39 protein-coding genes and 1 pseudogene (1 of these 40 only partly in view) are annotated in these 46,184 nt (G+C 38.8%); 12 read left to right on the top strand and 28 right to left on the bottom strand.

Annotation, left to right across the window (positions count from 1 at the left end; all coding sequences use genetic code 11):
• Positions 1-642: 642 nt before the first annotated feature.
• Entirely contained in the window at positions 643-1,524 is an 882-nt protein-coding gene (locus R3X26_RS12205) for a LysR substrate-binding domain-containing protein (RefSeq protein WP_317717597.1), read from the bottom strand.
• Positions 1,525-1,713: 189 nt separating this feature from the next.
• Here R3X26_RS12205 and R3X26_RS12200 point away from each other — a divergent pair, with 189 nt between their 5' ends.
• Positions 1,714-2,910, top strand: a complete 1,197-nt coding sequence (locus R3X26_RS12200; RefSeq protein ID WP_317717596.1) for an MFS transporter — start codon at positions 1,714-1,716, stop codon at positions 2,908-2,910.
• Between the two features lie 303 nt (positions 2,911-3,213).
• The gene (locus R3X26_RS12195; RefSeq protein WP_317717595.1) at positions 3,214-3,411 is read left to right on the top strand and encodes a hypothetical protein; all 198 of its coding nucleotides are present in this window, start codon (positions 3,214-3,216) and stop codon (positions 3,409-3,411) included.
• Positions 3,412-3,428: 17 nt separating this feature from the next.
• Here R3X26_RS12195 and R3X26_RS12190 read toward each other — a convergent pair whose 3' ends face one another.
• The 8 genes and pseudogenes from R3X26_RS12190 to R3X26_RS19075 form a co-directional block, all read right to left on the bottom strand.
• The gene (locus tag R3X26_RS12190; protein WP_317717602.1) at positions 3,429-4,388 is read right to left on the bottom strand and encodes an FAD:protein FMN transferase; all 960 of its coding nucleotides are present in this window, start codon (positions 4,386-4,388) and stop codon (positions 3,429-3,431) included.
• Between the two features lie 69 nt (positions 4,389-4,457).
• A complete protein-coding gene (locus tag R3X26_RS12185) occupies positions 4,458-7,472 on the bottom strand; it encodes a flavocytochrome c (RefSeq protein ID WP_317717594.1) in 3,015 nt (1,004 codons plus the stop codon).
• A gap of 809 nt (positions 7,473-8,281) precedes the next feature.
• Positions 8,282-9,412 (bottom strand): YibE/F family protein, encoded by a 1,131-nt coding sequence (locus tag R3X26_RS12180; RefSeq protein WP_317717593.1) that lies wholly within the window; start codon positions 9,410-9,412, stop codon positions 8,282-8,284.
• A gap of 86 nt (positions 9,413-9,498) precedes the next feature.
• Positions 9,499-10,902: an alkaline phosphatase gene (locus R3X26_RS12175; RefSeq protein ID WP_317717592.1), complete on the bottom strand. Its 1,404-nt coding sequence runs from the start codon at positions 10,900-10,902 to the stop codon at positions 9,499-9,501.
• 838 nt (positions 10,903-11,740) lie between these two features.
• Positions 11,741-12,361: pseudogene (locus R3X26_RS12170) on the bottom strand (chromosome partitioning protein ParB); the annotation flags it as partial.
• Entirely contained in the window at positions 12,330-12,572 is a 243-nt protein-coding gene (locus tag R3X26_RS19080) for a zinc ribbon domain-containing protein (protein WP_411572418.1), read from the bottom strand. The gene R3X26_RS19080 and the pseudogene R3X26_RS12170, both read right to left, overlap by 32 nt.
• A gap of 12 nt (positions 12,573-12,584) precedes the next feature.
• The gene (locus R3X26_RS12165; RefSeq protein ID WP_317717591.1) at positions 12,585-12,827 is read right to left on the bottom strand and encodes a transposase; all 243 of its coding nucleotides are present in this window, start codon (positions 12,825-12,827) and stop codon (positions 12,585-12,587) included.
• Positions 12,828-12,872: 45 nt separating this feature from the next.
• The gene (locus tag R3X26_RS19075) at positions 12,873-13,010 is read right to left on the bottom strand and encodes a helix-turn-helix domain-containing protein (protein WP_411572417.1); all 138 of its coding nucleotides are present in this window, start codon (positions 13,008-13,010) and stop codon (positions 12,873-12,875) included.
• 435 nt (positions 13,011-13,445) lie between these two features.
• Between R3X26_RS19075 and pflB the strand changes: the two genes are divergently transcribed.
• On the top strand, positions 13,446-15,743 hold the full coding sequence (pflB, locus tag R3X26_RS12160) for a formate C-acetyltransferase (protein WP_317717590.1): 2,298 nt from the start codon (positions 13,446-13,448) through the stop codon (positions 15,741-15,743).
• A 218-nt stretch (positions 15,744-15,961) separates the two neighbouring features.
• Here the strand turns inward: pflB and R3X26_RS12155 are convergent, their stop codons facing one another.
• Entirely contained in the window at positions 15,962-16,915 is a 954-nt protein-coding gene (locus R3X26_RS12155; protein ID WP_317717589.1) for a LysR family transcriptional regulator, read from the bottom strand.
• Between the two features lie 16 nt (positions 16,916-16,931).
• Positions 16,932-17,963 carry an IS630 family transposase gene (locus tag R3X26_RS12150; protein WP_317717600.1) on the bottom strand — a complete coding sequence of 344 codons (1,032 nt, stop codon included), beginning with the start codon at positions 17,961-17,963 and terminating at the stop codon, positions 16,932-16,934.
• Between the two features lie 464 nt (positions 17,964-18,427).
• Here R3X26_RS12150 and R3X26_RS12145 point away from each other — a divergent pair, with 464 nt between their 5' ends.
• Together R3X26_RS12145 and R3X26_RS12140 are read left to right on the top strand one after the other, a co-directional pair.
• Positions 18,428-19,606: a glycosyl hydrolase gene (locus R3X26_RS12145; RefSeq protein WP_317717588.1), complete on the top strand. Its 1,179-nt coding sequence runs from the start codon at positions 18,428-18,430 to the stop codon at positions 19,604-19,606.
• Entirely contained in the window at positions 19,596-19,775 is a 180-nt protein-coding gene (locus R3X26_RS12140; RefSeq protein ID WP_317717587.1) for a transposase, read from the top strand. The genes R3X26_RS12145 and R3X26_RS12140 overlap by 11 nt, the downstream gene beginning before the upstream one ends.
• Positions 19,776-19,990: 215 nt before the next feature.
• Here the strand turns inward: R3X26_RS12140 and R3X26_RS12135 are convergent, their stop codons facing one another.
• The 3 genes from R3X26_RS12135 to R3X26_RS12125 all read right to left on the bottom strand — a co-directional run bounded on the left by R3X26_RS12135 (position 19,991) and on the right by R3X26_RS12125 (position 24,368).
• Positions 19,991-21,871, bottom strand: coding sequence for a methyl-accepting chemotaxis protein (locus R3X26_RS12135; protein ID WP_317717586.1), 1,881 nt, complete (start codon positions 21,869-21,871; stop codon positions 19,991-19,993).
• 647 nt (positions 21,872-22,518) lie between these two features.
• Positions 22,519-23,916 carry a fructose-specific PTS transporter subunit EIIC gene (locus R3X26_RS12130; protein WP_317717585.1) on the bottom strand — a complete coding sequence of 466 codons (1,398 nt, stop codon included), beginning with the start codon at positions 23,914-23,916 and terminating at the stop codon, positions 22,519-22,521.
• An 11-nt stretch (positions 23,917-23,927) separates the two neighbouring features.
• The gene (locus R3X26_RS12125) at positions 23,928-24,368 is read right to left on the bottom strand and encodes a PTS sugar transporter subunit IIA (RefSeq protein WP_317717584.1); all 441 of its coding nucleotides are present in this window, start codon (positions 24,366-24,368) and stop codon (positions 23,928-23,930) included.
• 383 nt (positions 24,369-24,751) lie between these two features.
• On the opposite strand from R3X26_RS12125, the gene R3X26_RS12120 reads away from it, so the two are divergent.
• The gene (locus tag R3X26_RS12120) at positions 24,752-25,600 is read left to right on the top strand and encodes an AraC family transcriptional regulator (RefSeq protein ID WP_317717583.1); all 849 of its coding nucleotides are present in this window, start codon (positions 24,752-24,754) and stop codon (positions 25,598-25,600) included.
• 34 nt (positions 25,601-25,634) lie between these two features.
• Here the strand turns inward: R3X26_RS12120 and R3X26_RS12115 are convergent, their stop codons facing one another.
• Both R3X26_RS12115 and R3X26_RS12110 read right to left on the bottom strand, forming a co-directional pair.
• On the bottom strand, positions 25,635-26,411 hold the full coding sequence (locus R3X26_RS12115; RefSeq protein WP_317717582.1) for a PTS sugar transporter subunit IIA: 777 nt from the start codon (positions 26,409-26,411) through the stop codon (positions 25,635-25,637).
• Between the two features lie 8 nt (positions 26,412-26,419).
• Positions 26,420-26,722, bottom strand: coding sequence for a PTS fructose transporter subunit IIB (locus tag R3X26_RS12110; protein ID WP_317717599.1), 303 nt, complete (start codon positions 26,720-26,722; stop codon positions 26,420-26,422).
• A gap of 210 nt (positions 26,723-26,932) precedes the next feature.
• On the opposite strand from R3X26_RS12110, the gene R3X26_RS12105 reads away from it, so the two are divergent.
• A complete protein-coding gene (locus R3X26_RS12105; RefSeq protein WP_317717598.1) occupies positions 26,933-28,798 on the top strand; it encodes a fructose-specific PTS transporter subunit EIIC in 1,866 nt (621 codons plus the stop codon).
• A gap of 136 nt (positions 28,799-28,934) precedes the next feature.
• Here the strand turns inward: R3X26_RS12105 and R3X26_RS12100 are convergent, their stop codons facing one another.
• The 6 genes from R3X26_RS12100 to R3X26_RS12075 form a co-directional block, all read right to left on the bottom strand.
• Complete coding sequence (locus R3X26_RS12100) at positions 28,935-29,231, bottom strand: PTS fructose transporter subunit IIB (protein ID WP_317717581.1); 297 nt, start codon at positions 29,229-29,231, stop codon at positions 28,935-28,937.
• 272 nt (positions 29,232-29,503) lie between these two features.
• Positions 29,504-30,370: an EamA family transporter gene (locus tag R3X26_RS12095; RefSeq protein WP_317717580.1), complete on the bottom strand. Its 867-nt coding sequence runs from the start codon at positions 30,368-30,370 to the stop codon at positions 29,504-29,506.
• Between the two features lie 10 nt (positions 30,371-30,380).
• A complete protein-coding gene (locus tag R3X26_RS12090; protein WP_317717579.1) occupies positions 30,381-31,040 on the bottom strand; it encodes a GntR family transcriptional regulator in 660 nt (219 codons plus the stop codon).
• Positions 31,041-31,146: 106 nt separating this feature from the next.
• Entirely contained in the window at positions 31,147-32,451 is a 1,305-nt protein-coding gene (locus tag R3X26_RS12085) for a TRAP transporter large permease (protein ID WP_317717578.1), read from the bottom strand.
• A complete protein-coding gene (locus R3X26_RS12080) occupies positions 32,451-32,990 on the bottom strand; it encodes a TRAP transporter small permease (protein WP_317717577.1) in 540 nt (179 codons plus the stop codon). Before R3X26_RS12080 ends, R3X26_RS12085 begins: the two co-directional genes overlap by 1 nt.
• A 60-nt stretch (positions 32,991-33,050) precedes the next feature.
• A complete protein-coding gene (locus tag R3X26_RS12075; RefSeq protein ID WP_317717576.1) occupies positions 33,051-34,028 on the bottom strand; it encodes a TRAP transporter substrate-binding protein in 978 nt (325 codons plus the stop codon).
• A 213-nt stretch (positions 34,029-34,241) separates the two neighbouring features.
• On the opposite strand from R3X26_RS12075, the gene R3X26_RS12070 reads away from it, so the two are divergent.
• From R3X26_RS12070 to R3X26_RS12050, 5 genes are all read left to right on the top strand, one after another.
• Entirely contained in the window at positions 34,242-35,201 is a 960-nt protein-coding gene (locus R3X26_RS12070; RefSeq protein ID WP_317717575.1) for a C-terminal binding protein, read from the top strand.
• 59 nt (positions 35,202-35,260) lie between these two features.
• On the top strand, positions 35,261-35,917 hold the full coding sequence (locus R3X26_RS12065) for an RraA family protein (RefSeq protein ID WP_317717574.1): 657 nt from the start codon (positions 35,261-35,263) through the stop codon (positions 35,915-35,917).
• Between the two features lie 71 nt (positions 35,918-35,988).
• On the top strand, positions 35,989-36,921 hold the full coding sequence (locus R3X26_RS12060; RefSeq protein ID WP_317717573.1) for a sugar kinase: 933 nt from the start codon (positions 35,989-35,991) through the stop codon (positions 36,919-36,921).
• Positions 36,921-37,547: a bifunctional 4-hydroxy-2-oxoglutarate aldolase/2-dehydro-3-deoxy-phosphogluconate aldolase gene (locus R3X26_RS12055; RefSeq protein WP_317717572.1), complete on the top strand. Its 627-nt coding sequence runs from the start codon at positions 36,921-36,923 to the stop codon at positions 37,545-37,547. The genes R3X26_RS12060 and R3X26_RS12055 overlap by 1 nt, the downstream gene beginning before the upstream one ends.
• A 120-nt stretch (positions 37,548-37,667) precedes the next feature.
• Positions 37,668-38,858, top strand: coding sequence for an L-dopachrome tautomerase-related protein (locus R3X26_RS12050; protein ID WP_317717571.1), 1,191 nt, complete (start codon positions 37,668-37,670; stop codon positions 38,856-38,858).
• Between the two features lie 53 nt (positions 38,859-38,911).
• On the opposite strand, the gene R3X26_RS12045 is transcribed toward R3X26_RS12050, so the two are convergent.
• From R3X26_RS12045 to R3X26_RS12020, 6 genes are all read right to left on the bottom strand, one after another.
• Complete coding sequence (locus R3X26_RS12045; protein ID WP_317717570.1) at positions 38,912-39,901, bottom strand: zinc-binding dehydrogenase; 990 nt, start codon at positions 39,899-39,901, stop codon at positions 38,912-38,914.
• 297 nt (positions 39,902-40,198) lie between these two features.
• Positions 40,199-40,417, bottom strand: coding sequence for a hypothetical protein (locus tag R3X26_RS12040; protein WP_317717569.1), 219 nt, complete (start codon positions 40,415-40,417; stop codon positions 40,199-40,201).
• A gap of 752 nt (positions 40,418-41,169) precedes the next feature.
• Positions 41,170-42,039: a MurR/RpiR family transcriptional regulator gene (locus tag R3X26_RS12035; RefSeq protein ID WP_317717568.1), complete on the bottom strand. Its 870-nt coding sequence runs from the start codon at positions 42,037-42,039 to the stop codon at positions 41,170-41,172.
• Between the two features lie 55 nt (positions 42,040-42,094).
• The gene (locus tag R3X26_RS12030) at positions 42,095-42,940 is read right to left on the bottom strand and encodes a hypothetical protein (RefSeq protein WP_317717567.1); all 846 of its coding nucleotides are present in this window, start codon (positions 42,938-42,940) and stop codon (positions 42,095-42,097) included.
• Between the two features lie 20 nt (positions 42,941-42,960).
• Positions 42,961-44,721, bottom strand: coding sequence for a sulfatase (locus tag R3X26_RS12025; protein ID WP_317717566.1), 1,761 nt, complete (start codon positions 44,719-44,721; stop codon positions 42,961-42,963).
• Between the two features lie 66 nt (positions 44,722-44,787).
• Positions 44,788-46,184: the 3' portion of a PTS transporter subunit EIIC gene (locus R3X26_RS12020; RefSeq protein WP_317717565.1), read on the bottom strand. It continues 151 nt past the right edge of the window; 1,397 of the gene's 1,548 nt are visible here — the last part of the coding sequence; the start codon falls outside the window, past its right edge; it ends in the stop codon at positions 44,788-44,790.

Raw genomic sequence — 46,184 nt, 5'->3', positions numbered from 1 at the left:
AATTCACGGTGGTCCAATCGTAGTACTACTTGGAGCATTCAATAAACCCCTTCTTGCTCTAATCGCAATGGCTATCGGTGTGGCTACCACTGCATTTGTAGCTATCACACTTAAGAAAGTACGTTTAGACCGAGCCAAGAAAAAGCAAACAAATCAGCTAGCGACTAACTAAGTTAACGGTAGCAAGCAAAAAATTTGCAAATTAAGCCCTTCTAATAAGAGGGTTTTTTGCTGTAATGGAGCTGATTTGTACTAGGTAGTTTATCGGTGTAACAGGTTTCGAGATACAACACTTTAATACTGTAGATTAACTTAACTAACGGTAATGCCTCGTTCTGCTAGAAGATCTTCACCATCCTTAAAACGGTAGTACAACCAGACGTGTGTCGATACTTTCAGGAAGAAGCTTATGCCTTTTAAATATACACATACGAAAATACTGCCATAGCATCGGTTAACTTGACAGTACCATCCCATTAATATTTTTTTAATCTATTTGTCAAAATATAGAGTTAGGCTAGCGCTCTTGACTGATATTTACTGAATAAATAATGAATAAAACACTGTTAATGATCGCCACAAGTACTACTCTTCTTGCAGCGATCCAAGCCTGCGCTACGAAATCACCTCACTTGGAACGATTTACAGATCCAGTTTCGGCTGAATAAAATCGATAAAAGCAGAAATCCTCTTGGCAACAGAAGAGGACTTATAGTAAACCGCATTAATTTGCTCCTTGCCTGAGTTTCTGATTTTTTCACCTTCTAACAATGCAATTAATCTTCCTTCCGCAATATCTTTTTTCACCATAAAGTCCGCTAGACAGGCAATTCCATTTCCCATCAACGCAAGCTGTCTCAACGTTTCACCGTTACTTGAGGTCAGCGTGGGTGTCAGTCCTGAAAAGCCTTTCAGAGGCCATTCATTAAGTGTTTTTGGTGTTGAAAATCCGATGGTATCGTGATGTTCCAAATCACTGCTCTTACTCGGAAAACCGCGCTTTGATAAATAATCTGGTGAAGCAACAATATAACGTAAACTTCGACCAAGAGGCCTAGCATATAAGGTTGAATCATTTAATGCACCAATACGAATAGCGATATCGGTTTTCTTTTCTAGTAAGTCAACAAAACCTTCATTAGAGGTCAGCTCCAACTCAATATCAGGATAGGCTTGTTTAAATGGCTGAACGAGGGGGACTAACTGGTGAAACACAAATGGACTAGCGGCATCAACACGCAGTCGTCCTCTAGGTAATTCCCCACGAGATATAACCTCTTCCTCCGCTTGCTGTAACTGCATCAGCCCTATTCGCACCGACTCAACAAATTGCCGCCCCTCATCCGTTAATTCAATACGTCTTGTGGTTCGATTTAATATCGTCACACCAAGCTGGCCTTCCACCCTACTCACCGCTCGTGATACTCGTGCCACCTGTATATCTAGACTCTCTGCTGCCGCAGTAAATCCGCCAGCATCAACGACAGTAAGTAGAATGTCTAAATCGTCCGATTTCGTACGCATGCTTGTCTACCATTTACTTAAGATGTTCTTTTTAATTATTGCATTTATAGCAAATATTATTTGTCAAATAACCTGTTTTTTGCAACTCAATTTTCACGCAAAATCTCTCCATCAAATCACGGTACAGCGACACATTGATAAGCACATTCGCTGCTATGTACTAGAACCTAAAAAAAGAGAGTAAATAATATGCCATTAGCACTTCTCGCATTGACGCTCAGCGCCTTTGCTATCGGAACAACGGAGTTTGTGATTGTGGGGTTGATCCCGACCATGGCTTCTGCCCTAAACGTCTCATTACCATCTGCGGGACTGCTAGTGAGTCTTTATGCGCTAGGGGTTGCGATCGGCGCACCTGTTTTAACCGCACTAACGAGTCAGTGGAACCGTAAGCACGTACTCATTACTATTATGTCGTTGTTTGTGATAGGAAACTTATTGGCATGGCAAGCTCCTGGTTACAACACCCTTATCGTTGCTCGTATTTTGACTGGTTTAGCTCATGGTGTCTTTTTCTCTATCGGCTCTACGATTGCGACAGGCCTGGTACCCAAAGAAAAAGCAGCAAGTGCGATTGCGATTATGTTCACAGGATTAACTGTGGCATTAGTAACTGGTGTTCCGCTCGGTACTTACATCGGCCAAAGCTTTGGTTGGCAATCAACTTTTCTGATTGTTGCGTTGTTGGGACTGATTGCGTTGGTTGGCAGTGCTTTCTTGGTGCCAACCAACCTGAAACAACCAGCCGAAGCTAAACTATCGTCGCAGTTAAAAGTGCTAACTCAACCAAGATTACTACTGGTTTATGCGATTACGGCTCTCGGCTACGGTGGTACTTTTACTGCTTTCACTTTCCTGGCACCGATCTTACAACAGGAAACAGGGTTTAACTCCAATGCAATCAGCCTAATTATGTTGGCATACGGTGTATCTGTGGCGATTGGTAATATTTGGGGTGGAAAAATGGCCGATAAAATGGGGCCAATTAAAGCGCTGACGATTATTTTTGCGGGACTAGCTACTATACTCGTTGTATTTAACTTTACTGCCGTTAACCCTATCGCTGCGGTAGCAACCATTTTAGTTTGGGGTGCCTTTGCATTTGGTAATGTTCCTGGCTTGCAAGTTTATGTCGTGAAACTGGCTCAAAAATTCACTCCCGATGCAGTAGAGGTTGCCTCTGGTCTAAACATTGCGGCGTTTAACGTAGGCATTGCGCTTGGCTCTTGGGGGGGCGGTATGATTGTGTCAAAAATGGGCTTAATGCATACCCCTTGGATTGGTGCCGTGGTAGTAATCATTGCACTCTTCCTTACTCGAATAAGTGGACGCCTAGATAAACGTACAGCAGTTTATTTGCCGGAAGCAAACCTACTTGTGAAGTAAATATCCCGACAATAGTTACAAGTAGGCCAATGCTCTGCATTGGCCTATCCATTCTTACTTAAAATCAATTTACCACACAATGAAAACGGTTTTTATCACTGGAGTAAATCGAGGCTTAGCCAACTATTTGTATTCATACGTTGGATGTGAATAATGAATCCCATATTCTCGCTTTGACAAAAAATTTGCAAGCATCGCCATTGATGTACTCATTCATAATACGGAGTGACGGAGATGAATGTGGAAGACTAGGCACCATTACTTAATAAAATTCTTACTGGCGAAGATAAAACCATCATAGGTATGACATCGATACTTACCAGTATCGATGTCAATCGTTCAGGAAATCGTAACGGCTATCGAGCATCAAAAGCGACTATCAACCAAATAAGTAAATCTCTAACCTGTGAATTATCCGAAGCGGGAATGAAAGGCAAAGTAACAGTACAAGAGAGTGTTAAAAGCATGATTAAGGTTATCGACAATTTAAAACCATGGTGATGAGTCAAGGTTTCTTATTAAACTGCACCTTTTGTTTGTAGTGGTAGAGATAGATTTGCAAGTCCTTTCGTCGTCATGACTTCTCCTTGTACCGAAACTGCGACTGCCTCTATCCCTTCAATCAAGTTTAAGTAGTTAATTGATTGCGACATTGAAGGAAGAAAACCAGCGGTACTCAAAATATCCCCATCAACAGAATTTTTAGAAATAACGGTTAAGCTAGCAATATCAGTTGAAATAGGCATACCAGACTTCCCATCTATCAAGTGATGATAATAGCGACCATTCAACTCAAAAAAACGTTCATTAATGCCAGATGTTACCATTGACATACCTCTCAGTGGCACTACTCTTATCACATCACCTCGTGTAGACAATGGATTCTGAATACCAACGTTCCAGGCATTATTAGCGTTGTGTGGTGAGTATCCAATAGTTAACACATTTCCTCCCAAACTAATAAAACCATCGTTCACTCCTGCACTGACCAAATATTTTTTTATTTGGTCAGCAAAATAACCTTTCGCAACAGCACCTAAATCTATTTCCATTCCTTTTTGACTAAGAAACACTGAGTTATCTTGAACATCCAAAATGATCTGATTTGGGTCAACCAGTGTTAGTTTTTCGTTGATAACCTCTTGTGATGGTACAGCAGCTTCTTGAAAACCTATGCGCCACGTTTTAACCAAAGGCCCTATGGCAATATTGAATGGAGTGCTGGTATCTTTGCTATAATATTTACCTAATTTTATGAGCTCGAATAGATCTGAAGCAACAACTATAGGTGCAACACCTGCATTTTGGTTAACCCTCATCAACTCAGATCCTTCTTGATTTGCAGTAAATCTAGTAGCGTAATCCATTAATTGAATATATGCGTTCTTTATCAACTGCTCACCATTGGGGTGGTAAACTACCAGATCAATAAAAGTTCCCATCATTGCAAATCTTGCACTATAGCGATTCATAGTAATATCATCATTAAATGTTGGAAAAAGGGAGGGGCAACTCCCTTGTACATTAGCAACTTTATTTAGTTACCGTCATACAATGCTAGCAGCACTTTCACCAGCAATACGTCCGTACGTAAAGATATCAATCAGTGCATTACCACCTAAGCGGTTACCTGCATGAATTCCACCTGCAACTTCACCTGCTGCATATAAACCACGAATGACATTACCATCTTTACCAATTACCCGTGCTTGAGTATCAATCTTTAAGCCTCCCATTGTGTGGTGGACCGACGGTTTACGTGGAGTAGCATAAAACGGAGCCTGTGCTACTTTGAGACCAAAAGCACTTTTGTTAAACTCAGGATCACTACCTTGCTCTACGTACTGATTGTATTGAGTTATAGTGTTCAACAGAACCTTAGCTGGCACACTAATTTTTTCAGCTAATTCTTCAATTGTGTCAGCTTTAATAATGATTCCTTCTTTAATTTCTCGCTCAATAGTTTCATCGGAAGTGTTTGCAGCGGTTTGACGAATATTCTCATCTGCAATCATATAAATTAACCCCCCATTATCAAAGAAAGCTTCAGATAACACATCTCGACTACTACACTCATCCACAAAACGTTTGCCATGTTGATTAACAAACACAAAATTTTCTGGAGGAACAATCAGGCCCGTCAAGAGAGCACCAGATCTTGGGTCACCAACTGGCATCAACTGAGTAAAGCCCATACCTACTAATTCTGCGCCGACTTTTTCGCTAATCTCAATACCGTCACCAACTAGTGCTGGTGAATTAGTTGTCTTAATATCATCAGCAATGTCCTTCCAGTATGTATTATACTTTTTGATCATTTTAGTATTTGCACCAAAGCCCCCAGAAGCCATTATCACTCCATTGTTCACATGTAAAACAAGTTCTGTACCATCTGCTTGTAATGCTTTAATACCGACAACCTTTCCATTTTTAACAATAAGATTAGTAGCACGAGTATCTGTGATAATTCGACCGCTATGCTCCTGAATACGTTTTGACAGTTTATCAACAAATTCAACACCTTTCTGACGCTTTGGTTTATGTGCTCGACGCCATAATGCACCAATTGGTATTTCAACAACACTACGATCAAAATCGATACCTTTATCTGCTAACCAATTAATTGACTCCATTGATCGGGAAGTTAATGTCTCGACAAGATCATATTGGCCATAAATCTCTTCACCATTGAAGTCGGCGCGTTTTCCGCCCAAATATGTTTGAATACGATGCAGTTCAACTGAATCAAATAGATAATGTTTGCCTATATCTAAATCAGAAAAATAGCCATCTAACTGAGATTTCAACGTCCTAAAGTCAGCTAAATATCCATCAACAAACTCTGATTCAGGTGTCATTGCAAGCTGCATTAACGTCTCTTTTTCTCCAGCAAGAGGGGCGAAGCCGCCCTGCCACTCTGGTTCTGCTGCATTGACCCACCCACCAGTACGTACGGTATTACCACCAATCGCGGGAAATTTTTCAAGTAAAACTACCGATTTCCCTTTCTCTAAAGCGGTTAACGTTGCGCTTAAACCTGCACCTCCCCCGCCAACAACAACTATATCAACGGTTTCTTCAATCGTCTTTGTCGACCATTCAACTGCGGCTCTTGCTTTACAACGCAAAGCTTCAGAGTTACCACCAGCGAGATCAACTGTTTTAGAAACACCATCAAGTACTGCTTGACTACTTACTGTCGCACCAGAAATCACATCAATATTTAAAGTTTGACCATCCAAAATCTGATGAGGAATCCGCTCAAATGCAGGGTTTGCAATACCATCAGATTCTTTCGATGAATCAACAAATATATCTAGGATTTTATCTTCTGAAAAGGTAACCGTTACAGGCAAGTCGTCGTTATGACCACGGCCATACGCGGTATATTTACCTGGAGTAAATTTGATCGTTACATTTTGCAACTCTTTTATTCTTTGGTGTTTAATCGCCTCAGCCGCGCTATCGACAATCATATAGTCCATGATTTCCCATAACGGTATCGGGATTTTTAATGCTTCCTGCTGAGCTATATCTGCAAACTCGGCACACGACTCATTATTAAGTGCTTTATATGCCCAAGTGGGCTCAACCAAGAAACCTTTACCAACCGCTACGATGTCATAACCTTGTTCAATGGCTTTATCAGCATCACAGCGTTGAGCGATGCCACCTACACCAATAACAGGTACTTTTGCTAAGGTATCAGACTGTAAAGAGCGGTACTTATCGATTAACGGCTCGGGATTTTCTGGAGTAACAATCGAATTACGTAACCAGCTACCCATAGAAAAATGCAAGTAATCTAAGCCATGAGTCGCTAGTTTATCCAACAAGTACATAGTGTCTTCAAAACGGATTCCAGGTTGTTCAATCTCCTCTGGAGAGAATCGGTAACCAATAATAAAATTGGATTTGTGGTGCTCATGAATAACTTCTTTTATCTTTGTAAGTACTGCTAATGGGAAAGCAATACGCTTCTCAATAGTTCCTCCCCATTGGTCGTTTCTACGGTTTGAATGTGGAGAGAAAAACTGCTGGATTAAGTAAGTGTTTGCCCCATGAATTTCGACACCATCAAAACCAGCAAGAATCGCTCGATTGACTGCATCTCCAAATTTTTCAATCATCGTTTCAATTTGTTCTTGAGTCATCTGCAATGGAGTTTCTGCGTTATCTCTTAAAGCTGCAACTGGACTGGCAGAGATAGATTGGTGCCCTCCGTTGAACTCGGGATTTGCCATACGTCCTGCATGGTAGATTTGCAAAATAGCCTGGGAACCTTTTTTCTTTATAGCTTTAGCAAGCTTCCGTAAACCATTTATTTTACTATCAGTATCGATTCCAAGTGCACCGGGAAATGCTCGGCCGTAATTTTCAACAAATGCACTTTCGACAATTACAGCTCCTGCATCGCCTGATCGCGCCGCATAGTAATTAATCATTTCTTCTGTTACGCCACCATCGAAAAACGCAGATTGAATTGTCATGGGAGCCATTACAACTCGATTATGAAACTTTCCGCCTGATTGAAATAAGATTTCATCATTTAACTTAACCATAAATTGTTCCTTTAATAGATTAATTCTCATATCAAAGATGCCAACCATCAAACATTTTTGGATCATTTGGCCTTTTTGATATGAAAACTTCAGGACTAAATAACCGCAACAATATTATGGAAATTAATGTATGAGTAAAATGACTTGTTTACATTTAATCCATTACATTTGTGCATTATTAACGCCTCTAATTTTATGCACAAAAATCATTTAGTAATTTATTTACATTCATTTTACTCATTACCATTCAGATAATATGGTTAATAAGAAAAGCAAAGATACAAAAAAATACCATTGAAATTCATATTTATTTGTTTAGAAACAAAACTTTAAAATAAATATTGGCAACATAAAGTTGGTACACGAGCGTTTATTCAAGCAAATTATTCTCCTTATGAAAGAGACAAATCGTTTCTTTCTGAGGCAGCCTGAATCAACAATATCTCTCTGGAATACTTTACTGGGAGGAATTAAAACGGGAAACAGCGCTCATGTACCAATCGATTGTGAACGAAGGTCTAACGCAATCTTACCGCACAATCGACATAGAAACCCTGCTCAGAATCACCCCTATATCTACCGGAAAAATTACATTACCCGATTATCCGTATGACATGATAGCTAACTGAAGGGCTTGATAAGGTTGGTTGGATTCTAAAATGTTTTTGGACATTTCCGAGTTGCTTTCTTCTTAATTTAGCAAAACATGAATTATTTGAAGTATGGCAAACTCACTTAACTCAGTGTCCAAAACTAGTGGCACGATTCATTTCAGCAAAAACTAACAAGATTAGACAACCTTAAGTAAGCTAGAGATGTTTGTCATGGATAAGATTTTTGGCCGAACCTTTCTCTTGACGCTTCCGCATTGTTAACACAATCTTCTTTTCCAACATATAGCTGGCTATCCAGGCAGTCACTGGCGCCACAATAATTAGAGCCAAACTACCAATGAGAGTGCGACATACCTCGGAAGCCACCAACTTCATGTTAAGTATTTGCATCAAACTGTTTCCTCTGGTAGCGAATAACATTAAAAGGGTTAAGAAACCACCAGCATAAGCAAGCAACAGGGTGGTAGTCATTGTACCAATAACCGCATTACCCACTCTAAGTCCAGACTTAAGCAAACTATTACGGCTGATATCTGGACTATTCAGCTTAATCTCTTCCATGGTGGCTGCCATTTCCATCGCGACATCCATTGCAGCACCACTAGCACCAACCAAAATTGCAGCATAAAGGATGCCCACCATATCCAACTTCATCGAGTTTTCGAACAAAAGAGGCTGGGCCAACGGCTGGGTCATACCATCCAGGTGAAGCAATTTACCAACTATCACGCAGAGTAGTGTCGTCACAAACAGACCTACGGTTGTTCCCATCAGGGCAGCTTGCCCTTTAGTAGTCCAGCCCGCAACCGACAGAATGATCATGCTACTTAGAACAAATACCGTCACGCTGGTAATCAGAATTGGAGAGATACCAGCCAGCAACCCAGGGATCATAATACCGAAGATAATGCCGACAGAGCCGACAAAAGAGAGTAGTGAATAAAATCCCACTTTTCTAGCGTATGCTAATAAACCAATTGCGAAAAGCACTAGCAAGCCTATCAAGACTGGTAACCTGAACAGCGCTACTGCATGAAAGCGACCGTTCTGCTCTGCAACTACAATTCTGTCGCCTTTATAGTAGAACTCATCATACTCTAGGGCACCGGTAAGCAGGTTGAACATCTCCTTCGGTTCACCATTGACCTCAACTGTTAACTTTTGATCACCCAATTTCCCAGTACCGATAATAGTCACCCTTTCATTGTTTACCGAAGTCACATCGCCAATATAGTGGGTAACCGACTCGTTATCTGAAGGAATAAACGCAAAGTCGTAGAGTAGGACAGCAAGTAGAGTAGCGAATAGGAGATTGATGGCTCGCATAAAAAATCTTCCGATTAGTGTCACTAAAAAATAAAGAAAAGCAGAGGTGCCATACCTCTACCTCTATGGATAATCACTGGCGTTAATTACTCACCAATTGTTACGTTCATTAACTTTGCTAGTTTCTTCGCTACGTCAGTATTGTCACTGAAACCGCCAAAGTCGTTAGAATCTACACCAGTTGCAGAAACCGGTAGTTGAACTGCTGTATGAGCGTAAGAAGTCCAGTAAACACCTGCGCGTTTAGAAGTTACGTGAGCAACTGCCATTGCAACAGGGTCGTAACCACCCCATGCTTTAGCATCGTCTTTTTTACCTGCATCAACAAAATCCATCGCTTCTTCGATGCTTACTTTCTCTTCAGCAGTAAGTTCATTAAGAGCAAACTTATCTGTAATGTGCTTGTAGAAAGCAGCACGGTCACTATTCAACTGCTTATTATAAACATGCTGTAGTCCGTCTTCGATAGACTCTTTGAAATTAGAAACTTGGTCAAGATTCATAAAGTACTGCTTTCCAAGACCAAGACCCATACCACCGGTTTCGTGGTCACCGACTACCACGATTAGTGTCTCTTGCTTGTGTTTACTGTAGAAATCCGCAGCAACTTTAACTGCATCGTCAAATGCAATAGTGTCATAGATATTTCCTGCAATATCGTTAGCATGACCAGCATGATCGATACGGCCACCTTCAACCATGATAAAGAAACCATCTTTATCTTTAGAAAGAAGTTCTATCCCCTTCGCAGTCATATCAGCTAACGAAGGCACGTTGATATTCCCATTGATACGATCCACTTCGTAAGGCATATGAGACTTGGTAAATGCTGCAAATACCTTGTCGCCAGACTTAGGGTTGTAGTCCATGAAAGAGGCAGTAGAGTCTTCACCTACAAAGGTCTTATAGCCCTGACCCTCAAATTCTTTAACTAAATTTCGGCCATCTTTACGCTTAGATTCTTCACCATTGATAAAGTTACGGAAACCACCACCTGCGAAGAAGTCCACATCAGAATCGATAAAATCAGCTGCAATCTCATTTTCATTGTTGCGATTCTCATTTTTTGACGCAAATACTGCAGGAGTCGCGTGAGTCAAACGAGTAGTTGAAACTAGACCCGTTGCCCATCCATTTTTCTCTGCCCCTTCAAGCAAAGTGGTTAATTTTTTACCATCCGGAGTTTGAGAAATGACACCATTGTCTGTCTTTACACCTGTTGCCAGAGCAGTGCCTGCTGCTGCAGAATCTGTTATCAGAGAGTTTGAAGATTGAGTTGTGATAATACCTGTAGTTGGCAGTGAGTTGATTACCAAGTGGTAGTTGGAATCATTTTTCTTCTCTTGCATATAGTATTCAGCGATCTGACGCTGAGCAGAGCTCATCCCGTCGCCAATCATGTAAAAAACGTACTTAGGAGCTTCTGCTGCCTGTCCGGTTGAGCTCAACGCGATAAAAGATGCAACCAACAGCGTATTCAATTTAAACATAGTATTCCCTGATATTAGTTTGATTAGTCAAATAACACGAAATTTATACCCTTAAATTGTTAAGAAAATATTTAACTATATTAACCCGTCTATCAATAAAAAATTATAAATAAATTAACCATAATAAATCCAATTGTAATTTTAATATTAAATAACCTTAATAATTAAAATAATAATATTTACTAACAGAAACTTACAGTCATTTTTTATTTGTTTACAACTCACGATTAAACAAGGAAACTTGCTATAATTTAATTTCTAACAAAATTTTTTACTTAAATTAATTAACAAATCATTCTATTTTATAATTATGAAAAATAACTTTTCAAAAATACACACAGAAGTATCATTAGCAATTAATTATCATTAAGTTAACCCTAGATTCCTAATTTAATTTGTTAGGTATTTTTTCCGAGATCCATCTTCACCAAATTGAGTATCCCGGACCCAATGCATCGATTCTACCCGCCAATGGGAACGTGTTGAATTTAACAATATGACCAGCTCCAGCTAAACTAGACATAAATCTAAGTCCAGCTAGAAACGAGTTACTAGTTTGATAAGTACCAATTTTATCTCAAATGCCAATGTAGTGTTCTGTACACTCACTCTTCTTATTTTTAGTTATATATTCATGAGCCTTATCGACAAAAAATTAATTGTATATGGTCCACATTATCTTTCTAGTGCTTTTAAAATTTTAACAATAAACCCCACTTTCATTTCATACCGTTATGATCCTAATTTATTTTGTAAAGAGATGTTCACCTGTAGCTACTACCCATACCAATCTGTCGTGATCAGCTTAGTACGGACAGCGTAAAGTTTTGAATATTTATCAGCGAACTATTTTTACACTACTTTGTGTTTGAATAGATTTGGGAGTAATTCCTTTTGGCACACAAGGAATAGTAAAAGGTTCATTTATATTTCCTGCGGCAGTAAGAGGAATGTTATTTCCATCTAAATCTTTTTTATACCTAGCCACTCGACGTACAGCAATTTTATTACCTGCAACAGGAATACCTAAGTGCATATTCCAACCTTTAAAAATAGCTGATAGCTTACAAAGCAATGAATAACTAGTTGATTCATGTACTAGTGATTGTAAATAGTTACGCACTTGATATTCGACACCCTCTTCTGAGTTCATACCTAATGATGAGATAACTCTAGTAAGATAAGTCTCCGGTGATAGCGGTAACTCTTCAATTTCAACTTCTGTGAGTTTCTTTTTTATTAGGTAATGTGCAAAAGCGTAAATTGGTTCTGAAGCTTGGCTTTCAAGTCTGTATCGTTTAACTATATCCCCAATAAAACTAACGGAAAGTGCGAGTTCGTTGTTTTTTTCGACAAAATCTAAAATTTCCGGTGGCGGGAAAGATGTTCCTTGAGTTCCACGAAATGCAAATGGATTTTTCGTCAATTCAAATGCTTTTGCGAGCATCGCAATACGAGAGATGTACAAACCCGCAACCATTGCAACGCTTTGAACTAGGAAAGAAGCGGTCTATCTCTACGATAGTGCGTCCAGCCCATTCCGCTTTGTATTTCAATTGGCGAACGAACTCGCCCCAAGAAGCGTCAGCGATATACATTGCTAGTTTTGGACTGCGGAGCATATTCTTCACTGCTAACGACTCAACACAAACGACTTGGTTTTCGTTAATGAGTTTGCGAGACTACTTTTGGAGGTTGTCTAATCGACTATCAGTAATTTTTGCATGTAGACGGGCTACTTTCTGGCGTGCCTTGTCGCGGTTCTTGCTGCCTTTTGGTTTCTTGGCTAGTTTGCGCTGTAGGTATGCCAGTTTCTTTTCGTAGCGTTTAGTGTGGCGAGGATTATCGACTTTCTCACCGTTATCTGTGATGAATAGGTTATTTAAACCCAAATCAATACCAACCGTTTTAGCGGTTACAAGCATTACTTTAGAGGGACTAACCGCTTTTCCAGAACTGAATGAAATAGACTAGCCCCGTTCATAGTATGCGTCAGCGCGATACTTGAGCGCGTTATTCCAAACGAAACGACTACAGCCAAACGACTTTGCTAGTAGTTCGGCTTGATGCTCTGTTGGGTAGAATATTTCTTTAAATGCTCGTTTCATAGCGCAGAGTTTACGGAAATTGTATCATTCTGTAAAGTTATCGCTAGCGCGATAATGGCTTATATCACCGCCCGCACTGGCCGATGCTTTACGCCAAGAACGGTAAATCTCACAGGTTTGATATGAAAACTAACGCAAGTTAGATCTTTTATATTGGCGACCGCAGAGCTATCAACATATCGACAACACAGCAACTGCGAACATGTAGGAATGTCCATGCTAATATTATGGAAATTGGTCTATGAGTACAATAACTTGTTTAAATTTAGAGCATTACAAATTTGCATAAACAACCTTGCCACCAATATATGCATTTTGTGCATTTTATTTTTTAAAAATATTCATTTTACTCATTTAAATTGATTCCATATATTGCTCGGTAAAGACGAGACCGGGCGGTCCGCCAAAGAAAGCAGAAAGTGATGAGGTACTAAAATGACAGTTCCAACAACCGCAATGTTAGATGCGTGGAAAGGTTTCAAAGGTGGAAATTGGCAAAATGAGGTGAATACTCGCAAGTTTATTCAAACAAACTATACACCTTATGAAGGCGATGAATCGTTTCTAGCGGAGGCGACTCAATCAACGACTTCGCTTTGGGATAGCGTATTGGACGGTATTAAAGAAGAGAGTCGCACACACGCACCGATCGATTTCGATACGGATCGACCTTCAACTATCATTTCTCACGATGCGGGTTACATCAATAAAGAACTGGAAACCATCGTTGGTCTGCAAACAGATAAACCCTTAAAGCGTTCAATTATTGCTAACGGCGGTATTCGCATGGTGAAAAACTCATGCGAGGTATATGGCAGAGAACTTGATCCACTCGTTGAGAAGACCTTCACTGAATACCGTAAAACTCATAACACCGCTTGTTTTGATCTTTACACTAAAGAGATCATCGCTTGTCGTAAGTCAGGCATTATCACTGGTCTTCCAGATGCTTACGGCCGTGGTCGTATCATTGGTGACTACCGTCGTCTTGCGCTATACGGTATTGAATTCCTGATTGCTGATAAAAAACAGCAGTTTAATTCTACTCAGCGTTTCCTAGAGCAGGGTGATGACTTAGATAAAACACTCAAACTGCGTGAAGAGCTTGCTGATCAAATCAAAGCACTAAAAGATATCCATACAATGGGTCTTAAATACGGTATTGATATGTCAGCGCCAGCAAAAACAGCGCAAGAGGCAATTCAATTTACCTACTTTGGTTACCTTGCTGCGGTTAAATCGCAAAACGGTGCTGCAATGTCGCTTGGCCGTACATCAACTTTCCTTGATATTTATATCGAACGTGACCTAGCTAACGGCACGTTAACTGAGTCAACAGCACAAGAGTTAGTTGACCATTTCATTATGAAGCTGCGTATGGTTCGTTTCCTACGTACACCAGAATACGATTCACTATTCTCTGGCGACCCAATCTGGGCAACAGAAGCGATGGCTGGTATGGGTGTTGATGGTCGTACACTTGTCACTAAAACAACCTTCCGTTACCTACATACTCTGTACAACATGGGTCCAGCACCAGAGCCAAACATGACGGTTCTTTGGTCTGAAAACCTACCAGACGCGTTCAAACGTTACGCGGCGAAAGTATCAATTGATACCTCATCGCTTCAGTATGAAAACGATGATTTGATGCGCTCTGACTTCAACAACGATGACTACGCGATCGCTTGTTGTGTAAGCCCACAAGTTGTTGGTAAGCACATGCAGTTCTTCGGCGCTCGTGCGAATCTAGCAAAAGCGCTGCTTTACACCATCAATGGTGGTATCGATGAGAAGTCTAAACTTCAAGTTGGACCTGAACGCGCCAAAATCGCTGATGAGGTATTGAACTTTGATCGACTGATGCCACAATTCGATGAGATGTTGGATTGGTTAGCAACTCAATATGTAACTGCATTGAACGTGATCCACTACTCTCACGACCGTTACAGCTATGAAGCGTCACTAATGGCACTAATGGACAAAGATGTACACCGCACAATGGCGTGTGGTATCGCTGGCCTGTCTGTGGTTGCTGACTCACTGGCTGCTATCAAGTTTGCAAAAGTAACGCCAGTTCGTGATGAAGATGGCATTGCAATCGACTTTAATATTGAAGGTGATTACCCTCAATTTGGTAACAACGATACTCGTGTAGATGATATTGCTTGTGACCTAGTTGAGCGTTTCATGAAAAAAATTCAGAAAAAATACACTTACCGTGAAGCAACGCCAACTCAATCGATTCTGACGATCACTTCGAATGTGGTTTACGGTAAGAAAACAGGTAACACACCAGATGGTCGTAAAACAGGCATGCCATTTGGCCCTGGTGCGAACCCAATGCACGGTCGTGATCAAAATGGTGCGGTAGCATCGCTAAGCTCAGTATCTAAACTCCCGTTCTCTTACGCGAAAGATGGTATCTCTTACACTTTCTCAATTGTGCCATCTGCACTGGGTAAAGATGACAACAGTCAGAAGCAGAACCTAGCGTCCTTGATGGATGGTTACTTCCACCATGAAAGTGTAGAGAGTGGTATTGCGGTTGAAGGTGGTCAGCACCTAAACGTAAACGTGCTGAACCGTGAAATGTTGCTAGACGCTGTTGAACATCCAGAGAAATACCCACAGCTAACGATCCGTGTGAGTGGTTATGCAGTGCGTTTTAACTCTCTGACTAAAGAGCAGCAACAAGATGTGATCACTCGTACTTTTACTGAAAAAATGTAGTTTGATTCACTTACTCTAAGTGACATGTCCTGAGATAAGTCGAAACGGTTTTAGTTAAAACGCTCGTGTTCTTCGTCGGGCGTTTTGGATTTTAAAGCCGTTCGTAGCCATTTAAGTATAAACCTAAAAAGATCACTCAATATTAATAACAAACGACCAATGATAAAATTTTTATAGAAATTTCGATTAAACTTGAACCTTTAGAGGTAATCCTCCACTCAGAACCCTACTTCATCTAAGCCCATATCCTCAACTCGCTTAGCAATCAACTTACCACACTCTTCTTTTACTATACTTCTCAACCATTCCTGTACAGGTGAATGATCACATCGAGGGTGCCAAATCATGGAATAATCAAACGGTGTAAAATGAAATGGTAATGGTTTTACTATCAGATCATAACGCTCAGAAACTAAGTATGCCAAATCAGCAGGCACCGTAATAATTAGTGGCATGATATCAACGATAGCTAGAGCTGCTTCTAGATGATAGGCTCTTAAAACCATGTGTCGTTTTGGTTTATCTGCTAGTGCCTGATCAATTAGTGACTTTACTCCATCGCTAATTGCAATCATAGCATGAGGACAATTCAAATAATCATCCAGACAAATTTGTTCATTCGCCAACGGATGTTGTTTTGATAATAGACACGAAACGCCAACTCGTCCCAATGTCTCATAGTGTAACGGTTCAATAGAGCCAATAGGCCGGCAAATAGCTAGGTCTGCTTTACCGTATGTAAGTTGTTCTCTTAAATGTTCATTTTGCAAAGGCAAGAACTCAAAAGAAACATTAGGCGCTTCCTCATAAATACGCGGCAAAGCGAATGGTAAAATGGTTTGCATTGCATAATCAGTGGTTGCAATCGTAAATACTTGATCACAAGACCTGAGGTCGAAATTGATCGGAGATAAGAGTTGTCGTAGAGACTCTAGAGGTGCACCTAACTCCCTGTTTACTGATAAAGCTTTTTCCGTAGGAATAATATACTGTCCTTGACGAGTGAATAAAGGATCAGAAAGTAAACTACGTAATCGTCCTAATATCCGACTCATCGCTGACTGACTTAAATTCAAACGATTAGCTGCTCGGCTCACGCTGCGCTCTTCAACAAGAATTCGCAACGCCACTAATAAATTTAAATCTCGACGATAAATCTCTTCTATTTCCATATACACATATACCCAGTTAACTTGAAGATGCGCGGTTGAGCACCTGAAAATTATCATTTATTCGAGGCACCAGTGAGCCTGCAATTTTAGGTAAAGTTTCCTCGAAAAATTGCTCTACTGCAGCTCTAAAATCAGCTTTGTTTTTAAAGTAAACATTATTCCTCGTGAGCTCATTCATCACTTTCCATAGCCGCTCAATCGGGTTTAGATTGGGGCTGTATGGTGGAAGGTAATGTAACTCTATGTTCAGTACATAAGCGGCATCTTTTACCATCTGACTGCGATGATAGCCTGCACCGTCCAATATGAGGTAAACCTTGTGTTCTAAGGGGTAGCTTTCGCGTATCTTGCAGAAAAATCGCACGATATTTTCACTATCAATGGTGTCATATTCGCTTACAACGGTGCCTTCAATATCTGCTAAATTTAAGGCGCCAACGATGTTCAAGCGACTTCGGCTTCCCGTTGTTTCAATGACTTTATCTTGTCCTTTACGTGTCCAGTCATGAATGACCTTGGTGGCTTGCGTTGGGTGGACAGCATCCATGAAGATAATAGCTTCTTCCTTCCCCAAACTAGCTTTAGGCCTCTTATAAAACTCAATGAAGTCAGCTTGTTGCTTTTCATCAAACTTATATGGAACACCTTTAGGCTGCTTGTAACTAAAACCATGCTGATGTAACCACTTGTTCATGCCTGACACACTGTATTCAATCCCAAATGACGCCCATACATAAGCGACAATTTGATGGGTGTGATGATAGGTATTCTGTGTCAAGTGTCCAACTAACGCCCGAGTTTGGCTGGTAGAGAGATGACTTTGTGAACCACCATTTTGAGGTTTTAACTTATTTAACTGAATGTAGTCGTTGAGATGCTGCCGCACAGTTGATTCATGAATGAGCCGCGCATCGGCAATTTCACGAGCACTCCAACCATTACTTGCACGAACGACTGCTTTTATGCGGTCACGAACCCGTCCATCACGAGTAGTATCGTGTAAGACTTTTAGCTCCTGATTTTGTTGGTTGGTCAGAGTAATTTTCATGGTTAATAGCATGATCTTCTCATTGCAAAAAATCAAGCTCCTTCAATGATCACGGGTATAAATATTATTTAGTAACCATTCGTTATATTACAGTGTAACCAATAAACAGCGAAAAACACCTTTTTAATCAGAAGTATTTAACGTTATAGAAGTCCAAATAAAAATTCTGTTGCATCTCCTCGCATCACTTCTCCCATGCATATTATTAAAAGCAAACGAAGAACTTAGCAATCTCGAATTTTATAACTCAGTAAAGAATAGGTAATCCTTACTTTAAAAACGTAACGTTACCAAAAAAGGATCAAAAAAAATAAATTAGAGTATAATTTATTGTAATTAAGACAATTTAGTTACGTAAATCACATTTTATCTACATGGAGGTATGAGACAATAAAATCGTAACGTTACTTTTTTATTTTTGTAAACAAGTATGTGTGATTAAACTATTATAAAAAGAGAAGCATATGAAACTAAATTTACTATTGATTAGTACAACTTTAGCAATAATCTCGGTCGGATGTACAACATCACCTACAGAAAATTCGTATAAAAATGAACACCAGACTTTCCTCAGCAACAAAGAATCTTCACTACAAACGATAGAGTTGTATGAAAAAATTCTTGGTTTAGAAAAAAAAACCGAAAATAAACTATTGAGCGGACTATTTGGTGGTTATAGCGATATTGATAAAACAGATTATGGCCGTTATAACGGAGAGGGTGAATTTGTAGAGAATAAAAATGGCGACAAAGTAGATGACAATGAAATGGTGCGAATTGAAAAAGCTACGGGAAAGCGCCCAATAATTTATGCTTGCGACTTTGGTTTAGGCTGGAATGCTTACCAAAAAGCAAGCGATGCAATTTACAGCGGCTGTGCTAACGATCTAATAAAAAAAGCAAAAATCGGACATGTAATACAGATAAGCAATCACTTAATTAGCCCAATAAATACTTTTTCAGATAATTTCAAGACTGCCGTAAGTAACGAAGAATATGCTCGAATTTTTCAGACCGGCAGTGTAGAACGTGAACGTTGGTTAGACATACTCAATGAAGTTGCTAATGGTTTAAACAAATTAAAACAAGCTGGTGTTCCTGTCATTTTTCGCCCTTTACACGAAATGAATGGTGATTGGTTTTGGTGGGGTGCCGATGATGCTAATGGTGGGACCGATATTCGTCAGGCACTATACATAAGGTTATATCAAGATATGCATCATTATCTTAGTAACGTAAAAGGTCTTAACAATCTAATTTGGGTATATTCACCCGACCGGAGTCGTCCAGGCTTAACGAAGTACTATCCAGGAGATGATTATGTGGATATTGTTGGCTTAGACGCTTATTTTAATGGGCAAGATGACATTAATGATCTCAAAGAAGATTATAAAACTATGGTTCAAGCTTTCAACAAACCATATGCTTTGACTGAAACTGGTCCGCGTTCTAATTGGAACCCGAATGGTCGCTGGTTACCTAAAACACCTTTTGACTATGAACATTTGATAGAGGAAATTAAGAAAGATATGCCCAAAACTGCATTTTTCATAACTTGGAATACCGGTTTTGGTCCAGCATGGAACTTAAAAGCAAAAGAAGCTTTCAGTCATCCATGGGTCGCAACTCTCGGTGAATTTTAAGTACAGTAGGATTAAACAGTACACTACCAAACAATTATGGAATGATTACCCTGTTCTCAGAAGACATTTTTGGAAAGATCCGACATTCTGGTCTGATGGTTATTTTGTATGTTCGATTGACAACGCCAGTGCTGATACGGTTCGTCAGTACATTCAAGAGCAGGAGTAGGCGATTCATCCCAGCGACAGCAAGGTTGATCACTGGGATGAGTCACCAGTATCCTATAAATTTTTACCTAAGTGTATGGTGCGAGCAGCCAGCTGGATTATGTGTTTTTCACCAAAATGTGGTAATGCATTTGGTGAAAATATATTAAGCACCATTAAATAACGCTTACACCTATGAAGTGGGCACATTATCTGCGCCACTTCAAAGATCATCCGCTATACTTTGAAAAAGTCGAGTTCTTCTTTTTGAGTTTCAGCCAACTTAGCAAGCTCTGAAGATGCTTGAAGTGTTTCATCAATGCCTGAGACGTTTTTATGCACAAGATCAAAAGCCAATGTAGTATTCTTCGAAATATCTTCCGTGACGCTGAATTGTTCTTGAGCTGCTGTTGCAACCATTGAATTAATATCTGAGATAGATTCAACCGATGCTGATATATCCTCAAAAGAGGCTTTCACATTGTCCGCTAACTCTACTGACTGCTCTATAAGTTCAACATTTTGAGTCATGTTATTTTGTGCCCGCTCTGATTGTTTTTGTAACTTTTCTATGATGTCTTGGATACTAACAGTGGACTCCTGTGTCTTCGAAGCGAGACTTCTCACCTCATCCGCGACCACAGCGAAACCACGACCATACTCACCAGCTCTGGCCGCTTCTATTGCAGCATTTAAGGCAAGTAAGTTCGTTTGTTCTGAAATAGAGTTGATAACATCTGTTACCGACCCTATTTCAATAGCAAACTGACGGAGCTCATCAACGATATGGGCACTCTCATTGATAGAAGAATCAATTGAACCTGTCAAGGCAATATTTTTCTCTAGCGTTAGCTGACCAGAATCAACATTGTCTTTCGCTTTTTTTGCTTCTTCTTCTGCAACTATTGCTTGCTGGCTAACCTCTTGTGACGTTGAAGATAGCTCATTAATCGCCGTAGAAATCTGTTCTACTTGAGACAATTCATCTTGAGCATTTGATTTTGTGTCGTTCATAATCATATTGAGCTCTTCTGAAGCCGACGCTACATTTTCTGCAATACCATGGGTATTTTTAATTAACTCTGAGAGTTGATTAGACAGTTTGATAAGAGACCGATAAATCCCCGTTTCATTACCAATCAGCTTAGTTCGCTGAGTAAAGTCACCGTTAGCCATATTTTCCATTAAACTAGCAATATCATTCGGCGTACCACCAACCGGTTTGAGTACCAGTTTATTAATAGTTATCATCAATACAACTAATGCAACCAAAAGACTTATAACACCTACAATTGCTGAAGTAACAAGTTGCTTGTTTACACCTTCCTCAATTTCTGCATCTTTAATAAAACTAACAAATTCCCATCCCGTAATATCTAACTTTGTCCAAAATGCAGTAAATGCAGTGTCGTCACCATTAATGTCTGCTGTGTAGTGTAATTCTGGACTATTTGCACTAAAGCTTTTATAGAGGGGACGTTCCTGATAAACATTCTTACCGCGCATGTTTTCATAAGGCGCAGTTAAAATAGTACCATTCTCAGCGTATAATATAATATCTTTCCGCTTTGAAACTGACTCAAGTAACGAGTCCAAATATACTGAGGTTATCACTGCAACGTCACTATCAATTTTATAGGCCATAACAACAATCTCTTTATTTGTCACGGCAGAGACAAATGGCACAGAGAAGAAGAATACCCTACCTTCACTAAAAATAGCGTTATAGTAATCACGACCCAATTTTTTAACATTGAAGTCCAACTTATCGCCTTGACGATTGTAAATACCACCTTCAACATCAATGATGTAAGCGTCTTCAGTAAACTGTGCCTGTGTTTGATAAAGCATCTCTAACTGAATAATCGCCCTCTGAGACAGTCCATCATTTGTGATATCCGTTTTATTGACTTTGAGGCCAGAGAGAACATTTCTATATCCCTCAACTTTTTTTTCTAAACTCGCTTCGATAGTCGCATTCCTCTCTTGCAAAACCAGTTTGTTCAAGTGGACACTTTCTTCTTTGAAGGACAAAAAACCTATCAGTATTAGAGTAACTACGATACATGCGATAATAGCTCCAATAGTTCCTAAAATTCTTACCTTAAATTCGTTCATATATTCCGCCAAAAAAAAACAAAATTGTAGTGATGTTGCTTCAACCTCACTTGTTAACTCAACAACTAACAACAAATGAGGTCTTCGATAATACTAAACTAATTAGTTTATCGGTCATTTAATCAATTTCTTTAAATCTTTAGTAATAAAGTGAGCGTTCCATAAACCCACGGGCGCATTATTAATGAGAGAAATTCCAGGGAAGAAGTGTCAACGACCCCCCTTCAATTCCGTGCATGAGGTTTTCCCTCACACGGTTTTCACATAAGTGTTCACCTGCTAACCTTCACAGTTTTCATCTTTGTCGGTTGTAGATACACAAAACCTACTTTATATAACTTTTCCCATGCATCTTGCGCAAGATACAGACTTCGACGCTGACCACTTCATCTTGACCAGAGATAAAAGCGTGCCACCAAAAGAGTCTCGAAGAAGTGTTCAAGAGGATGGATAGACCTGACCAGTTAATTTTCAAGGTTGGTATCAGATAAAAACTTTAAAAAGATAACACGATTTTCTTGATAATTATTTTTTGGGAGGATGATAGAATCAAATAAACCAATGGAATAATATATTAATTATGAGCATTAAAAACGAACTATATCTAGTTCGTTTTTAATGTTAAATTGACGTTAACTGCAAAATTTTTAGTAATTTGACTTAAGTATGCTAGTTGCATTACGCATAGCTTCTTTCGTTGAACACTCCACAACTTTGGCATTGGCAAATCTTTCTGAATCTTTTACTCGAATATCATGTGCTAGGATAACTAACTTTGCATTACTCACATCAAGTGCTGAAATTCGATTCTGAATACCGTTCTGACCTTGTGTTTCGACCTTAATTTTTAGTCCTGCCGCCTCACCAGCTTTTTCAAGAGCTTTTGCTGCCATGAAAGTATGTGCAACACCAGATGGACAACACGTCACGGCAACCACGTCATATTCCCCACTCTCAGCAACAGGTGTAGAGATCGGAGCAGGTTGAAATGGTTCATCTTCTTCAGTCTCCTCAACAACTGGTTTCCAAAAACCAACTATAACAGCAGTAGTTAATGAACCCAGCGCTATACCAACAACATACATCGGAATATTACTTGATACAGGCGCTGTAATTAATCCTCCCCATGGAGCATGTAATAATACGTCAGTGAGAAAACCAAAGGTACATCCCACAATACCTCCGATCACAATCGAAGGTAACACACGAATAGGATCATTTGCAGCAAATGGGATCGCGCCTTCAGATATACCAATTGACCCCATAATCGCCGCTGCTTTACCTGCTTCTTTCTCTTGTTGGGAGAATTTGCTCTTGAAAAGAAAAGTCGCTAGAGCCATACCCAGTGGTGGCGTACAAATTGCTATCCCTACACCACCCATCAACCAAGGCTGTGTGTCAACTTGAGTTTGCGCAAACAAAGTGGCTACTTTATTAATCGGCCCTCCCATATCAAATGCTGTCATACCACCTAGGATTGTTCCAAGGACTACTTTCGAAGCTCCAGCCATAGACGCTAAAAACTCATTCATAGATGCCATGAAAAACTTAATCGGCTCTCCGATGCCCCACAAAACAAACCCAGCAGAAACTAAAGTACCTACTAACGGATAGATAAAGTAAGCTCCAAGCGCAGTCATATTTTCTGAAAGAGGAATTTTCTTAAGCTGGAAAACAACACCACCGGCAATGAAACCAGCTACAATACAACCTAAAAATCCACCGCCCATATCGGCCATAATACCAGAAGCTATCATTGCCGGAGCTAAAGCTGGCTTGTCAGCAATTGAATATCCTATAAATCCACCAAGTATAATTGGGAATAGAACTAATCCTTTTATTCCAATGTTTGATATATCGGCTAGTATACCATCTGCTGGTACTGCTCCTTTACCAGACGCCATAACGGCTAAAGCAAGTAAAACACCACCAGCAACAATAAACGGTAACATATGTGAAGTACCAAATAATAAGTGCCCTTTCAGGGTACTTAATGTTTTTTTAAAGCCACTACTATTAATTTCTTTATACGCCTGTTTAGTCATAATGATACACCTTAAGAATTGATTAAAATATTTAGAATATCTTGTTCATTTTTTGCTTTATGGATTTCTTCAATAAATTCATCACCGAATTTTCCGAATAATTCTTGAAGAACATAGATATGGTGGTCAGCATTGTTATCTGGAGATGCGATCATAAAAAATACAGTTGGATTAATACCATCTTCATCATCATATTCAATACCTTCTTGTTTCACACCAATAGCGATAGCTGGCTCAACTACTGCTTTACTCTTAGCATGTGGGTATGCAATACCGAAACTTGAGGTGACACTTACAGACTCACGTTTTTCAACGTCATTTATAAAATCATTCACGCTATTTATACGATTATCTTGAAATAGCATATTTGCTAATTCTGTAAAAACGTCTTTTTTATTTTCTGCTTGTAAATTTTTTGTAATTAATCTTGTATTTATTAAATCGATAATCATATTTAAACTCTTTCTGTATTGAAGTATTAAATAAAGTTATCTCATGTTAATAAAATCAGAAATAGGAAAAAAACAACATTCACTTCATTATTGTACCATCTATAATTAAATGTGAAGAATGTCAACAAAACGACTCTCATGTATCACAACCAAACTAAAAACGAGGTAAAATAGGTAATAAATACACCAAACCTCTTTCTTATTAGTCTATATTTTTTATAATTTACAAATTTAAAAACTGGGAAGACATAACAATTTTTACTGTATAATTGAACCAAAAACTGGATTAATGTAACTTTTTAATGACTAATTAATTGCGATAAAATAGCTTATTCTGGCTAATTTATCTTGAATATTGGTTATGCACGCTAGGAATGCATAGAATGTTTTTTCGAGACCTTATTTCATCAGTACTTATTGAACGTACCTCATCGAGTAATATATTTTTCGCTAGTGACATTCATACGCCACCAGCATTCAGCTATCAAGTCAACTTTCCTAGGTTGGAACTGGTTATCAATGGAGAATATATTAATGAAATGGAGAATCATGATAGAAAAATAAGTAAAGTAGTAGCGTGTAAAGGAGATGCAATATTTATACCTCCCAATTGTTGGAACAAACCCGATTGGAATTGCGATCGCGATTGCTCAGTATTAAGTATGCTTTTTGGGAGGAGTCAACTTGGACTGAGCTTTGTCAGTAGACGGAAAGGAGAAAATAACTTTCATGATATTCGAAAACATAGTATTCAGATCCGATCTGGATTTGTAATAAACAATATTTTAGACGCTTTAAGCTCATTGGCTAAAGAAAAAAATAAACAGCCAATGGATGATTTATTACTACAGGCTGTACTTCAACAGAGTAAAGCCATATTAAATACGCCTATTGAAGAACCAACCCATGATCGAGTAAAAGATCTTTATCACGGTATTTGTATTTATATTCAAGAAAATTTTCATAGTCCACTTCATCGTGACTGTATCGCAAGAAAATTCTGTATTTCATCAAATCACCTATCTCGTTTATTTCGACAACAAGGTCACATGACGCTTGCGGAATATATAACTAGAGTTCGAGTTGACCGAGCTAAATTTATCTTGAAAAAATACAATTTTAAATTGAGTGAAGTGTCTACGCGTTGTGGTTTCAAAGATGTGAACTATTTTTGCCGAGTCTTTAAAAACAACACAGGCCGAACACCAACAGAATATCGTCACGTCAATTAATGTAGTATATGAAATATAGTATATAGCTAAAGTCCTATTTAAGTAACCTAGATGATAAGTACATAAGCAAAGCTTGTAAGTCAGCACTGTTTCGTGTTTTACGAAGACGTTCCGTGATTTGCCCATTGAGCAAGTTTCGAGTTAAGTTCGTTGCCGAGACAATCTGATTTTTTGAAGGTTCAGCGGGAAGTATCAACGTAATCACTAGCTGTACGTGACCAAATTTAGAAGACCAGTCGATCGGAAAATCAGTAGTAAGAACAGCAATGGATAGACTATCAATATTATTGAATATTACATGTGGCAATGCTATCCCTTGTGATACACAGGTAGACGAACGTTCCTCACGTTTCATAAGTGCAAATAACAAATTTTCAGATTGTCCAGAATACACAAGTTGTGCAAGACCTTTCAGGCACTCTTCTTTGTTTAGTTCAGTTTGAGCCTTTACATAATACCACTTAATTTTACAGGGCGGAGAAATCTGTGGAACACGTCGTATAAGCTGATTTGAAAATCTATCATTAATGTGAGAACCAATTAAAACATAGTGTTCTGCAATTATGTCTTTAAAAACAAAACAGGCAAGCTCAGCATCAATACCAACCGCAGTTATCTGGCATAAATCTCCTTTCATCAATCCAACTTGAAGCACTGCTACAGGAATAGATAAATCCGCATTACGATTTCTCGTAATGTTGACGATTCGAATTGTACTTTTGAACTTTTTTTCCAATTGCCTTAATGGCGATATTATATAAGAATTACCTGTTATATCGTCAACAAAAAATGTGATTTGATACTCATTCATTTTCTAGACTAGTTTCGACAGTGAATTCGAAAAACTTTGTGCACGTCTATTAATACATCTTCTATCGGAATTTTTATTGGATTACATTCTTTGAAACGATTAAATAACTCAATATCGATGTCTGATACAATTAGTACTTTATCGGCTTGACTAATATCACGAGGTGATAGTTTATTCTCAATCCCCATTGCTCCTTGAGTTTCTACTTTAATTTTCACACCGAGTTTTAGCGCTTCTTTTTCAAGAGCATCGGCTGCCATATAAGTATGTGCAACCCCTGTAGGACACGCCGTGACCGCTACGATTCTCATCATTATCACCGTTAATTTTTTGTACATAGTTTATCATGATATACGGAAAACCTTTGCCCTTGGCACATATCTCGTAAGGTACATATCACATACTTATTCAATTGCTACAAAAATCTAGTGAATGCACCTTGGGTCCTATATTAAGACCTTATTGGAATCGTTAATCTACAATTTATACGTAATATTAGAAGGCAAAAAAGTATGGAACCTATGGACATTACTGATTTTGTAGATCCAAAACTAATCTGTTTAGATTTAAAAGGACAAACGAAAAGTTCAGTGTTAAAAGAGCTTGTTCAAATGTTAAAAATGACAGGAAAACTTACCAATGAAAAACAGTTTCTTGCCGATATCTGGAAACGTGAGAAAATTGGAAATACAGGCTTTGATGACGGAATAGCTATCCCTCATGCAAAAAGTATTGCGGTTAAAGAACCAGCGGTAGTTATTGGGATTAACCGAACAGGAATTGATTACGGTTCTGACGACGGAGAGTTATCATCGGTATTTTTTATGCTAGCTTCACCAATGCATAATGACTATCAACATATTGAAGTGCTTGCTCAAGTATCCACCAAACTTATAGAAGAAGGATTTATTGACCAACTCAAAGCAGCAGAAACAATTGAACAAGCGTACTCTTTATTAACAAGCACTCAAAGCACCGATTCAACTTTAGAAACCTCTTCTCCTATCGTCACGGAGGCAATATCGCCCTGGCAGAAAAAACTAGCACGATTAAAAGGGCACCTCTTATTTGGTAGTTCTCATATGATTCCTTTCATCGTCGCAGGTGGGGTCTTACTCTCACTATCTGTAATGCTTTCAGGGCAAGGAGCAGTTCCTGATAAAGGTATCTTAGCGGATGTAGCAAAAATGGGAATTGCAGGTCTAACATTATTTACCACTGTCTTGGCTGGATATATCGCCTATTCAATTGCAGATAAACCAGGCCTAGCACCAGGCATGATAGGAGCTTGGATAGCAGAAAATGAGTATAATACAGGTTTTCTAGGAGCTATTGCTGTCGGTTTTTTCTCTGGCTTTCTTGTCTTAGCATTAAAAAAAATTCGATTATCAGATAACATGAGTTCATTAGGGAGTATTTTCATTTACCCATTAGTTGGTACGTTTGGTACTTGTGCAGCTGTAATGTGGATTATAGGTGCTCCTATTGCCAATGCAATGTCAGCAATAAATCTATGGCTGGCTGAGATAGCCGGCTCTGGCAAAATTTTACTTGGAATTGTATTAGGTGCTATGACTGCATTTGATATGGGCGGGCCAATTAATAAAATAGCCACACTCTTTGCTCAAACACAAGTAAACACTCAGCCTTGGTTAATGGGTGGAGTTGGGATAGCAATATGTACACCCCCACTTGGTATGGCATTAGCAACATTGATTTCACCCAAAAAATTTAAAAAAGATGAACGAGAAGCAGGGAAGGCAGCAGGTATTATGGGAATGATTGGTATAAGCGAAGGCGCTATTCCATTCGCTGCCTCCGATCCTACAAGAGTACTACCAGCTGTTATAGCCGGTAGTATTGTTGGAACTATAACCGGATTTATGTTTCATGCCCTTAACCATGCTCCTTGGGGTGGTTGGATTGTACTACCAGTGGTAGATGGAAAAATTGGCTACATCATTGGAACAATTCTTGGAACCATTACAACTGCATTGATTGTTATACTACTAAAAAAAACTGCTATTGAAGATACTGAAGAAAGGCCGAACATCAACACAAATTTCGCGGTTAGAAATGAAGGAGAAGCAGATATATTAGCAGTAACCGCATGTCCTTCAGGTGTAGCGCACACTTTTTTGGCTGCAAAGTCACTCGAAAAAAAAGCTCATGCTCTAGGCATTAAAATCAAAATAGAAACACAGGGAGCTAATGGAATTAGTAATAGAATAACGCCAAAAGATATTGAGAAAGCAAAATTTGTTATATTTGCTCATGATATAGCGATTAAGGATCCTGAACGATTTGAGAATATAAAATGTGTTGATGTGGGTACAAAAGAAGCTATGCATAACGCAGAAACCCTAATTCAATGGCAAGTCAATTAAAAACTAACGCTCTCATCTTGAATGAAGTTTATCCACTTTGCTTATAACCAGTTCAAAGATAATACACATAAAAAAGTACTGCTGAGATGTGATGAAACTACCTATTTTTGCGCTCACACATATACTTGAACTAGTTTCAATAACAAGCGGATAAAACTTTTTTAGCGTTTAACAGAACGTCTTCTATTGAAACATGCATCATTTTACGCCCAGTAAAGCGATCAAAATGAGCAATATCAATATCAGATACAATCAAAATAATATCTGCTTGGGCAATTTCACGCGACGAAAGTGGTCTCTCAATACCCAATGCTCCTTGAGTCTCAACTTTTATTTTTATACCGAGTTTTGGCGCTTCTCTCATTAGTTCATCTGCCGCCATATAAGTATGTGCAATTCCTGTCGGACATGCCGTCACTGCGACGATTCTCATCTTTACTCTCCATTGAATACTACCATGAGGAATAGTTAACCTAACCTGCGTTTTAAACAAATATCTTAGTGTGGCCAACATACCTTTATTTTGAGTAACTCATATAATAAAGTCAGTAAAATAACGGTAATAGACGTTAGTTAGATATCAATCTAATTAGAATTGTTATATATGTAGATAAAAAGTATGGAGGCTTTTCCTCTATAAAAAATCCACATCATCCTTAAAAGTACCGGGGAATAAAATTGAAACTCAACATCACCTCGAAATAGTTAGCAGTAAAATAGTCCGACCGCAACAAACATTCCCATCGCTGCAAAGAGTTTTTTCCTCCATAAAGCCACTGGTTGATCAACTTGCTTGCGAAATAACACATATGCGAATATAACACCGATGACACCTCGTAATGACTGTACTATGTTCCCCGACACGACTCCTGAGATGTTAAAACCCAGTATTAAAAAAATCACAGCAAAAAACCATGCTAATGCTACCCACCTTGCGTGATAAACAGTGGCAATAGTTACTTTCATAGGCCGAATTAACGGGATGCTCATAACACCGCATGCTAAATAGTTAACACAAATTGTTGCAAAAGACTGCTCTACCGGTGAGCCATCCAGTAACTTATGAGACAGATTCGTAATTGCCATGTCAGAAAGGCTATAACCAACACTAGCACCAAAAATCAACAAAAGAGGCTTAATATTTATTGAACCGGATAACATTGAGAAATACCAAGCAATAGCTAAAATAATCCCAATAGTCATCCATTGAATGGTAGAAAACCCAGCCTGATAAAACAAAACCGAAATAATGGCTAAGACTGGAATTTTAAGGGCTAGTAAAGGTGAAACAATAGAAGCATCACTATATCTAATAGCTATTATTAGCAAGTACTGGGCAACTAAATACGGAAAATTTATTAATACAAAGTCCCATATCAAATCTAGTGTCACTAACTGCCAATACCCTAACACTACCGTCGGAATTAATGCCAATAAACCGATTCCAACATGAACCGCAACAAGTAACTTTACTCCATCAATACCATTTTTCTGTTGGCAATTCTGAGTTAATATATAATTAAGTGCTTGAAAAAACGCCCCTAGAAAACTAGAAAATACGCCTAAGAGCATTTTAAATATCTCATAATAAGTTAGTCGAACTCCAATAAGCTCCATGCTCAGGAAGAATATGGCAAGTCAATTGATATTGAGCATCATTGATTTTAGAATCTTGAAGCGCCCTAACGATGGATACGTGTTGTTCATAAGATCTTTGAAGGTGTTCATCGTTACCACCAAGGTGGTTTCGTGCTGTAGCCATCCTTGCCGAAATAAGAGAATAAGATTCTTGGAAGTAGTGATTGCCACATAAAGAAATGATTGTTTGATGGAACTGATTATCTAAATTTAGATATTCCAAAGTACTAGAATTATGCAAACAAACCTCCATTTTATCCAAGATAAAGCAAAGTTCTTGAATCAACTGCTTAGAATTATTTTTCCATGCTAACTGTAAGCCTTCCGATTCAATGAAATAACGAAATTCTAAAAGCTCATTAAAATCACTCGCCGAAACACTAAATACAAACGTGCCGCTTTTAGGCCTTATTTGAACTAAACCTTCACTTTGTAATTTTTTCAATGCATCTCTGATTGGAGATTTAGTTGCGTTAAGCTTCTTAGCCAGAACCGTCTCAGAAATTTTCATACCCATAGGCAAAGTGCCAACAATAATCATTTCTCGGATCCGTCGATAAATAACATCTTTTAGAAGATCTTGTTTCATCAGTTCAACCATCATTTCACCCTCTTATTTGTATTATAATATATTAACAACCAAATCTAAAATGTCAATTTGTCAAATAAAAGAGGATTAAATAGTACCCAAACACATTAAATCTTCTTAATTACAATAAAATAGATGGTAAAAACAGAGAAATCTGAGGAAAAAAGGTCACAAACAAAAGCATTACTAACATGGCACAAAGGAACGGTATAATCGCTTTTACTAACTCCTCCAAAGTAACATTTGCAACTCCTGTTGCCACAAATAAATTTGCTCCAAGCGGCGGAGTACAAAAACCAATTGCCAAATTGACAGTCATAATAACGCCAAAATGAATAGGATCGACTCCCATAAGTTGAACTATCGGTAGAAGGATTGGTGTTAAAATAATAATAGAAGCGATGGTTTCCATAAACATACCGACAATTAAGAGCATAAGGTTGATTAACAACAATACAATTAATGGATTATCAGATACCAAAGTTATGGCATTAGCAACTTCTACTGGCACTCTCTCTAACGTGAGCAACCTTCCAAAAGAAGAAGCCATTACTACCATCACAAGTACTGTTGCCGAAGTTAACCCTGATTTTAGAAACACGCTACTTAGATCACTTACGTTTAAATCACTATAAATATAAAGGCTTACAAATAATGCATATACAACAGCTACACCAGCAGCTTCTGTTGGTGTAAAAATTCCACCATATATACCACCTAATATAATCACAGGTACGATTAACGCCCAGATCGAGTGATCTCGCCATCCTTTTTTCACACCATTAGGTGAAATAGCCTGCTCCATACTATTTGAAGCTCGACTTGCTGGAAATAGGTTTTTATTAACATTCAATTTCGCAACAAGCATAAATCCAAGACCAAATAACAGCCCAGGAATTACCCCCGCAAGAAATAGCTTTCCAATAGATTGATTTGCTGTCACTCCGTAAATAATAAGAGGTATTGAAGGGGGAATCATTACCCCTGTAATACCAGCTGAAGCAGTGATCGCTGCAGAAAATGGTCGTTTATACCCTACACGCTCCATCTCAGGAATCATGTTAGAACCGATAGCCGCAACCGTTGCTGGTGACGAGCCGGAGATAGCAGCAAAAAACATGCTTGCAAGCACATTTACATAGGCTAATCCTGCTTTATAGTGCCCCACCAGGCTGTATGCTGCTCCAACTATTCGCGAAGAAAGACCACCTCGCTGCATAATTTCTCCAGCAAGAACAAATAAAGGGATAGCAACTAAAGGAAAGGAATTCCCTCCCATAACCGCACTTTTTGCTAGCAAAGCTATATTTGGAGTTTTCGGCAAATACTCCAATACAACTAATGAAGATACACCAAGACAAATTGCAACAGGTGCACCAAGCAAAACTAATAGTAAAAAAACGCCAAATAAAGTGAACGTGACCATTATTTTCCTCCTTGATGCGACAATTTAGTATCGGCATCGGGCTTTTTCATTAACGACAAAACATCCTGATGTATATTCTGAATTAGGCGAATAGCACTAAGTAAAGCACCAACAGGAAGAGAACCATATAACCATTGCATACTTACGCGCGTTTCTGAAAGAGGCCAATAAAGAACAACTGAACTTTGGCGAGCAATAATTGGGTTACTGATTTGATCCCATCCGTATATAAACAATTTGACCATGCACCACAAAACAACAAAGTTCACAATCAAGTTAACAATATCCAACAATTTCTTTGGAAACAGGTTAACCATCGCTGTAACCGATATATGTTTTCGAGTCTTAAATCCATAGCTAACTCCAACCCAAATAAACCATATGAAGCACCACCGAACAAACTCCTCACTCCAGGATAATGAATTACTAAAAATGTAGCGCATGATTACCTGTAAAAATATCCAGAAAACAATATTGCCTAACAAAAAATTTATCAGCCAAACTTCTACGTTTTCGTCAATTAGTTTCAACCATTTCATTTAAAATTCCTCTGACTTGACCAGTTATCGAAGCTGATCAAGTCATGCCTCCGATGGTTTTTACTTGTTTAGTGCTTTAATCAATTCGGGCTCAACTAAATTCGTGTATTTTTCGCGAATTGGCGCAGTCACTTTTTGAAATTCCGCCACTTCTTCGTCAGACAGTGTTGTTATCGTAACTCCAGCTGCTTTAATCGCGGCTAATTGCTCATGTTCTTCACTGGCAATTACTTCTTGTTGATAATCTATTGCGCGCGTAAGAGCTGAATCAATTATTGTTTTTTCTGAACTTGACAGCCCTTCGTAGAAATCTGGATTTGCTAGCACCATATGAGTTGAATAGACATGGCCAGAAAGAGTTAAGCAATTTTGCACTTCATAAAAACGTGACGAATAAATATGACCAAGTGGGTTTTCTTGTGCATCTACAACACCTTGTTGAAGTGCAGAGTACACCTCATTAAAAGACATTGGAGTTGGATTCGCCCCCATTGCTTTAAATGCATCCATATGAGCTTCAACTTGCATGGTTCTAATTTTTACACCGGTTAGATCCGAAGGCTTCTCAATAGGGCATTTATTACTAGTTATATTGCGGATTCCATTTTCCATCCAGCCCAAGCCTTTGATTCCAAATTTACTTACTTTATCAAGTAGCATTTGACCAAATTCACCATTAAGCGCATCAAGTGCTGCTTTTCTACTAACGAAAGTGTACGGAAGACCAGGAACAGAAAATGCCGGATCCCAACCAGCCATAACTTCAACAACAGGGGCAGTCATATCAACAATGCCTGACTGAACAGCTTCAGTTAACTCCCGATCCCCTCCTATCTGACCATTAGGAAAAATATCAACCGTGATCTCTTCCCCGGAATCTTTTTCAACAAGTTCCTTAAATTTCACCCAAGCTTTATGCATGTGGTAAGTGTCTGCCGCTCCATGACCAACACGAATGTGTGTCTCAGCGAAAGCCTGTGTACTAATTACGCCCGAAACTGCGATAGAAAGAGCAAGACATAGGGTTGTTTTTTTCATTATAATATTCCTTTTTGACATTTCAGTTTTCCAACTCATTCTCGCCTGATAGCTTACTGAATTTAAGTGATCACAGTCATACTTTCTGTTTGTTAGCAATTTCAAGTGCTATATTAGTGACAATAGTCACATAAAATAACATTAAACATTGCGGAAATTAAGATTACAAATTTAAATACAAAAAAACTAACATGTTAGATTCAAGGAATAACCATGAAAAAAGTAGTAGTTATTGAACCTGGATATCTCGATTACACAGAGGAAGCCAAGGTGCTGAATTTTTTTGATCCCCAATTCACTGTATTGAAAATTGGAACACCAAAAAATCAAATATTAAAAGAAGTGAAAGACGCGGATGCCATTATGGTCAGAGAAGCTATTGTGGACGCAGAAATAATTGATGCGGCACAAAAGTGTAAAGTCATAGTGAGATATGGTGTGGGTGTAGACAACATCGACCTTAATCATGCTAAAAACAACGGCATTTATGTAGCAAACGTACCCGACTATGGCTCAGAAGATGTAGCTGAACATGCAATATCATTAATGGTATCAGCTACTCGACGTGTAGTAACTAGAGATCGGGATGTCCACAACGGAAAATGGGGGATTGGTCAAGCAGAACCAATTCCTAGAATGGGAGGTAAGGTTCTTGGTGTAGTCGGTTTTGGTCGCATTGCCCGGTGCTTTACCCAAAAAGCTTCCGGATTAGGATTTTGCTCAACTCTTGTATTTGACCCCGCACTTACTTTAGAACAGGCCGAAGAAGCTGGAGTTACTAAAGTTGAGCTAGATACACTCGTACAAGAAGCTGACTTCATATCTCTGCATGCCCCCTTAAACGAAAATACGCATCATATGATTAATGAAACCCTCATCCGTCAAATGAAACCCATGGCTGTACTCGTAAATACTAGCCGTGGTGGTCTAGTGGATGAACTAGCTTTATTTGACGCTTTAAACGAAAACCGAATCCATGCTGCAGGTATCGATGTATTTGAAACCGAACCTGTTCCTCTCGAAAACCCTTTACTTACGTTACAAAACGCAATCTGTACTGATCATACCGCTTGGTTTACCGAAGAATCTGTTGTTGAACTTCAACACAAAGGCGCAAAGGAAGTTCTTCGTGTGTTCGAAGGTTCAGAACCAGCCAGTTGGGTTAATCCATAGTTTCATCACTTACATATTCTCACACCTAAATACTAAATTTATCAACAAAGGACAAAATCATGTATAGCAAACAAATCATTGAAGGATATCGCGACATTTTTTCAACAGCTTCTATTGCAGATGCCTGTGATCTGCTTTTAGGTAAGACCATGTATCTCCCATTTGATATAAAAAACCGTATCAATGATAAAAAAATCGTTGGCTACGCTATTACTATTGTAGAAGAAGCTACATTAGAAAAAATGCCACCTCAACATGCACTGGACGCAATCGATGAATCCCAAGAAGGTGGCGTCGTAGTTATATCTGGTGACAAAGCACTTGAAACCGTCGCAGTATGGGGAGGACTGATGACCGCTGGCGCTGTTGCTAACAAACACGAAGGTGCAGTTTTAAATGGCGGCATGCGCGATATTAACGAAATCCGCCGTGACTACGATTTCCCTGTATTTTCCAAAACCATTTCACCGGGCACAACATTAGGTCGTTTCAAAACAGTCGCAGCTAACAAACCAGTCCAAATCGGAGAAGCACTTATTCGTCCTGGAGATTTAATTGTAGGTGATATTGATGGCGTTGTGTGTGTACCTCAAGAACATGTTGAAGCGGTTCTTCGTGAGTCTCAGTCTATCGATTCACGTGAACTAGAACAGGCTAAGCTAATCATCGAAAGTGGTTCTCTGCGAGATGGTCTCGCTAAATATGGCCGAATCTAACTCTCTGAAATCCCTACTAGTTGGATAGCTTAAAACTTCGCTTTCCAACTATTCAACATGAGGCAACAAAAATGACTATTGATATTATTTCATTTGGAGAGCCCTTATTTGAGCTTTCTCAAATACCTGGTCAACAAGAAACAATCTCTTATCTAAGTGGTTTTGGTGGCGACACATCAAATTTCTCAATCAGTGCTGCGCGTCAAGGTGCAAAAGTGGCAGTACTTGCACACATTGGAAATGATGTATTTGGCGACCAATTTATCGATCTTTGGAAAAAAGAAGGAGTTAATACCGACTTTGTCGTGAGAAATTCCTATGCCCCAACTGGTGTCTACTTTATTTCTCATGATGATCGAGGACACCATTTTACGTTTTATCGTAAAGGTTCTGCTGCTTCACTTGTTACACCAAAACAATTACCTGAAGATGCGATAAAAAGTGCGAAATTACTACACACCTCCGCAATTACACACGCGATAAGCGACTCTTCAAGTGATGCAGTATTTCAAGCAATTGAGATAGCAAAATCGAGTGGTACTAAAGTATCTTTCGATACTAATCTAAGATTAAAACTCTGGCCGCTATCACGTGCAAAAGCAATTATTCATGAAACTATTCGACAAGTAGACTTTTGCTTGCCAAGCCTTGATGAAGCACAACTCTTAACTGGTCTGGATGACGCAAATAAGATAGCAGATTATTACCTGAACCTTGGCGCCAAAGTAATTGTACTTAAGATGGGTAAAGAAGGAGCGATGGTAGCAACAGCAGATCAACGGTTCACCACCACTGGGCATAAAGTTAATACTGTAGATGCGACAGGTGCAGGAGATTGCTTCTCAGGTGCTTTTTTAAGCCAAGTAGTAAAAGGACAATCGTTAGAAGAATCCTTAATATATGCAAACTGCGCAGCTGCTTTAACAACAACAGGATATGGGGCTGTCGCACCTATTCCATCTGCTGAGATAGTTACTGCGTTTAAATCTAAGGTAACCAACTAATGCAAACAGAAATCGAATTGTTGGCAAAAGCTAAAGTTGTTCCTGTCATTCAGATTGAAAATCTAAATGACGCACTACCGTTGGCTGAAACCTTAATACAGAACGGATTACCAATAGCTGAACTAACACTTCGGTCTTCTTGTGCATTAGATGCCATCAAAACAATAAATGAACATTTCCCAGAGATGTTATTGATTGCTGGAACTATCACAAGCAAAGAACAGGCAGACTTAGCTATTAAAGCTGGGGCAAAATTGGTCGTATCACCTGGTTTTAATCCAGAGACTGTTCGTTACTGCGTATCAAAAAAAATACATATAATTCCAGGTGTCGCTACTCCGGGTGAGATGGAGCAAGCGATGAGTTTAGGACTAACGACAGTTAAGTTCTTCCCAGCAGAAGCGAATGGAGGAGTGGAAACCTTAAAAGCAGTCTCTGCTCCATACAGTAAACTCAAGTTTATGCCAACCGGTGGTATCACACCCTCTAACATTAATAACTATCTAGCACTGCCTTCTGTTATATGTTGCGGAGGTTCCTGGATGGTAGATAAGAAATTAATATCTCAGGGAAAATGGGCAGAACTACGTTCATTGATCGAAAATGCAATAGCACTTGTTGCCTAACAATAGGTTGGCACATTCACTCTAGCAAACTCTGCTTCAAAGGGTTTGCTAGAGACCAAATTATAAGTAAAAAAATAACACCAATAACACCAATAACACCAATAACATTAGGATATAAAAATGAAAGGAAAATCACTTCTCACTCTTACTTTACTCTCAGCATCAGTGATTGCCGCTCCTGAACCAAAATTAGAAATCGTTGCAGAATGGGATGCGCTACCATATTTGATAAGAGATAAGCAAATAAAACAGCGCTGGGAAACTAGCCAGCTATATGGAAAAGCTTTGATGCAAGGTGTAAAGGTCGATAAGGAAAGTCAACTGTATGTAACCACTGCGCGTTGGGGAGGGCCTGATATACCCGCTACACTATCTAAATTAACCAAAACAAGTGACGGCTATTCATTAGTCCCATATCCATCAGAAGAACTAAACGATATAAATAATCCAAAAGGTTTAAAAGCCGTTTTAGGATTTGAAATCGATAGGGACAACGTAATGTGGATCCTTGATCAAGGCCACGTAGCAGATCAACCAACTAAGGCTGGTGATGAAAAGCTTATCTTGTGGGATATTGGAAAAAATAAGGAAATCCAACGTTACGAGTTTACAGATAAAGACTCTAGTAGAACATGTTCTTTCTTAAATGATGTTGCCGTTGACAACGACTCTGGCTTTGCTTATATCACTGATTCAGGTATTCTCTGTCAACCACTCGACGGTGGACTAATCGTTTATGATAGCAATACAAACACTGCAAAAAGAGTCTTATCAGGAACAAAGTTCACCAACAATGATAAAAACTTCTTTTTTAACATCAATGGGAAGCCTGTATTATCACAAAATCCGATGCTAACAGGTGCAGATGGTATCGCATTATCAGGCGATAAAAAGACACTATATTGGACTAACCTAACAGGTAATACACTTTACTCAATTGAAACTGCTCTTTTAAGAGATTTTAAGCGTTCAGAAGCAGAGCTTCAAGCTAGTGTGAAAACGGTAACAAATCTTCCTTCGAATACTGATGGGATGACGGCTGACCGCGATAATAACTTATATATGACTGGCTTAACAATTAACGGCATAATGAAACGGGATGGAAAAACTGGGGATGTATCTCGTCTAACTTACGATGAGAATATGGTTTGGCCAGATACATTAGCTTGGGGACCAGATAACCAACTATACATTTCGTCCAACAACCTCCATACTTTTGTTGATGGAAAAATGAACTTTAAAAATCCCAAAACATCTAATTTTAAAATTTGGAAATTAGATGTCGACAAAAAATCCTACACAGCGAAATAGTTATAAACTGTAAACTAACTAAAAAGCTCGATATAAAACCGAGCTTTTTACAATTATTCTGCGACTTTTACTACAACTTTACCCAATGTTTTTTTGTTCCTCATTTCTTTCAGCATCTGGGGTACTTCAGGTAACGAGATAACTTGTAGTTCTGGAACGTCAACCCGCCCGTTTTCCAATAATTTAGAAACAGCCAATCCCGTATTCACAATAGTACTACGGCCTTTATCACCATTTACATGACCAGACCCCAAACTTAATTGATGGAAACTTAGTCCATTAGCTTTGGCGCCTACAATTAGAGTAGGATTTACTACATCAACTAACTCGACCATTTCACCTTCAAAACCTAGAACATTTGCACAAATAGTGACGTTGTCACCTCCCACACAGTCCAACGAATACTCTACGCCTAAATTTCCTGTTATTTTCATTACTTCGTCGATAACATTTTGAGTTCTATAGTCAATCACATGTGTTGCCCCAAGAGACTTTACATACGAATGTTTCGATTCTGAGCTGGTGGTAATAATGGTTTCTATACCTTCCAATTTAGCATACTGGATTGCAAAACTACCTACACCACCTGCACCACCTGCAATAAAGATACTCCTACTTCCCGCGATTTTTATTTTATCATATAGTGCTCTATAAGCCGTCCAGGCTGCACATGGAGTAGCAGCTGCAACTTCATGACTTACTTTAGGTTTTTTAATCAGAGTTCTACTATCATGGACAGCGAACTGAGCAAAACCGCCACTAGCTCGTCGCATATCACCATGATAAAGTACTTGATCTCCTACTTTCCAATCAGTGACCTGAGATCCAACCTCAACAATTTCACCAGAAACATCCAGTCCACCAACAAAACTATCATCCATATTGTCGACTATACTGTTCCAGATATTCACTTTGGTATCGACAGGGTTCAACCCTACAACAAATACTTTTACAACAACATCCATTTCAGTTTCAAGCGTCGGAACAGGGAGTTCTTTTAAAGCAAATGTATCCGTGGATTTTTGGTATGTAATGGACTGCATTGCTCTTTCCTCGTCAATTGATGCCCAATAGCCAATTAGACATTAGTAATACAATAATTTTTTATTATATTACTACGCTTTACAGTACGCAATTTTCTTCTGTAAACGAAACAACAAGTAGATCCTCAATTCATAACGTATAGTATAAATCCCACTTAGCTTCCTACCCTCATAGAGCGAAGTTTTACGGCAAAAACGCTAAATCATTCATATGAATATTTATCAGAATTTAATGACCTGTAAAATATAATTCTCTAAAACGTTCGCGTAACGTTCTGTCTCCGTATGCAGGCGCGATCATATCTTTTGCGCTACGGTTAAGAAAGACTCAACCGCACCACCAAAGCGCTCAGGAACCCGAGCGGCAATAAATAAAATGGCTTTTCTCAACACATCTGATAAATATATCACTTTAATCGTTCGCTTTTGAACATCAAAAGCAAGCGATGCAATCTGATCTATCGATAAGACTTCTGGTCCACCGACACTAATTTCGCGCTCATTTTTATCAATCACTAGTATACATAAATTGGCCAAACCTCGACCATGAATAGGGTTTAATCAAGTATTTCCACTACCACATACATAAGCTCTGCCAGGTTTCGCCATTTTATAATAGACTTCTAAGTCAGAAAAAATCCGTTTGGTCTAATAACACAAGGCGGTAATGGTTCTGTTTGGAGTACCTTGTCAGCAAACTTTTCTTTGACATTAAGTAGACGTACATTTCTATTCTCAGGAACGTTAAATGCGGATATACCTCTGTAACCAAACTCTGCTCATCATCAAGACCAGTTTGTCTAAGCTTTTTAGCTTTTTCGCCGTAAACCCTCGCCTGATGATGGCGGTGAGTAGTCACAGGAATGTCTTCGCTGCTTTAATCCTATTTCAACGAGGTGATTTTCCTATTGGAGGATAAGGAATAGACAGAAATCATCGAGATCAGTGTAAATCGATTCTAAATTAGACATGTCCAAGTTCTTGCGATTTGTGGTTATCATCAAACGATCAGAATTCCGACTTGAGCAATTAGTTCAAATTTTATCCGCAGTTCAGGTTATTTACATTTTGAGTCACTTAATTTTCAACTTTTTGCGTATTGATAGGCAAACAATCCAATCTATTTATACCTGATATTTTATCGTACTTTCAACCCCATGTAGGAGGAGAAGAACCTCTGTTTTTATTCTTTATCGACAACTCGTGGATCTATAGCTCTACACTATTATTTTCGATTTATAAATAACTGTTATCGTTGCCACTAATACTCAAGGATTAATTTTGTTCTTAATCATTAGTTTTTCAAATTTGATACTATCAAATCTCCGCTTAGCTAACTCAGTATAAATAATATCTACAACGAACATCTGAGACACACGAGTACCAATAGAGTCACCTTGGTATAACTCCCCTTGGCTACAATTATCAAACGTAAGATCACATAAACGGCTAAGCTCTGATTGTCGATTGTTGGTGATTGCTATGCAAAAAGCTCCATTTTCTTTTGCCGTGTTAGCAGTATCAATAATTTCACTTTTTGTGCCTGTATGAGATACAGCAATCAGAACGTCTTGAGTGTTAGTATATTGAATCTTATAAGTCATGGCATGTTTTTCGTAAAATCCCGTAGCGTCAACACCAATGCGAGAAAATTTATACTGTGCTTCTTGAGCTGTTAGACCAGATCCACCCATACCTATAAAGAAAACACGATTAGCATTATCTATACGACTAACGCAACGCTCTAAATCCTCTAAACATAGTTGTTTCTTTGTATCTTCAATTGACTGATTGATAATTGAAGATATTTTATCCACTGTGTCAGCGAGTGTGTCTTCTATAAAAATATCAGCGCTTATAGCTTGGGGTTTATTCACTGGGGAATGAATTAACTCTTGATTTAAGCGCTCCTTCATTTCTAAATAACCAGTAAATCCATACTTTTGTGAAAAACGAATAATTGATGCATCACTTACACCAACCAATTTAGAAAATTCACGCGCTGAAGAGCTGATTACTGAGGTTGGATCACGAAGAAACTGGTCCATGATCTTTAACTCAGACTTTGTCATATTGCCACGAGCTGATTTAAGCTGTTGAGTAATAGAAGGTAAACTCACAGTAGTACCATTATTCATTGGTTGCAATTTGCTAAACAATGTATAGATTACAAATAGTGAGTTCAAGCCTTATCTATGAAACAGTCGTCAATAGCCTATAATATGTGTTGAATTGATTATCAGCTTCAAGCCTTATCATGCCTCGTTTTTCGGGCAGACTCTCTTCTTCTCCACTAGAAGTAATCCCTTGCCATGGTTCCAAACAAATAAAATTTTCACCTTTCAGCTTCCAAAGCGCGAAAAAAGGAGAGTCATCAATTTCGATAACACGCATCCCAAACGTTTGATCTTCAAGCACAATACTCTGAGCTGGCAAATCTGTAAAGTAAAGAGGGCCGTTAGAAAAGTCCCATTGTTCAAGTACTATTTTCTTATCAAGAATTGAGATATTTGCCTGTTCAGTGAGTGACGTAAACCCTTTATTTCCTATAAAAGGTTGCGATACAAATTCAAATTTCACCACAGCATTACGTCCAATTTCAAGTCCTGGATGTGAGCCAATTGAAAACCACATCGCTTCTCTTCCTGAATTTGATATTTTATAAGACACCTCTAACCCTCTTGGTTGGAGCGAGAATGTCACCTCGAGTACAAAGTCAAATGGATACTGCTCCCGTGTTTCATTACTGGAGCAAAGCTGTAAAGTCACTTTTTCCTCAGTACGCTCTGTAATATGAAATAACTTATTACGAGCAAAACCATGCCGATTGAGTGCATAACGCTTTCCATTATATCGATACATACCATCAACTAAATTACCCACAATTGGAAATAAAATAGGCGCAGAATTCGGCCACGACTCTCCTTTCCACATCCAATTTTGATTGTTGTCCAAACAATAGAAAGAGACTAGTTCCGCGCCTTTAATTTTTATCTGCGCACTATAACCATGAGCGACTATGGACACAGACTCTGGCATTCCAACGTGGTGACTCCTCATTAATAATACCTCATCGCCATGTTGAGTTGATAAGTCGCTCGTTTCAATTGCTCCCCTACATACAACGACCTTGCTATATTGAATACATCTTGAGGATTAACTGCTCGGCCAAGGTTTTTAATCTGATCATTTACTTCTTTCAACATAGCAGTTCGATCATCGCTAATATTAACAACGACCTCCAATCCTTCAGCAACACTATGGTGGGAAAGATTTGCATTTCGAAACAAGCTAGATTGATACTTATTAAAAGAAATATAATCCTCAGTGATATTAGTCAAATTTACCGACTCTAATGCATACCTTGAATATAACTCCGAAGGTGCTTCATTTTTTTCCAACTCGATATTGATAGCATGCGACATTTCCAGTGCTTTGTCATGATCACATATTGGATTTTTTTGCTTTGGATCCGACGTTAGATCAAATAGTTTGTCACCGAATCGGAATGCATTGGTGTAATTAATAGAGCTGGGAATTTTTAGCACTTTAGCACCGAGTGTGAATTTAAAGCCATCGCAGAGCTCTGCTAAAGCAAGGTTCTCTACAGTAAAACGGCTATCAATATGAGTGGGCATTAAAGTATACTCGTTTTGAGTGTTTTTACGTTCTCTAGGTGCACGCATATAGATATATTTGCCATCAGTAATATTAATATGTGCTCCAAAATAACCGAATAAAGCATAATCCCGCACATTTGAGCCAGTCAATAGACTTTGAGAAATGGAACGCCCCTCCATCTCATTGGGAATTTCTAGCTTAAAATAATCAAGTAAGGTTGCTGGAATATCAATAGTCTGAGCTAATGCGTTACTCTCTATACCTTGTTTCGAATAACGAGGATCCCATAAAAAAAACGGTGTGTTTGCAATTTCATTGTAAACGGGCATGATGTTTTTACCCCACCACTCATGCTCTCCAAGCAAGAAGCCGTGATCTGTACAAACCATGAGCATAGTACTCTCCCATAAATTATGCTCATCAAAACTATCAAGTACTTTGCCCAGATACTCGTCACACATAGTGATCAATGCTTGGTAAAATTTTCTAATGAGGACTTGTTTTTCTGGTGTGTCTGTATGTGCGTTATAATACATCCACCCGTCAAAATCGGATTGGCAACAACCATACATATTCAAGTACTTATCCGGTACAAAAAAAGGTTCATGCGGATCAAAGCACTCAAGTTGCAAGAACCAATCGTCTTGCTCATGGTTCGTATCAAGAAATGCTAATCCTTTTTCTATTGTTCGAGTTAATGTATGTTCTGCTTCAGACTTCATATAAGTACGGTTAATAGCATCTTGAGTCATCCGCTTGACACGACGCGCAATGATGGCTTGCTCTTCTTTACCATCATAATTGACATTTGGTTTCTCAACGTGCCCTTTCCAACTATCTCCTTCTTGACCCCGGATAAACTCAAACGTGGTGTACCGAGGGTGATAAGTTGCACCTCCATCCCTCCAATAATGTTTATGATCCGTCACTAAGTGAGTGTGGATAGCATTTTTTGATAAATGCTCCGGCATGGAGAAATCAAACGGCTCTAAAGGCCCCCAACTTCGATGTAAAAAATTATATCTTCCAGTATGTATTTCTCTTCTTGCTGGCATACAAGGCATGCTACCAACATAAAAATTGTTAAACTTAACACTGTGCTGAGCTAAACGCTCAAAATTGGGTGTAATAGCATCTCCACCATAAGTAGAAATGTGGTGTTTTGTTAATGTATCAAACATTAGAACAACGGCTTTCATATAATCTCCGTCAAATGAAAGTTAAATTATCAGGGGGAATATCCCCCTGAATATGCCAAATTGAGATTAGGCACTCTGCATATATTCGTTTAATTGATTTTTTATAACCGAAACGTGAGGGCCAAAAACGACTTGAATACCTTGACCATTTGCTATGGCAGCAATAGCTCCGCAGCGCTTAAAATCGTCTTTTTGTACAAGTGATGGATCAACAACGTTAACTCTTAGCCTAGTTGCACAGCAATCAAGGTCTAAAATATTCTCTTTGCCTCCAAATGCCTGAAGAATAGCTTCTAATTTTTCATCACCTTCAACGATTGTCCGTACGTCATTTTCCATTTGATCATCTTCACGTCCTGGTGTTTTTAGATTTTTCCAAGTAATTAGGAACCTGAATGTAAAGTAGTAGTAACAAAACATGAATGCACCAATAGGGAACAGCATCAGATAGTTCGTTTTAGCGTTACCTTGTAAAACACCAAATAAAATGAAATCAATAACACCACCAGAGAAAGTTTGACCGACTGTCACCTCAAACATATGACAAAGCATAAATGCAAGCCCAACGCCGATAACATGGAAAACATAAAGAAGGGGGGCTGAAAACAAGAAAATAAACTCTAGAGGCTCTGTAATACCTGTTACAAATGCGGTCAATGCACCCGATACAAGGATACCCATGATTTTGACTCGATTTTCTGGTTTAGCACAGTGATAAAGAGCTAAAGCAGCGCCTGGTAATCCAAACATAAAGTCTGCAAAGCGACCTGACATGAACCGAGATACACCTTCAAAATATTTTACAGTGTTAGGATCACTCAATTGGGCAAAAAAGATTTTCTGAGTTCCTTGCACTAATTCCCCATTGATAACCATTTCGCCACCAACGCTAGTGAACCAAAAGGGCATATAAAAAATGTGATGCAAACCTAATGGCAGTAATGTTTTTAGAGTCACACCAAAGAAAAAGCTACCGGCATAACCTGTCGATTCCACTAAAATACCTAAACTGGAAATTCCTGATTGAAAATATGGCCAGAAAAAATAAAGGAAGACACCGAGAAAAATGGAAACAAATGAAGTAACAATAGGAACAAAACGTGAACCACTAAAAAATGCCAATAGAGAATGAAGCTCAATTTTGTGATAACGGCCGTGGAGAACTGCGGTAAGTAAACCTGACAATATTCCGCCCAACACACCAGTTTGTAGGGTTTGTATACCCAACACCATTGCCTGTCCTACCCCTTTAAGGTTTTCAGTTGCCAAGTCTCCATTTATCATTAGCATCGCTTTTATTGTGATGTTCATGATTAAGAAAGAAAGTACTGCAGCTAATCCAGCAGTACCTCTATCACTTTTGGCTAGACCAACAGCCACACCTACTGCGAATAACAAAGCTAAGTTCGCAAATACAGCCTCTCCTGCGCTTCGTAATAAAATAAACATTGCCTGTAAAAAAG

It is taken from the genome of Vibrio sp. TH_r3 (assembly GCF_033101115.1).
GTDB lineage: Bacteria > Pseudomonadota > Gammaproteobacteria > Enterobacterales > Vibrionaceae > Vibrio.
This window is presented reverse-complemented; position numbering and strand designations above follow the sequence as displayed.

What these genes read in the sequence shown, in the direction of transcription:
- R3X26_RS12205 (WP_317717597.1), bottom strand. Translation starts at nt 1,524, where the DNA reads ATGCGTACGAAATCGGACGATTTAGACATTCTACTTACTGTCGTTGAT.
- R3X26_RS12200 (WP_317717596.1), top strand. Translation starts at nt 1,714, where the DNA reads ATGCCATTAGCACTTCTCGCATTGACGCTCAGCGCCTTTGCTATCGGA.
- R3X26_RS12195 (WP_317717595.1), top strand. Translation starts at nt 3,214, where the DNA reads ATGACATCGATACTTACCAGTATCGATGTCAATCGTTCAGGAAATCGT.
- R3X26_RS12185 (WP_317717594.1), bottom strand. Translation starts at nt 7,472, where the DNA reads ATGGTTAAGTTAAATGATGAAATCTTATTTCAATCAGGCGGAAAGTTT.
- R3X26_RS12180 (WP_317717593.1), bottom strand. Translation starts at nt 9,412, where the DNA reads ATGCGAGCCATCAATCTCCTATTCGCTACTCTACTTGCTGTCCTACTC.
- R3X26_RS12175 (WP_317717592.1), bottom strand. Translation starts at nt 10,902, where the DNA reads ATGTTTAAATTGAATACGCTGTTGGTTGCATCTTTTATCGCGTTGAGC.
- R3X26_RS12165 (WP_317717591.1), bottom strand. Translation starts at nt 12,827, where the DNA reads ATGCTTGTAACCGCTAAAACGGTTGGTATTGATTTGGGTTTAAATAAC.
- R3X26_RS19075 (WP_411572417.1), bottom strand. Translation starts at nt 13,010, where the DNA reads ATGAAACGAGCATTTAAAGAAATATTCTACCCAACAGAGCATCAAGCC.
- pflB (WP_317717590.1), top strand. Translation starts at nt 13,446, where the DNA reads ATGACAGTTCCAACAACCGCAATGTTAGATGCGTGGAAAGGTTTCAAA.
- R3X26_RS12155 (WP_317717589.1), bottom strand. Translation starts at nt 16,915, where the DNA reads ATGGAAATAGAAGAGATTTATCGTCGAGATTTAAATTTATTAGTGGCG.
- R3X26_RS12150 (WP_317717600.1), bottom strand. Translation starts at nt 17,963, where the DNA reads ATGAAAATTACTCTGACCAACCAACAAAATCAGGAGCTAAAAGTCTTA.
- R3X26_RS12145 (WP_317717588.1), top strand. Translation starts at nt 18,428, where the DNA reads ATGAAACTAAATTTACTATTGATTAGTACAACTTTAGCAATAATCTCG.
- R3X26_RS12135 (WP_317717586.1), bottom strand. Translation starts at nt 21,871, where the DNA reads ATGAACGAATTTAAGGTAAGAATTTTAGGAACTATTGGAGCTATTATC.
- R3X26_RS12130 (WP_317717585.1), bottom strand. Translation starts at nt 23,916, where the DNA reads ATGACTAAACAGGCGTATAAAGAAATTAATAGTAGTGGCTTTAAAAAA.
- R3X26_RS12125 (WP_317717584.1), bottom strand. Translation starts at nt 24,368, where the DNA reads ATGATTATCGATTTAATAAATACAAGATTAATTACAAAAAATTTACAA.
- R3X26_RS12120 (WP_317717583.1), top strand. Translation starts at nt 24,752, where the DNA reads ATGTTTTTTCGAGACCTTATTTCATCAGTACTTATTGAACGTACCTCA.
- R3X26_RS12115 (WP_317717582.1), bottom strand. Translation starts at nt 26,411, where the DNA reads ATGAATGAGTATCAAATCACATTTTTTGTTGACGATATAACAGGTAAT.
- R3X26_RS12110 (WP_317717599.1), bottom strand. Translation starts at nt 26,722, where the DNA reads ATGAGAATCGTAGCGGTCACGGCGTGTCCTACAGGGGTTGCACATACT.
- R3X26_RS12105 (WP_317717598.1), top strand. Translation starts at nt 26,933, where the DNA reads ATGGACATTACTGATTTTGTAGATCCAAAACTAATCTGTTTAGATTTA.
- R3X26_RS12100 (WP_317717581.1), bottom strand. Translation starts at nt 29,231, where the DNA reads ATGAGAATCGTCGCAGTGACGGCATGTCCGACAGGAATTGCACATACT.
- R3X26_RS12095 (WP_317717580.1), bottom strand. Translation starts at nt 30,370, where the DNA reads ATGCTCTTAGGCGTATTTTCTAGTTTTCTAGGGGCGTTTTTTCAAGCA.
- R3X26_RS12090 (WP_317717579.1), bottom strand. Translation starts at nt 31,040, where the DNA reads ATGATGGTTGAACTGATGAAACAAGATCTTCTAAAAGATGTTATTTAT.
- R3X26_RS12085 (WP_317717578.1), bottom strand. Translation starts at nt 32,451, where the DNA reads ATGGTCACGTTCACTTTATTTGGCGTTTTTTTACTATTAGTTTTGCTT.
- R3X26_RS12080 (WP_317717577.1), bottom strand. Translation starts at nt 32,990, where the DNA reads ATGAAATGGTTGAAACTAATTGACGAAAACGTAGAAGTTTGGCTGATA.
- R3X26_RS12075 (WP_317717576.1), bottom strand. Translation starts at nt 34,028, where the DNA reads ATGAAAAAAACAACCCTATGTCTTGCTCTTTCTATCGCAGTTTCGGGC.
- R3X26_RS12070 (WP_317717575.1), top strand. Translation starts at nt 34,242, where the DNA reads ATGAAAAAAGTAGTAGTTATTGAACCTGGATATCTCGATTACACAGAG.
- R3X26_RS12065 (WP_317717574.1), top strand. Translation starts at nt 35,261, where the DNA reads ATGTATAGCAAACAAATCATTGAAGGATATCGCGACATTTTTTCAACA.
- R3X26_RS12060 (WP_317717573.1), top strand. Translation starts at nt 35,989, where the DNA reads ATGACTATTGATATTATTTCATTTGGAGAGCCCTTATTTGAGCTTTCT.
- R3X26_RS12055 (WP_317717572.1), top strand. Translation starts at nt 36,921, where the DNA reads ATGCAAACAGAAATCGAATTGTTGGCAAAAGCTAAAGTTGTTCCTGTC.
- R3X26_RS12050 (WP_317717571.1), top strand. Translation starts at nt 37,668, where the DNA reads ATGAAAGGAAAATCACTTCTCACTCTTACTTTACTCTCAGCATCAGTG.
- R3X26_RS12045 (WP_317717570.1), bottom strand. Translation starts at nt 39,901, where the DNA reads ATGCAGTCCATTACATACCAAAAATCCACGGATACATTTGCTTTAAAA.
- R3X26_RS12035 (WP_317717568.1), bottom strand. Translation starts at nt 42,039, where the DNA reads ATGAATAATGGTACTACTGTGAGTTTACCTTCTATTACTCAACAGCTT.
- R3X26_RS12030 (WP_317717567.1), bottom strand. Translation starts at nt 42,940, where the DNA reads ATGCCAGAGTCTGTGTCCATAGTCGCTCATGGTTATAGTGCGCAGATA.
- R3X26_RS12025 (WP_317717566.1), bottom strand. Translation starts at nt 44,721, where the DNA reads ATGAAAGCCGTTGTTCTAATGTTTGATACATTAACAAAACACCACATT.